Annotated in this window: 56 protein-coding genes and 2 pseudogenes (2 of these 58 running past the window's edge); 18 read left to right on the top strand and 40 right to left on the bottom strand. The window is 58.5% G+C overall.

Annotation, left to right across the window (positions count from 1 at the left end; genetic code table 11):
* The 3 genes from CR155_RS16210 to CR155_RS16200 form a co-directional block, all read left to right on the top strand.
* A protein-coding gene (locus tag CR155_RS16210; protein ID WP_102071078.1) for a heavy metal translocating P-type ATPase crosses the window boundary here: on the top strand, positions 1-1,437 show its 3' portion. 900 nt of this gene lie to the left of the window's left edge; the window shows 1,437 of its 2,337 coding nt (coding positions 901-2,337); its start codon lies beyond the left edge, outside the window; its stop codon occupies positions 1,435-1,437.
* 162 nt (positions 1,438-1,599) lie between these two features.
* On the top strand, positions 1,600-2,082 hold the full coding sequence (locus CR155_RS16205) for a hypothetical protein (RefSeq protein WP_102071077.1): 483 nt from the start codon (positions 1,600-1,602) through the stop codon (positions 2,080-2,082).
* Between the two features lie 180 nt (positions 2,083-2,262).
* A complete protein-coding gene (locus tag CR155_RS16200) occupies positions 2,263-4,395 on the top strand; it encodes a DUF3141 domain-containing protein (RefSeq protein ID WP_199171791.1) in 2,133 nt (710 codons plus the stop codon).
* A gap of 227 nt (positions 4,396-4,622) precedes the next feature.
* Here CR155_RS16200 and CR155_RS16195 read toward each other — a convergent pair whose 3' ends face one another.
* The 11 genes from CR155_RS16195 to CR155_RS16145 all read right to left on the bottom strand — a co-directional run bounded on the left by CR155_RS16195 (position 4,623) and on the right by CR155_RS16145 (position 17,073).
* The gene (locus CR155_RS16195; RefSeq protein ID WP_102071075.1) at positions 4,623-5,039 is read right to left on the bottom strand and encodes a DUF411 domain-containing protein; all 417 of its coding nucleotides are present in this window, start codon (positions 5,037-5,039) and stop codon (positions 4,623-4,625) included.
* Positions 5,040-5,109: 70 nt separating this feature from the next.
* Positions 5,110-5,583, bottom strand: a complete 474-nt coding sequence (locus tag CR155_RS16190; RefSeq protein ID WP_102071074.1) for a c-type cytochrome — start codon at positions 5,581-5,583, stop codon at positions 5,110-5,112.
* 14 nt (positions 5,584-5,597) lie between these two features.
* Positions 5,598-6,104 carry a cupredoxin domain-containing protein gene (locus CR155_RS16185; RefSeq protein WP_102071073.1) on the bottom strand — a complete coding sequence of 169 codons (507 nt, stop codon included), beginning with the start codon at positions 6,102-6,104 and terminating at the stop codon, positions 5,598-5,600.
* Between the two features lie 210 nt (positions 6,105-6,314).
* A complete protein-coding gene (locus tag CR155_RS16180) occupies positions 6,315-7,418 on the bottom strand; it encodes an acetate kinase (protein ID WP_158238288.1) in 1,104 nt (367 codons plus the stop codon).
* Between the two features lie 63 nt (positions 7,419-7,481).
* Positions 7,482-9,947, bottom strand: a complete 2,466-nt coding sequence (locus tag CR155_RS16175; RefSeq protein ID WP_102071071.1) for a phosphoketolase family protein — start codon at positions 9,945-9,947, stop codon at positions 7,482-7,484.
* Positions 9,944-10,858, bottom strand: coding sequence for a ribose-phosphate diphosphokinase (locus tag CR155_RS16170; protein WP_102071070.1), 915 nt, complete (start codon positions 10,856-10,858; stop codon positions 9,944-9,946). The genes CR155_RS16175 and CR155_RS16170 overlap by 4 nt, the downstream gene beginning before the upstream one ends.
* A complete protein-coding gene (locus CR155_RS16165) occupies positions 10,855-12,375 on the bottom strand; it encodes a thymidine phosphorylase family protein (RefSeq protein WP_102071069.1) in 1,521 nt (506 codons plus the stop codon). The genes CR155_RS16170 and CR155_RS16165 overlap by 4 nt, the downstream gene beginning before the upstream one ends.
* Positions 12,372-13,757, bottom strand: coding sequence for an MBL fold metallo-hydrolase RNA specificity domain-containing protein (locus tag CR155_RS16160; RefSeq protein ID WP_102071068.1), 1,386 nt, complete (start codon positions 13,755-13,757; stop codon positions 12,372-12,374). Before CR155_RS16160 ends, CR155_RS16165 begins: the two co-directional genes overlap by 4 nt.
* The gene (locus tag CR155_RS16155; protein WP_102071067.1) at positions 13,750-16,107 is read right to left on the bottom strand and encodes a heavy metal translocating P-type ATPase; all 2,358 of its coding nucleotides are present in this window, start codon (positions 16,105-16,107) and stop codon (positions 13,750-13,752) included. Before CR155_RS16155 ends, CR155_RS16160 begins: the two co-directional genes overlap by 8 nt.
* Positions 16,107-16,769, bottom strand: coding sequence for a methyltransferase family protein (locus CR155_RS16150; RefSeq protein WP_102071066.1), 663 nt, complete (start codon positions 16,767-16,769; stop codon positions 16,107-16,109). The genes CR155_RS16155 and CR155_RS16150 overlap by 1 nt, the downstream gene beginning before the upstream one ends.
* A gap of 1 nt (position 16,770) precedes the next feature.
* Positions 16,771-17,073: a DUF2933 domain-containing protein gene (locus tag CR155_RS16145; protein WP_102071065.1), complete on the bottom strand. Its 303-nt coding sequence runs from the start codon at positions 17,071-17,073 to the stop codon at positions 16,771-16,773.
* 580 nt (positions 17,074-17,653) lie between these two features.
* Between CR155_RS16145 and CR155_RS21130 the strand changes: the two are divergent.
* The 3 genes and pseudogenes from CR155_RS21130 to CR155_RS16135 form a co-directional block, all read left to right on the top strand.
* Positions 17,654-17,924: pseudogene (locus CR155_RS21130) on the top strand (isoprenylcysteine carboxylmethyltransferase family protein); the annotation flags it as partial.
* Between the two features lie 231 nt (positions 17,925-18,155).
* The gene (locus CR155_RS16140; protein WP_102071064.1) at positions 18,156-18,467 is read left to right on the top strand and encodes a heavy-metal-associated domain-containing protein; all 312 of its coding nucleotides are present in this window, start codon (positions 18,156-18,158) and stop codon (positions 18,465-18,467) included.
* A gap of 99 nt (positions 18,468-18,566) precedes the next feature.
* Positions 18,567-18,836, top strand: a complete 270-nt coding sequence (locus tag CR155_RS16135) for a DUF2933 domain-containing protein (RefSeq protein WP_102071063.1) — start codon at positions 18,567-18,569, stop codon at positions 18,834-18,836.
* 118 nt (positions 18,837-18,954) lie between these two features.
* Here CR155_RS16135 and CR155_RS16130 read toward each other — a convergent pair whose 3' ends face one another.
* Both CR155_RS16130 and CR155_RS16125 read right to left on the bottom strand, forming a co-directional pair.
* Entirely contained in the window at positions 18,955-19,347 is a 393-nt protein-coding gene (locus tag CR155_RS16130; protein ID WP_199171790.1) for an ATP-binding protein, read from the bottom strand.
* A 26-nt stretch (positions 19,348-19,373) separates the two neighbouring features.
* Positions 19,374-19,526, bottom strand: a pseudogene (locus CR155_RS16125) (IS5/IS1182 family transposase); the annotation flags it as partial.
* 293 nt (positions 19,527-19,819) lie between these two features.
* On the opposite strand from CR155_RS16125, the gene CR155_RS16120 reads away from it, so the two are divergent.
* From CR155_RS16120 to CR155_RS16100, 4 genes are all read left to right on the top strand, one after another.
* Positions 19,820-20,203: a DUF4148 domain-containing protein gene (locus tag CR155_RS16120; protein ID WP_102071062.1), complete on the top strand. Its 384-nt coding sequence runs from the start codon at positions 19,820-19,822 to the stop codon at positions 20,201-20,203.
* A gap of 662 nt (positions 20,204-20,865) precedes the next feature.
* Positions 20,866-22,212 (top strand): TolC family protein, encoded by a 1,347-nt coding sequence (locus tag CR155_RS16110; protein ID WP_102071060.1) that lies wholly within the window; start codon positions 20,866-20,868, stop codon positions 22,210-22,212.
* A gap of 95 nt (positions 22,213-22,307) precedes the next feature.
* The gene (locus tag CR155_RS16105) at positions 22,308-23,777 is read left to right on the top strand and encodes an efflux RND transporter periplasmic adaptor subunit (RefSeq protein WP_143705208.1); all 1,470 of its coding nucleotides are present in this window, start codon (positions 22,308-22,310) and stop codon (positions 23,775-23,777) included.
* Positions 23,774-26,929: an efflux RND transporter permease subunit gene (locus CR155_RS16100; protein WP_102071058.1), complete on the top strand. Its 3,156-nt coding sequence runs from the start codon at positions 23,774-23,776 to the stop codon at positions 26,927-26,929. Before CR155_RS16105 ends, CR155_RS16100 begins: the two co-directional genes overlap by 4 nt.
* Positions 26,930-27,402: 473 nt before the next feature.
* On the opposite strand, the gene mobH is transcribed toward CR155_RS16100, so the two are convergent.
* Positions 27,403-29,268, bottom strand: coding sequence for a MobH family relaxase (gene mobH, locus CR155_RS16095; protein ID WP_102071057.1), 1,866 nt, complete (start codon positions 29,266-29,268; stop codon positions 27,403-27,405).
* Between the two features lie 279 nt (positions 29,269-29,547).
* Between mobH and CR155_RS16090 the strand changes: the two genes are divergently transcribed.
* The 3 genes from CR155_RS16090 to CR155_RS16080 are packed head-to-tail and all read left to right on the top strand — an operon-like array spanning position 29,548 to position 30,587.
* A complete protein-coding gene (locus tag CR155_RS16090) occupies positions 29,548-29,781 on the top strand; it encodes an AbrB/MazE/SpoVT family DNA-binding domain-containing protein (protein ID WP_102071056.1) in 234 nt (77 codons plus the stop codon).
* Complete coding sequence (locus CR155_RS16085) at positions 29,768-30,184, top strand: PIN domain-containing protein (protein ID WP_102071055.1); 417 nt, start codon at positions 29,768-29,770, stop codon at positions 30,182-30,184. Before CR155_RS16090 ends, CR155_RS16085 begins: the two co-directional genes overlap by 14 nt.
* A 19-nt stretch (positions 30,185-30,203) precedes the next feature.
* Complete coding sequence (locus tag CR155_RS16080) at positions 30,204-30,587, top strand: DUF3742 family protein (protein WP_199171789.1); 384 nt, start codon at positions 30,204-30,206, stop codon at positions 30,585-30,587.
* Positions 30,588-30,599: 12 nt separating this feature from the next.
* On the opposite strand, the gene CR155_RS16075 is transcribed toward CR155_RS16080, so the two are convergent.
* The 8 genes from CR155_RS16075 to CR155_RS16040 form a co-directional block, all read right to left on the bottom strand.
* Entirely contained in the window at positions 30,600-32,123 is a 1,524-nt protein-coding gene (locus CR155_RS16075) for a conjugal transfer protein TraG N-terminal domain-containing protein (protein WP_102071053.1), read from the bottom strand.
* Positions 32,124-32,138: 15 nt separating this feature from the next.
* Positions 32,139-32,483: a hypothetical protein gene (locus CR155_RS16070; protein WP_102071052.1), complete on the bottom strand. Its 345-nt coding sequence runs from the start codon at positions 32,481-32,483 to the stop codon at positions 32,139-32,141.
* Positions 32,480-33,862, bottom strand: a complete 1,383-nt coding sequence (locus tag CR155_RS16065) for an integrating conjugative element protein (protein WP_439650454.1) — start codon at positions 33,860-33,862, stop codon at positions 32,480-32,482. Before CR155_RS16065 ends, CR155_RS16070 begins: the two co-directional genes overlap by 4 nt.
* A 33-nt stretch (positions 33,863-33,895) precedes the next feature.
* Positions 33,896-34,828 (bottom strand): TIGR03756 family integrating conjugative element protein, encoded by a 933-nt coding sequence (locus tag CR155_RS16060; RefSeq protein ID WP_102071050.1) that lies wholly within the window; start codon positions 34,826-34,828, stop codon positions 33,896-33,898.
* A complete protein-coding gene (locus CR155_RS16055; RefSeq protein WP_102071049.1) occupies positions 34,825-35,256 on the bottom strand; it encodes a TIGR03757 family integrating conjugative element protein in 432 nt (143 codons plus the stop codon). Before CR155_RS16055 ends, CR155_RS16060 begins: the two co-directional genes overlap by 4 nt.
* Before the next feature lie 158 nt (positions 35,257-35,414).
* Positions 35,415-35,984 (bottom strand): hypothetical protein, encoded by a 570-nt coding sequence (locus tag CR155_RS16050; RefSeq protein WP_102071048.1) that lies wholly within the window; start codon positions 35,982-35,984, stop codon positions 35,415-35,417.
* A gap of 129 nt (positions 35,985-36,113) precedes the next feature.
* The gene (gene radC, locus CR155_RS16045; protein WP_102071047.1) at positions 36,114-36,614 is read right to left on the bottom strand and encodes a RadC family protein; all 501 of its coding nucleotides are present in this window, start codon (positions 36,612-36,614) and stop codon (positions 36,114-36,116) included.
* A 196-nt stretch (positions 36,615-36,810) separates the two neighbouring features.
* Positions 36,811-37,563 (bottom strand): DsbA family protein, encoded by a 753-nt coding sequence (locus CR155_RS16040; protein ID WP_102071046.1) that lies wholly within the window; start codon positions 37,561-37,563, stop codon positions 36,811-36,813.
* A 225-nt stretch (positions 37,564-37,788) separates the two neighbouring features.
* Here CR155_RS16040 and CR155_RS16035 point away from each other — a divergent pair, with 225 nt between their 5' ends.
* Together CR155_RS16035 and CR155_RS16030 are read left to right on the top strand one after the other, a co-directional pair.
* Complete coding sequence (locus CR155_RS16035) at positions 37,789-38,160, top strand: MbcA/ParS/Xre antitoxin family protein (RefSeq protein ID WP_102071045.1); 372 nt, start codon at positions 37,789-37,791, stop codon at positions 38,158-38,160.
* Complete coding sequence (locus CR155_RS16030; protein ID WP_102071044.1) at positions 38,157-38,696, top strand: RES family NAD+ phosphorylase; 540 nt, start codon at positions 38,157-38,159, stop codon at positions 38,694-38,696. The genes CR155_RS16035 and CR155_RS16030 overlap by 4 nt, the downstream gene beginning before the upstream one ends.
* A gap of 6 nt (positions 38,697-38,702) precedes the next feature.
* Here CR155_RS16030 and CR155_RS16025 read toward each other — a convergent pair whose 3' ends face one another.
* From CR155_RS16025 to CR155_RS15980, 10 genes are all read right to left on the bottom strand, one after another.
* On the bottom strand, positions 38,703-41,588 hold the full coding sequence (locus CR155_RS16025; RefSeq protein WP_102071043.1) for a conjugative transfer ATPase: 2,886 nt from the start codon (positions 41,586-41,588) through the stop codon (positions 38,703-38,705).
* Positions 41,588-42,022, bottom strand: a complete 435-nt coding sequence (locus CR155_RS16020) for a TIGR03751 family conjugal transfer lipoprotein (protein ID WP_102071112.1) — start codon at positions 42,020-42,022, stop codon at positions 41,588-41,590. The genes CR155_RS16025 and CR155_RS16020 overlap by 1 nt, the downstream gene beginning before the upstream one ends.
* On the bottom strand, positions 42,003-43,403 hold the full coding sequence (locus CR155_RS16015; protein WP_102071042.1) for a TIGR03752 family integrating conjugative element protein: 1,401 nt from the start codon (positions 43,401-43,403) through the stop codon (positions 42,003-42,005). The genes CR155_RS16020 and CR155_RS16015 overlap by 20 nt, the downstream gene beginning before the upstream one ends.
* Entirely contained in the window at positions 43,393-44,256 is an 864-nt protein-coding gene (locus CR155_RS16010; RefSeq protein WP_439650453.1) for a TIGR03749 family integrating conjugative element protein, read from the bottom strand. Before CR155_RS16010 ends, CR155_RS16015 begins: the two co-directional genes overlap by 11 nt.
* A gap of 44 nt (positions 44,257-44,300) precedes the next feature.
* The gene (locus CR155_RS16005) at positions 44,301-44,981 is read right to left on the bottom strand and encodes a PFL_4703 family integrating conjugative element protein (RefSeq protein ID WP_102071040.1); all 681 of its coding nucleotides are present in this window, start codon (positions 44,979-44,981) and stop codon (positions 44,301-44,303) included.
* Entirely contained in the window at positions 44,978-45,376 is a 399-nt protein-coding gene (locus tag CR155_RS16000) for a TIGR03750 family conjugal transfer protein (protein WP_102071039.1), read from the bottom strand. Before CR155_RS16000 ends, CR155_RS16005 begins: the two co-directional genes overlap by 4 nt.
* Before the next feature lie 12 nt (positions 45,377-45,388).
* Positions 45,389-45,745, bottom strand: a complete 357-nt coding sequence (locus tag CR155_RS15995; RefSeq protein ID WP_102071038.1) for a TIGR03745 family integrating conjugative element membrane protein — start codon at positions 45,743-45,745, stop codon at positions 45,389-45,391.
* 17 nt (positions 45,746-45,762) lie between these two features.
* Positions 45,763-45,996: a TIGR03758 family integrating conjugative element protein gene (locus CR155_RS15990; protein WP_102071037.1), complete on the bottom strand. Its 234-nt coding sequence runs from the start codon at positions 45,994-45,996 to the stop codon at positions 45,763-45,765.
* Positions 45,993-46,364, bottom strand: coding sequence for an integrative conjugative element protein, RAQPRD family (locus tag CR155_RS15985; RefSeq protein WP_102071036.1), 372 nt, complete (start codon positions 46,362-46,364; stop codon positions 45,993-45,995). Before CR155_RS15985 ends, CR155_RS15990 begins: the two co-directional genes overlap by 4 nt.
* A 138-nt stretch (positions 46,365-46,502) precedes the next feature.
* Positions 46,503-47,405 carry a bacteriophage abortive infection AbiH family protein gene (locus CR155_RS15980; protein WP_102071035.1) on the bottom strand — a complete coding sequence of 301 codons (903 nt, stop codon included), beginning with the start codon at positions 47,403-47,405 and terminating at the stop codon, positions 46,503-46,505.
* A gap of 111 nt (positions 47,406-47,516) precedes the next feature.
* On the opposite strand from CR155_RS15980, the gene CR155_RS15975 reads away from it, so the two are divergent.
* Genes CR155_RS15975 through CR155_RS15965 form a run of 3 tightly spaced genes read left to right on the top strand, consistent with a single transcriptional unit; the run spans position 47,517 to position 49,920 of the window.
* Positions 47,517-48,191 (top strand): hypothetical protein, encoded by a 675-nt coding sequence (locus CR155_RS15975; RefSeq protein ID WP_102071034.1) that lies wholly within the window; start codon positions 47,517-47,519, stop codon positions 48,189-48,191.
* Positions 48,184-48,870 (top strand): RES family NAD+ phosphorylase, encoded by a 687-nt coding sequence (locus CR155_RS15970; protein ID WP_102071033.1) that lies wholly within the window; start codon positions 48,184-48,186, stop codon positions 48,868-48,870. The genes CR155_RS15975 and CR155_RS15970 overlap by 8 nt, the downstream gene beginning before the upstream one ends.
* Positions 48,871-49,920, top strand: a complete 1,050-nt coding sequence (locus CR155_RS15965; RefSeq protein WP_102071032.1) for a DUF3800 domain-containing protein — start codon at positions 48,871-48,873, stop codon at positions 49,918-49,920.
* Between the two features lie 22 nt (positions 49,921-49,942).
* Here the strand turns inward: CR155_RS15965 and CR155_RS15960 are convergent, their stop codons facing one another.
* The 8 genes from CR155_RS15960 to CR155_RS15925 form a co-directional block, all read right to left on the bottom strand.
* A complete protein-coding gene (locus tag CR155_RS15960; RefSeq protein WP_102071031.1) occupies positions 49,943-50,692 on the bottom strand; it encodes a TIGR03747 family integrating conjugative element membrane protein in 750 nt (249 codons plus the stop codon).
* The gene (traD, locus tag CR155_RS15955; protein ID WP_102071030.1) at positions 50,689-52,863 is read right to left on the bottom strand and encodes a type IV conjugative transfer system coupling protein TraD; all 2,175 of its coding nucleotides are present in this window, start codon (positions 52,861-52,863) and stop codon (positions 50,689-50,691) included. Before traD ends, CR155_RS15960 begins: the two co-directional genes overlap by 4 nt.
* Before the next feature lie 4 nt (positions 52,864-52,867).
* Complete coding sequence (locus CR155_RS15950) at positions 52,868-53,410, bottom strand: integrating conjugative element protein (RefSeq protein WP_102071029.1); 543 nt, start codon at positions 53,408-53,410, stop codon at positions 52,868-52,870.
* Positions 53,407-53,997 (bottom strand): transglycosylase SLT domain-containing protein, encoded by a 591-nt coding sequence (locus CR155_RS15945; RefSeq protein ID WP_102071028.1) that lies wholly within the window; start codon positions 53,995-53,997, stop codon positions 53,407-53,409. Before CR155_RS15945 ends, CR155_RS15950 begins: the two co-directional genes overlap by 4 nt.
* Positions 53,979-54,707 (bottom strand): TIGR03759 family integrating conjugative element protein, encoded by a 729-nt coding sequence (locus CR155_RS15940; protein ID WP_199171788.1) that lies wholly within the window; start codon positions 54,705-54,707, stop codon positions 53,979-53,981. Before CR155_RS15940 ends, CR155_RS15945 begins: the two co-directional genes overlap by 19 nt.
* Positions 54,708-54,721: 14 nt before the next feature.
* Entirely contained in the window at positions 54,722-55,372 is a 651-nt protein-coding gene (locus tag CR155_RS15935) for a hypothetical protein (protein ID WP_102071027.1), read from the bottom strand.
* Complete coding sequence (gene pilL2, locus CR155_RS15930) at positions 55,369-55,947, bottom strand: PFGI-1 class ICE element type IV pilus protein PilL2 (protein WP_102071026.1); 579 nt, start codon at positions 55,945-55,947, stop codon at positions 55,369-55,371. Before pilL2 ends, CR155_RS15935 begins: the two co-directional genes overlap by 4 nt.
* A 125-nt stretch (positions 55,948-56,072) precedes the next feature.
* Positions 56,073-56,535: the 3' portion of a hypothetical protein gene (locus CR155_RS15925; protein ID WP_102071025.1), read on the bottom strand. The gene runs 272 nt beyond the window's last position; the window shows 463 of its 735 coding nt (coding positions 273-735); the start codon falls outside the window, past its right edge; its stop codon occupies positions 56,073-56,075.

Here is a 56,535-nt window from a genome sequence, read left to right as displayed (position 1 = left end):
CCGGTGGATGGCCTTGTCGAAGACGGCACGAGTTCCTTGGATGAGTCGATGCTAACCGGAGAATCTCTGCCGGTGAGCAAGCGGCCAGGCGACAGAGTCATCGGGGCAACCATGAATACGTCTGGTGCGCTGGTGATCCGTGCCGAGAAGGTCGGCTCGGCCACGGTGCTCTCGCAAATCGTCCAGCTCGTCGCCCAGGCGCAGCGCTCCCGCGCACCGATGCAACGCATGGCTGACCTTGTGGCCGGTTATTTCGTCATGGCCGTGGTCGCCATCGCCATCGTCACGCTGTTTGTCTGGGGCATTTTCGGTCCACAGCCAAGCTGGGTTTATGGCTTGATCAACGCCGTAGCCGTGTTGATCATCGCCTGCCCTTGTGCATTGGGGCTGGCCACACCCATGTCCGTCATGGTCGCAACGGGCCGAGGCGCCACGCAAGGCGTGCTCTTTCGCGATGCAGCCGCGATCGAGAACCTGCGCAAAGTCGATACGCTGATTGTCGATAAAACCGGCACCTTGACCGAAGGCCGGCCCGCGTTCGAGCAAGCGATCCCCGCCGGCGATATGGAAGCCGACGAGGTGCTGCGCCTTGCCGCAAGCCTGGATCAGGGCAGCGAACATCCCTTGGCCGACGCCATCGTCGACGCGGCGCGCAAGCAAGGCATGGCCTTGAGTCCCGTCTTTGATTTTGAATCGGGCAGCGGCATTGGCGTTCGCGGCCAGGTCGACGGCAAAATGTTGGCATTGGGCAATACCGCGCTCATGCAGCAAGAAAGGGTGGATGTCCTGCCGCTGACTACCACCGCTGAGTCCTTCCGGACCACGGGCGCCAGCGTCATGTATCTTGCAGTTGATGGCCGGTTGGCGGGCTTGCTGGCCGTCTCCGATCCCATCAAGGACAGTACGCCTGAAGCGATGCGCACGCTGAAGGCGGCGGGAGTCCGCGTCATCATGGCCACCGGAGACGGCGTCTCGACCGCGAAAGCCGTCGCGAAACGCCTGGGCATTGACGAAGTTTACGGCGAGGTCAAACCCGCCGACAAGCTGGACTTGGTTAACAAGCTCCAATCGCAGGGGCGCATTGTCGCCATGGCGGGCGACGGCATCAACGACGCACCGGCTCTAGCCAAAGCAAATGTCGGCATTGCCATGGGAACCGGCACCGACGTGGCCATGAACAGTGCCCAAATCACGCTGGTCAAAGGGGATCTACGCGGTATCTCCACGGCTCAGCACCTGTCAAACATGACGGTGGCCAATATGAAGCAAAACCTCGGCTTCGCATTCATTTACAACGCACTGGGCGTGCCGCTGGCAGCGGGTGTCTTATATCCGTTTACTGGACTTTTGCTCTCGCCGTTGATCGCGGCACTGGCCATGAGCCTGAGTTCGGCGTCAGTCGTATTTAACGCACTACGACTGCGAAAATCCGTCTAAGGCCAAGTTTTCCTTGCGTGTGCGCGACATCCAATAATAGTAGACATAGACCACGGTCATTACAGCTTTGTAATGACCGTGACATCTCTGTGACAGGCCATGGTGAGTATAGTCAAGACAGTAGCCAACCTCTTGACTATTAATTGCTGCAAGGAGCTCACCATGAGAAAAGTTCGTTTAGTTGTTTCTTCTATTATTTTAAGTTCGGCTAGCGCTCTAGCCCTGGCTCAGACCGCAGACGAGCACAACGTCCACCATCCTGAGTTGGTTGCGACGGGCGGGACGTCAGCATCAGGCCAAACAGATGTGGATCCGGCTCTGTTAGAAAAGCAAATGGATACGCACATGCAGACGATGCATGCATTTCATGAAAAGCTTCAGAAGGCGAGCCCCGATGAACGGCAAGCACTGATGTCCGAGCACCATAAGCTAATGCAGGAAGGCATGAAAATGATGGGAATGGCTTCTGCCAGAATGCAAGGTATGGGAATGAAGGACGGTATGTCTCCCCAAACAGCCGAAAAGACTTCCACGAAATCATCAGCGGCACACCACACGATGATGCTAAAGCGCATGGACATGATGCAGTCGATGATGCAAATGATGATGGATCGCATGCCTGCGCCTACTACTCCAGCCCAGTAACCTAGTCTTCTTAAGGACCATGAACTGACAACCAATGGGTAAACCGACATGACCACCAAAAAATCGTATAGACCGCAGGAAATAGTCCGCCCTGATGCATCAGAAAAAGGCAGTACAGCTGGCCCACCAGGAAATACTCTGGGGGTTTTGTCAGCTGCTGGACTGCCGTCGGTCGACGCGATGAGGGAGTATGCAGTCGATGCTTGGCAACGAAGCATCCTCTATGCAGACGTGATGCGCCAGCGCGGCAACCAGTACCAGGCCCACCTCACCGAAGACGTTCCGCATGTCCTGGACTTCCCTTCTGAAGTGGTTATGTCCGGCCGGGACCTGCCTCGTCCCGTGAACTATTGGCTGGTACGGATCCTACCGCCTGACGATAAGCCCGCGGACCCCATGAAGCGGCCGTTCGTGGTAATCGATCCACGCGCCGGCCACGGCCCCGGCATTGGCGGCTTCAAAGTCGACAGCGAGATCGGTGTGGTGATCGGCGCCGGCCATCCATGCTATTTCATAGGCTTCTTGCCCGACCCAGTACCGGGGCAGACGATCGAAGACGTGATGCATGCCGAAGCCGCCTTTCTGGAAAAGGTGATTGCCCTGCACCCGTGCCGCGAGGGCAAACCGGCCGTCATCGGCAATTGCCAGGCGGGCTGGCAGATCCTGATGACCGCAGCGATGCGCCCCGAATTGTTCGGCCCAATCATTGTCGCCGGCGCACCGCTGTCGTATTGGGCTGGCTGGCGCGGGCGTAACCCCATGCGCTATGCCGCAGGCCTGCTTGGTGGCAGTTGGCTCACTGCAATGACCAGCGACCTTGGCGCTGGACGCTTTGATGGCGCCTGGTTGGTGCAAAACTTCGAAAACCTGAATCCAGCCAACACGCTATGGAGCAAACAACACCACCTATACACCAACATCGACACCGAGGCCTCACGCTACTTGGGCTTTGAAAAATATTGGGGAGGATACGTCTACCTCAACGATGTGGAGATGCAGTACATCGTTGATGATCTGTTCATTGGCAACCGTCTTGCCACGGCCGAACTGCTCACCTCGGACGGCGTGCGTATCGACTTGCGCAACATTCGCTCGCCGATCGTGGTGTTCTGCTCCTATGGCGACAACATTACACCGCCACCGCAGGCGCTAGGCTGGATCACGGACCTGTACGACGATGACAAGGATGTGCTCACGCACGATCAAACCATTATCTACGCCACTCACGAAAGCGTCGGCCATTTGGGCATCTTCGTTTCCGGGGCGGTAAGTCGCAAAGAGCATCATAAGTTCGCCACCAACATTGACTTGATCGACGTCTTGCCCGCCGGCATTTACCGTGCAACGATTGCGGAAAATTCACAAAAAGATGCAGCGCTTTCCACCGAGCGCTATGAGCTGTCGATCGAACGTGAAGGCATCGCCAGCGTGCGTGAAATCGTTCAGCCAGACCCGGAGAGCGACCGGCGTTTCGCCGCTGTGGCGCAAGTATCGAAGATCAACCTCGGTTTGTACCGTCAGTTTGTCCAGCCCTGGGTGCGCCAGGCAGTGACGCCGCAGACGGCGCACTGGGTACAGACCATGCACCCGTTGCGGCTTTCTTACGAATGGTGGTCTGATCGCAATCCATTAGCACCGGTCATAGCTGATACGGCAAAAAAAGTCCGCGAGCAACGCACACCCATTGCCGGCGACAATCCTTTTCTGCAAATCCAGGGAGCTTGGTCGGACGCTATCGTAAAGACGTTGAATCTCTGGCGAGACGTTCGCGACGACGCCTACGAAAAGGCTTTTGAATGGATATACAGCTCATCTTGGGTACAAGCACTCGCCGGACAAGCGGCCGATGACGATCCCTCGCGCAAGCGACCCAGCGTTTCGCCCGAACACCGGGCCTTTATGGCGCAAGAAATCGCTGGGCTTCGCAACTCGGTAGCTGAAGGCGGCGCCGTCGAGGCAGGTATTCGAGCCGTATTCTATATTCACCGCTTCTGCAGTTCAATCGACGAACGACGTGCCAACCTGACGCTTGAGCTGCATCAACCCGACTGCGATCGTGGCTTTGACATGGACTCTTTCCGAGAGATCGTACGTCGACAAGCCAACATCATCCGTATTGATGCCGACGCAGCAATCGCCGCGTTGCCCCAATTACTCGCGCGTGAGGAACCGGCACGAATTCGCGAAGTCGCGCGAACATTGGGGCGTCTACGCAGCCTTGGGCCGCTATCGACGATTGAAGAATCGAGCTTGACGCACATGCTAGATGTCTTCAATGTTGCAGCGGCAAGTCAGGAGGCTGTACTGTCCTAAAGGCGACGAAGACCTATCTACCGAACGTGTGTATGTCAAAAGACAAAATAACCGCATTATCTGAAACCGTGCCAATCGTTCTAACGGTGCGGGTAATGCGGCGCCGTTCTGAGGCCTAGAACCGACGAGTGCTCAGTTGCGACGAAAGCGACACCCTTGCTTATAGCGCGCGGGCTCGGGCGCAATGATGCAGGTCACTTCGCGCCCTCCCCATCTCTGTTTGGCGCCTAATCTCGAGAAAACGCCTTGCCCGTGAAGTCCACAGTAAGCAGATTGCCGTCAAGCTGGCCCATGCCAGGCGCGTTTAAAGGCATGCCAGGCGCCGATACCCCCTTTACTGACGCGTCGGCGATCAACTTTTTGACGGCGTTAGCCGGCACATGCCCCTCGATAACTTGGCCGGTGGCCTCGATCACACCCGTGTGACATGAGCCAAGCTGCGACGGCACCCCGAGTTTTTGCTTCACCGAAGCCATGTCGGTCGTCTTAATCGCCGTAACGTCAAAGCCGGACTCGCGCATGTGCTCGACCCAGCCCGAGCAGCAGCCACAATTGGGGTCTTGGTATACGGTAACGGCCGTACCGGCAGCATGTGCAAAGGATGATGCGGTAGCTAAGGCAGCCGCTGCTAGCCATAATTTCATAAAAACTTGCTCCAGGGAAAACGTAAAACTTAAACTTCTGACAATACAAATAAGACTGCACTCAGTTGCATCAGTTCTGTCGTTGCAAAGTAACTTCCTTTTGCGCCGCTAAAACTTTGGGCGGCCAGCTGCTTTTGATATAAGACAGTATCGCACTGATCTCTTGGTCGCTAAGGACGTGGCGGTACGCCGGCATGTCGCTCACATACCCCGGAGGCGCCGTCCGCCCTGGTACCAAACCGTTCTTGACCATATCCACCAGCATTGCATCGGGATGGTGCCAAGTGTGCCCGGTCTTGTCGTGGGGCGGTGCAGGAAGCCTGCCATTAGGCATGCGCTCACGCCAGTTCGGCTGACCTTGTAGTGATTCACCGTGGCACGCCGCGCAATTATTGGCGTAAATCGCCTTGCCCTGCATCACCAGCGCCTGGTCCGCAGGATCGATGAACGTCGGGCCAGATTGCCGCGTCGTGCTGTAAAGCATGGCGGCGGCAGCAATGATGGCGACGCCGACCCACCCAAAGACCAATTTTTTGCGTGACATATCTTTGTAATAACTCAGCTGACCTTTACCTTGCCAACCATCCCGGCCTCCATATGGCCCGGAATCAGGCAGGCGAAATCGACGGTGCCAGCCTGGTCGAACTGCCACACCAAGCCGCCAATCTTGCCTGGTGCCAAGGTGATCATATTCGGTTCCGCATGCTGCATCCCTGGCATTTTTTGCATTTCTGCAGCATGGGCCTTCAAATCGGCAATCGATCCGATCACCATTTCGTGAGGGATTTTCCCCTTATTCTTGATAAAGAAGCGCACGGTCTCGCCGGCACGAACCTGGATCTCGCTCGGCGTAAATCGCATGATGTCGTCCATCGTGAGTTCTATCGTGCGTGTCACTTTAGCGGGGTCGCCAGGCGTACCAGTTGGCAGCGACGCGCTAGACATCGTCGACATGTCATGGCCCGCCATACCATGCGCCGAGCCATGGCCACCCGCATGGTTTCCTGCAGCCAATGCGAGAGCCGGCAACACGGCCAAAGCCAGAACAGAAAGGGTCTTTTTCACGTGAGTAATCTCTTAAAAATTGTTCAGGTAGACAGTCGTTTCACGCTGCCATTAGAAAAAGGGAAAAGGCACAACAGAACCGAAAACTCAAACTGGCCATAAAACGGTTTTTCTGCTTGAATTCACTCGCTACCTGTTCGTAATCTGCGATTCTTCCAACTTTAGCGGACCACTGGATTCCTATGTAAGCAATAACTGATGTGCGACTTTCTAGAGCCAGACCAGCGCCGATTCGGCCAGTTCGCGCTCCTCGTCAACGGCTACGCTCCATATGCCCGGCCCTGTACGAGCGTCGATGCGGGTCGCCCCGGCATTGTTCAGGTCAGTATCCAGGGCGAGACCCAACCACTCTAGACGCGCGACGATCTGCGCCCGCACAAGCGCCGCGCGATGGCCTATGCCGCCGGAAAACACGAGATGGTTGAGTCCGTTAATCCCGGTCGCCATGGCGGCAATCGACTGCGCGATGCGTACTGTGAACAACTCCACAGCAAGCTGTGCTGACGGTTCGGAGTCGGGAAGTAGCACGCGCATGTCCCCATGTCCTGCAATCCCCGCCAAGCCTCCAGCGTGGAACAGCCGCCGCTCTGTTGCGTTTACATCCCCTCCATTCTGGCGGAGCATATACAGTAAGACGCCGGGATCGAGATCTCCCGAGCGCGTTGGACCTGGCACACCGCCCAATGGCGTAAGGGACATCGTGGTGTCACGACTTACGCCGTCCTTTACGGCACAGACGCTGCACCCGCCACCCAGGTGTGCGAATACAGCAGGACCGTGCAGGATGGTAGCATCCTGGGCGACCACCTCCCGTAAGGCGGACGCGAAGGCAAGACCGTGGAAGCCGTAGCGGCGCACACCGAGCGCGTCCCAATCTGTGGGAATCGGCAGACGTCGGCTCCACGGGGCAAGTGAAGCGTGGAAGCTTGTATCAAACGCCACGCCATGCCGAGACTGCGGCCAGCGCCGGCCCGCGGCACGAGCAACGGTAAGCGCTGCGGGCTGGTGCAACGGCGCCAGTGGCGCCAACGCCTCGAGCTCGGCCGAGATAGCTGCGTCCAGTTCGTGGCCGCCACATAGGTTACCTCCATGTACGATTCGGTGCACCACCACGTCTGGGCGTTGAGCTGGCTCGGGCAACGCCTCGAGGAGCAATGTTAGAAGTTCCTGTGGCTCGGCACCAGCTTGGATTTCAGCACGGGAGCACTCAAGTAGTCGTGGCTGTGCGTTCAAGTCAGAGTATTCAAGCGCATACGTTGCGCCTTTCAACGTGGTGGAGCCCACATTTAAAGCGAGTAAATTAAGGCCAGTCACAGAACCCTCGATTGATCGGTGAGTGTGAGTGCTGTGGGCGCACGGGCCCGCGAAAGCACGCGATCAAAGCGCTGACACTGGTATGGGTTGCAGGAGTGTTGCAGGCTCGCCCGTGCCACTAACGGCCGCAAGCTCGTCTTCAGTCAGTAGACTCGCTCGCTCCATGCCCAACACACGCGCGGCCGCCTCCACGACGTGCGCCCAGGTGCTTCGATTCGCAAAGAGGAGCCCCGGCACGTCCAACGTTCCGCCACGGTTGATAAAGCCTAGCGCCACAGTGGTCGCCGGGCCCGTGTCCACCCTTCGTAACGCGCCCAAAAACGGCTCCGGACGCGTATGGGTCAGGAACACTCGCGGCCGTTCTGTCGGAAAGAGGGTTCGCACCTGCGTCTCGGCGTGCGTGTATCGCGCCTCGTCTGAATCTCGGGGCTCTCGGAAGCGACCCGGCTCGGCTAAATAGACGACAGCTGCTGACAAATCCCGCTCGGTCAGGCGGGCGTGCGCACGGAGGACTTCCTGTAGCTGGTAGGCACCTGTAGCGACAAGTAAGATGGCCGCCGTCGTTGGATCGCCCGTTAGGCACACGGCACCGATCCCCGCAAGCTCTTGCGCTTGGTCCGGCGTCAGCATATGGGGTACTGGGCGCTTAGGCACGACGAGTGCAGTGATAGTGCCGCGCTGCATATAGGCGCGGGCCAAGGCAGCTGCAGCTCCGTTGGCGTCCGGAGGGAACACCACCCGCGCAGTGTCGACCATTTCACCAAGCATCGCCTCGACCATGGTCGGATCCTGATGTGATTGCTCGTTCTTGGCATTCTCCCAGGTGTGAGAGGTCAGGACCAGAGGGATGCCCAGCCACCCGGGCGGGCGTCCGGCGTGCGCTTGGTGCCGCGCAAAGATCAGCTCTTGGCGCACCGCGCCGAGCATCTTCGGCGCAAAGGCCTCGTAGGTGACTACCAAGTTCAAGCCGCCCTTGTTACCGAGCGCCGCACATACGACGGCCTCCTCATTGAGCGCGGTGATGACCGCGCCGGTTGTGGATTCTGCAACGCCGGGCTCAGGAATCTGCACCCGATGCTTTAGCACATCCAGCGTGCGGTCAAGCTTATTGCTGCGCAACTCATCGGGATTGCCGACTCGCACGCGTAAATCGGGATTCGCTTGAGTGATCGCCACAAACAGCTCGTCCAGAGCAGCCATCGGCGAACTCGTTCCCCCAACTGCGCGATCTGCTATCACCGGCACACGGGGCCGCTCCACCTGCCGATCCGCGAGCGCGTGATCCCGCTCACGTGACCGCTGATGGGTGTGGTGATTGTTTAGTGCCGAGATCGCTCGGTCCAATTCCGGTGCTGAAACGAACAGTGCAGCGACGCCTTCGTTGAATAGCGCGCGCGCCCCGCCATCGTGAGCCGGATTGCCGGCCAGCGGCAGATTGTGCGAGGCGTTGGTCCCTGCCCCTGGAAATCCGTAGCCCTTGATGGTTTCCGCGATGCCATAGGGCAGGCGCACCTCACCGCTGGACGAATCACCGTGAGCTTGCAGCCTTGCCTCCATGATATGGATGCCCCACGCGATACTGGCCGGATCGCGCCCATCGAGAGCAACCGGATCGAACCCATTCAGGCGTAAGTAATGGTTGAGCCAGCGCTCACCACCTTGTTGAACGATCTGGGTGCGTTGTTCGATCCGCCTTCCATTGAGGATGATGATTGGACTGACTAAGCCGCTGTCCTCAGCGCGCCACCAGCGCGGCGCCCAGTCACTTCCCCGTTGCTCTTCAAAGGCCCCATCGCTAAGAAACGCGACCAGACGTTCGCCTTTGAGTGGTGCATGCACGTATTGCAGCTCGGCGAAACCGAGATAGCCACCTTCCATCACACCCCCCGCAGTGTGCGCATTGACATGCGAACCGAGCGGCGAGGCGGGCGTCCCATCGGGGTTAAGCGTGTAGGCGTAGAAGTCGCTGACGAAGCGACTCAAGCCCGCGTCGGAACGGTCGTAGCGTGCCGCATGGGCTTCAGTCATGTTGCCGACCAGCACGTTGAGTGCATCGATCGCGGCAACGCAGTGCCCTTGTCCCATCATCCAGGCGCGGGTCACCCCGTCCAGCGCGTCCATCAGGAGGTACCCCGTGTACGCGGGCACCATGTTGAGTGAGCCGCCGGTATGACCTTCTGGTGTGGGTTTGAATTCGGCCGCGTCGAGCGCCGCGCCGTCGGTACGCACGCGGCGACCGTACGTCATGTGCGCGACCAGCCACATGCCGGCGCTCGTAAGACGGTCGGCCGCGGCGAGCTGCCGCCAGGCAGTGGCTGCATCCGGCGTGCGGCTACGGGCGACAAGCTCGTCCACCATCTGGCGCACCCGTATCTGAGTAAGCGGATCGTGGCGAATTACGCCATAGCCGGCAGCCCAGTGCGCAAACTCGGGGTCGGCCCGTCTATGAGCAGCTGCCAGTTCTACGATGCGCTGGCGTTCGGAGGCTGCCAGTTGATCGGAGGTACAACAGGTGAGATGCTGGTTCATGTATCCTCCCAGGAAACCGATGAAGAAGTCATTAGCGCCGAGGCGGCCGCCGCAAGGTCGGATCCAACCGAGATCGCGTTGGATGGATGGGCGATAGTGTCGGTGCTGGCAATGTGTTTAAGTCCGGCGTCCTGCAGACGTTCATAGGCGTTGCCGGCAAAGACGGGATGGATAGTGACTAGCACCGCTTCGCGTAACGCAAGGCGCTGTAAGTGCGTCACCGTCTCCAGAATCGTGTGACCCGATGAGACGATATCGTCAACCAGTACGGGGATGCGCCCTGCTACTGCTGAAGGATCCGGCAGGCTGACGCGAACGTCGTAATCACCATGCCGCTCCTTGTTTAGCACTTGATAGGGCAACTGCGCCTCTTGGGCAATGCGTGATACCCATTGCTCACTTTCACTATCAGGACCAATCAGTATAGCCTCGGGGATCGCCTGAGCGATCCAGCGCGACACGGCTGGCGTCGCCGAAACGTGAGCGACGGGAATACGATACAACGACTGCAGTTGCCGGATCCGGTGCAGGTGAGGATCCACGGTCACCAACCAATCAAAGGCCTCTTCCAGAAATCGAGCAAAGAGCGGCACACTGACCGCTTCGCCGCCGTGAAAGCGGGTGTCCTGGCGCATATAGGCCAGGTACGGCGCAATCAATCCGACCGAGCGTGCGCCAAACTCACGGGCAGTGTGGGCCGCAAACAGCAACGGCAAAGCCAGTGGATCTGGGTTGCGCAGCGTGGCCAAAATCGCCACATCCGCCCCTTCGAGGTCATCGTCTAACGTGACGAGCGACTCACCGTCGGGAAAGTGCCGCCAAGCTATTGGCGCCACGCGCGCTTGGAGATGTGTAGCGATGGTAGCAGCCAAGGTAGCGTCAGCGGGAAAAGGCATCAAAACTCGGGTCATGCGCCCTCCGTAGAAATTGAGAATGGCTGATTGATCCTAGCGTACTCCAGAGCATAGGCAAGCTCACCGCGCGATTGCGCGTGCACGGTAAAAAGGGGCTGGCCGTGCTGCACCGTATTGCCGACCCGCAACGCCGTTTCCAAACCGGCGGCGGGCGAAGTCGGCGCCCCGGCCAGCTTCGCAATACGTGCAAGGCGTCGATTGTCGATCGCTGTAATGCGCCCCTCCAAGGGGGCGGCGACATCGGCGGTTAATGCCGCCTGTGGAGGCTCTCGAAATCCACCTTGAGCCTCGCAGATGGCAAGGAACTTTGCCAGCGCTTGCCGGGAGTGCAATACCGCGCGCGCACGTTGGATCCCGGTGCCTGAGGCGCTTCCAGGGGCCAACTCGAGTAAGGCACCCGCCAAGGCAATCGCTCGCTCTTTGAGGTCGGCCGGCGCGTCGGCGTCATTGTTTAGGACTTTGAGAACATCCCGTGCCTCAAGAGCTGGCCCGATTCCCACACCCACCGGCTGTGTACCATCGGAGCGATAGATGCCCAACTGCAGGCCGACCGCCTCAGCCGTGTGGCGCAGACGTGCAGCTAGGCTGTCCGCTGAACTGTCGCTGCGGACCTTGGCGGTGGGCCCGACCGGCATGTCGATCAGCACATGCGTGGATCCGGCGGCGACCTTCTTGGACAGCACACTGGCGACCAATTGCCCGTCACTGTCGAAATCCAGCGGCCGTTGAATACGAATGAGAACATCGTCCGCAGGACTTAGGCGAACGTTCCCGCCCCAGACGATGCAACCTCCCTCGCGCTCGACCACGCGGCGCATCGCCGGTATGTCCAGCGAGACCGGCGCCATGACTTCCATCGTATCGGCCGTACCCGCCGGGGAGGTGATCGCCCGAGAGGACGTTTTAGGGATGAGATAGCCCAGCGCTGCAATAATAGCCACCACAATCGGTGTCGTGCGATTGCCGGGCAGCCCACCGACGCAGTGCTTGTCCAACACAGTGCCCTCCCCCCAGTCTAATCGCTGCCCGACGGAGATCATTGCGCGGGTTAGCCCGGTGGTTTCTCCATGGTCGAGGCGTTCACCGGCACTAGCTGAGACGAAGGCCGCCAACTCTAGATCAGAGAGACGACTTTCTACCACATCCTCTACCAGCGTGAGGTATTGTGCATCGTCCAGACGCGCCCCGAAGACCTTGGCACGCAACGCTCCAGCCGAAGCGGCAGGCGCAGGGTGTCGAACGGTTGCCCGCGCGTCGACGTCCGGCTCTAGGATGTTCCAAGCAGCCTCAGACAATGCCACTTCATCAAGGGCAATCTGCTCGTTCACCACCACATTTAATGTTGCGGTCAAGAACCGGTCGCCCACCTGTATCCGAACTCGGGTCATGGCAACAAAGCCTTCAGAGCGGCACACTTCGCAATCGCGGTGCATATACGCGATCGGCTGTTGATAGGTATCAATACCGGCACGGGTAACTCGCAAGGATGTATGGCTTGACGCAGATACAGTCATCGCGCTGCCTCCAGCTCCACGCGTTCCAGGTGTTCCGGCACACGCGCTTGCCAGCCTAGTTCTCGCTGAATGCTGATCCGCAGCGTGTCGGCAGCATCCGGTTCGCCATGGGTGACGTACACCATGTGCGGTGCCGAAGGCGCAGTCCGCATCCAGTCCAGCAGTTCGGTGGCGTCGGCATGGCCAGAAAATCCCTGCAGCTGCACCACTTCGGCGCGAATAGGAACGTCGCGACCGAACATACGCAGTGTGCGGACGCCCGCGGCAAGTGCGGCGCCTCGCGTGCCGCCTGCCTGATAACCCGACAGCAGGATCGCGTTTCGGTAATCAGATCCGAAGGCCTCGATATGGTGCAGCACGCGACCACCGGTGGCCATGCCGCTGGCCGAGATAATAATCATCGGCACACGGCGTCGGTCAAGCGCTTTCGATTCGTCGACGCTGTTGACGAAAGTCGCCAGCTCGTACATGCGCTGGCAGTCCTCGTTGGATACGTGGTGTTCGTCATGATGCGCGTGGTAGTGTCGGGTCGCATTCACTGCCATTGGGCTGTCAAGGTAGACCGGCAACGATGGGATCTCGCCCCGCTGCTGCAGCCGCGCCAAGTGCAGCATCAGCGCCTGCGCGCGACCTACAGCAAACGCAGGTATGACAATCACCCCGCCGCGAGCAGCCACTCGACGCACGATAGGCCCAAGCTCCGCTTCCTGGTCCACGTTTACATGTGATCGATTGCCATAAGTGGATTCGCAGACCAACACGTCACAGCCGGGAAGCGATGAGGGGGGATTCATGAGCGATTCGTGTTGCCGCCCCAGGTCCCCGCTGAAGTGCAGACGCTGGCCTTGCACATCCAGGCTGATATGGGCGGCGCCCAGAATGTGGCCGGCTGGGTGGAATCGGGCCTGGATGCCGGGTGCGACCTCGATATCGAGCTCGTAGGCGTGTCCCTGCAACTGGCGCAAGCTCTGCCTAGCGTCACGCTCGGTATAGAGCGCGACGGGCTCCTTGTGCTTGGAAAAGCCTTTGCGTGCCGCGTATTGCGCCTCCTCTTCGAGCAAGTGCCCGCTGTCCGGGAGCAAGAGACCGCACAGGGCTACAGTCGCATTGGTGCAGTGGATACGGCCACGAAAACCTCGTTTGACCAGTGCAGGCACGTATCCCGAATGGTCCAAGTGAGCATGGGTAAGTACTACGGCGTCGATTGATGTGGGGTCGACGGGAAACGGTGTCCAGTTGCGATCACGCAACTGCTTGTAGCCTTGGAACAGACCGCAGTCCACGAGCACGCGGCGCCCGTTGGCTTCCACAAGATACCGGGAACCAGTCACAGTGCCCGCAGCGCCTAAAAACTGGAGAGTAGGTCCAATATTGTTATTCATGAGTGCTCCGATCAGGGGCGAGCGGCGAGCCCGCAGCGTTGAGAGGCGAGGAAGAGGATGTTGCGGCGGCACTACGCGGAGCCAGCCGGACCCGCCGTAGCAGCAGCGCGTTGAGAGCCACGATGACTGAACTACCCGACATCGAAAGAGCAGCAACCTCGGGTGACAGCGTAAAGGGGTACAGCACGCCGGCTGCCAACGGAAAGGCGAACACGTTGTAGCCGACCGCCCAGGCCAGGTTCTGGTGCATCTTACGCAGCGTCGCTCGGGCTACGGTAATCGCTCGGACAACGTCGTGCGGATCGCTGCGCATCAGGACGATGTCCGCGCTGTCGATAGCCACGTCCGTACCGGCGCCGATTGCAAAGCCGACGTCGGCCTGCGTAAGTGCCGGGGCGTCGTTGATGCCGTCGCCGACCATGCCGACCTTGAGACCCTGCGCTTGCAGCTTTTTGACTTCGTCGGCCTTGCCCCCAGGCAACACATCAGCCAGCACGATATCGATCCCGAGATCTCGAGCCACGCGCTCGGCGGTCGGCCGGTTGTCGCCAGTGATCATGGCGACCTTTATGCTGCGCCGGTGCAGCTCATCGATTGCCGCGCGCGAGGTCTCACGGATCGCGTCAGCAATTGCAATAAGGCCTACGAGCTGACCACCGACAGCGGTAAAGATTACCGTGCGACCTGCGCCGGTTAGACGCTGCGCGTCGACTTCCAAGACGCGAAGGTCGATACCATGTTCCACCATGAGCAGGCGGTTGCCAAGCAACACCTGCACCTCGTCGACCATGCCCATGGCGCCTTGCCCATCGATGTTGGTGAAGGCCACAGCACGTTCTGATATCGGACCGGCACGCTTGAGGATGGCCTGTGCCAGGGGATGCTCGGAGTGCGCTTCCACAGCAGCGGCGACCGCAAGCAGCCGTTCCTGCGTCCAATCCGCCGCGATGGCCATCTCGACGACTTCCGGCGCGCCCACGGTCAAAGTGCCGGTCTTGTCGAAAATCACGACGTCCAGCCGGGCGCTCTTTTCGATGGATTCCGCATGCTTAAAAAGGATGCCGTGGCGGGCACCTAACCCCGTCCCAATCATAATCGCCATGGGTGTCGCCAATCCAAGAGCGTCCGGACAAGCAATTACAAAAACCGTAATCGTGAGCGTGAGAGCAAAGAGCAACGGCTGGCCCAACCACCAGAACCACACGGCGAACGTCCCCAAGCCGATCACGATGGCTGCAAGCACGAGCCATTGCGAGGCGCGGTCGGCGAGCAACTGGGCGGGCGCCTTGGAATTCTGTGCGTCCTGCACAAGTTTGATGATCTGTGCGAGCGCGGTGTCACTGCCGATTTTGGTGGCGCTGTAGGTAAACGCGCCACTCTTGTTGATCGACCCAGCGACCACGAGTGCGCCTGGATCCTTGCGCACAGGCATGGATTCTCCGGTCAGCATCGACTCATCGACCTGGGAGCTGCCTTCCGTCACAACCCCGTCAACAGGGACTTTTGCACCCGGGCGCACGACCACTAGGTCACCGATCAACACCTCCGCGGTCGCCATCTCAATCTCTTGACCGCTGCGTCGCACGACGGCGCGCGGCGGTGAGAGCTTCAGCAGGGCCTTCATCGCATCCGAAGCACCGGCGCGGGCCCGCATCTCGAGCCAGTGACCTAGCAGGACAAAAGTGAGCAGGACGGCGGACGCCTCGAAAAAGTTGGGACCGTCGAAGAGAAACGTTGAAGCTATACTAAACCCGTAGCCGGTGCCGACGCTCAGTAGCACCAGCACCGCCATATCGAGAACGCCGCGCCGCAGCGAGCGAACCGCGGCGGCGAAGAATGGCCACCCGGGATACAGCACCGCGCCGGTCGCCAGCAGGAATAGCCAGACATTCTCTCGCAGACCGAAAGGAACGGGCGGCGGTTCCGTCATGCCCATCGGCGACCATAGGAATACCGGGATCGCAAAGGCGAGCGCGACCAGAAAGCGGCGGCGCATATCGCGGGCTGCGGCATGCAAATCGTTTCCGTGGTGCATGCCGGCGTGCGCGTCATGGGCCTCCGCATGCGCGCTGTGCGGCTGCTTACGCCCAACTTCTGGCGTCGGCTCGGCATCTTGCCCCACCGCCTCACAATCGAATCCGCATTTCCTGATCGCGGCGGCGACCGCCCCGGTCGAGAGACTAGTAGGATCGAAGGACACTTGCAGGCTCGCATTGGCGTAGTTGGCGGATACTGCGGTGACGCCTGGTACGGCCGCGATTACTTTCTCCAGGGTGCGCGCGCATCCGGCGCTCACCATGCCGCCAATAGGCCAAGTGCGCGTCCTCGCAGCTGTTTTATGGACAGGCATCAAAGTTCCCCTTCGTGTGAATCATGAGCTCGCCGGCGTCGAGGCAGGAATGCGGGCACCTCGCGCATGTAGCGGGCGTAATCGTCGCCAAAACGAGCCAAACTGTCGCGCTCCTCACGCCGAGCCAACCGCGCATAGGCCCACAGCAGCACGGGGTAGAAGATAATCGTGATCAACGTCGGCCACTGTAGTAAGAATCCAGTCAGCACTAGGGCAAATGCCACGTATTGCGGATGGCGGATGCGTGCGTAGATGCCCTCCCGCGCGACCCGACCCTCGCGCTGTGCCTGGTACAAGATCGGCCAGGCAGACGCCAGCAGCCAGAACCCACCGCCCATCAGCACGAAACTCGCCAAATGAAACGGCCCAAAATGCGGGTTGGCGCGCCATCCGAACCACATTTCAAGCAAGTGCCCTGCGTCATGGCTGAGCCAGTCTACTTGTGGATAGGTCGCGCTCAGCCAGCCGGACAGCAGGTAAAGCGTGAGCGGAAACCCGTACATCTCAGCAAACAACGCCACGACAAACGCCGAGAACATCCCAAACCCCCGCCAATCCCATCGGGTCAACGGCTTATAAAAGCTCCAAGCGAAGAAGATAAAGAATGCTGCGTTAATGGCGGCAAGGAGCCATAGGCCATATTCGCCTTGAGATTCATGCATGTCAGTGCCTTCCTGAAGATGTATCGGAGCTGTCCTTCGATGAAGCGCTATCGCGCATACTGGCATGTCCGCCATCGGGCGGGCGATCCGCTTTGTTCTCGTCATCATCACGACCGTGGTCACCATGACCGCCGTGCATGAACTTATGCATTAAGGGACACAGCAGTAGAAGGCCCAACGGCAACCAGCGCAGCGATCCCGCGAGATGAGCACGGTGCTCCGCAATTAGGTAAAACGCTGCCAGCGCTAGGAAGACCCAGAGAGTCCAGCGCCGGCGCTTAGGCGAGGTGTGGTTGATAGACATGGAAGTGCCCTCTGCGAATGGCGCCGGGATGGCGAGCAGTTTTGGAAGGAGTCGATATCGACGTAAGGCTTACATTTGTAGCAATTTCATTGCGTTTAGCCCGGATGCGCCTCGGGTCTTCATCGCCTAGACTGGCGGTTCGTGCGCGCACACTGGGTTCGCACGGTCGAAACCGGCTTGAGCCATGTGGGTCATACTTCCCCGCTCCCTCGTGCGATCCGAAGTAACGGCGGCTCAAGTACGTACCGCTTTTCTTAATCTTTCTCGAGATGCCCGACGTTGAAACGACCCACTCGGTTAGTCGTTTCATGCGCACATCTCCTAATTAGTTCGAAGTTGAAATCCGGCAAGCCCGGCGCGGTATGGACTGAATTGCACTGAACAACGGTTTCAATATATCTAAGCGCCCCTTTCAATCCGATGACTCCACAACTACATTTTTGTAATCACAGCAAACAGAACCACTCGTTTGGGGTGGACTTCCACGAACAGCTCAAGCATCAAAGCGCTTATTCACGGCTTGGTGAAGCCCGTTTGTCCTCGTTTTAACCGTGCTGAATCGGCCTACGGGCTATAGTCACTGGTGATTCTCTACTCTGCGACCTCCGCTTTCGGTTTTTTCAAACCGACCACCGGGCGAGACTGGCGAACATTCAAGGCGTCTACGGCATTCGTTGTAGCTTTGTTCGTGGAAATGTATGGCTTCCCACTGACGCTTTACCTGTTCTCAGGATGGCTTCAGAAGCGCTTCCCAACCGACGAGCCACTGTCGCACGACGGTTGGCCACTCGTGGTCGACGCTGTTCGAGTCGAAAGTAGATCTGCACTTCGGTGAGTTGCACACGACTAGCTAGTTTTTCCTGGAATATGGTTTCTATCTGCTGTCCGGCTTGGAGCGCGCCGAAATCGATCGCTATCCGGAACCGGGATAGAATCGGTAGCGATATTGCTTGACCTTGTCACGATGGGAAGGTTTATCTTATTATTGGCAGAACGCAATGTGGGACTGCCGGGTAGAGGAAACCGAGGCGACCTACCGGCACCCTACCCTTCGGATCGAATTGACACCTAAGGAGTAACGTATGGAACAAATCGAATTTAAGGTAGCAGGAATGACTTGCGGCGCCTGCGTCGCCCGAGTGACCCGGACACTTCTCAGCATACCTGGGGTGCGTAACGCGGAGGTGGACCTTGCGCGGGGCATGGCGCGCGCCCAAGTGGACGACAACGCTGCGGTACAACCTGCCTTGCTACAGGCTCTCGCGGCGGCGGGCTACCCTTCTGAGCCGCTGACCGGCAGCGCAGTCAGTGTGGAAGGCACTCAAGGAGCCGCCCCGGGGGGCTCTAGCAGCGACCCTCGAGCAAACCGCGGGGGATGCTGCTGCGGGCACTGAGCCTGGCGAAGTAGCTGGTCGATATTTCGCCGAACACGCTGATGGCCTCCCGTATCCTAGAAAGACTAGACTCAGCCATCCCAATTGGAGATCCTACACATGAACCATCATCCGTCCGACCCCGAGCACCTGCGGCCATCTACCTCGTTTTGGGCGCGTCCGGGGGCCAAGGCTTGGATTTCCCTCGTCCTAGTGACGGGTTTTTACCTACTGCGGGAGCATTGGGGGCATATCGCCGGTTGGTGGCCTTATTTACTCCTTGCAGCCTGTCCGCTGATACATCTGATGCATGGGCACGGCGGACACCAACATGGCAATTCGAGCGAACCAGATTTGACGCAGCGCGACGAAAGAACCGAAGGTAAATAAGATCGCTGCTGCTGGCAACGGTGACTATCCGCCCGAGGAGGCGGCAATAACGTCGCCGCTAAAGCGCCCAGTGCGTAGTTACCTTTCAGAACCGCCAGTCGATCTACTTACTTAATAGTTAACTGTTGTAAGTCGCGCGATCTCGATCCCGAGGAAGTTTGATCTCAAAAACTATTTGCCCATCCTCATTTTTTGCAGTAATGGTGCCGCCATGTGTGTCAATAATCGATTTGACAATGGCTAGGCCTAAACCGGCTCCGTCGCCCTTACGTTGGCGTGAAGGATCCGCGCGGTAAAATCGGTCAAACAATCTGGGAAGATGTTCGGAATTAATCATTAGTCCCGGGTTTTTCACACAAATAATCACCATATCGTTGCTGTTCGCTGCTAGTGAAACTGTGACCGCTCGACCCGCAGGGGTATAGCGTATGGCATTGGATAAAAGATTACTCAGCGCGCGGCGCATCATCAATCTATCGCCTTGAATACGTACGACTGGACCTTCGCGCATCAATGAAACGGAGCGTTCTTCGGCCCACGCCCGTTGCCAGCCTTTGGATACACCGGTTCGATCAACGCGGTGAGTCTGGCCCACGGAATCACTGTATCCATCTCGGCAAGGAACACTTCACGGCGGGTTTGTTTGCGTTTGCCGGCGAACTCGGCGTCAGAAAAACTCAGTTGGCTCATGGACAATGCTCTCAAAGCAGGTGGTCAATACTGGGCATAACATTACATCAATTCCTCAACAGCGGGGACTTGTTCAGAGTTTCCTTAGGTCGCCATTGCGCGCTATTAAATCAAACATTACAGAGCTGAAATTAACCTAGCAGCGTCCTTAATGCGGATGACGAATATGTAATAACGGCGTCACGCGATTGTTGGGTAACCCTCGTTAAAGTAGTCATGTTGGTAATTAAACCGACACCGCGATACAGCAGCATGGCTGGGTGTCGGACTATAAACTTTAAGAGGTACTCAAGATGAATTTACGCACCAAAACTATTATGACCCTACTTGCCGCGGCTCTAACTATCCCTGCTACGGGATTTGCTGCCTGGATCCCGGACGGCACCGAACAAGGCGGGTATGAAGTATACGACTCGACAAATAATAAAACGCGCGCTCAAGTACTCCAAGAATTACAAGAGGCTAAGCAAAGTTCACATTGGAGCATGCACCAAGGTGAAGCTACCGGAAGTTGGTCAGAACCGACGGCTGAACCCGCCAAAACCCGTGTTGTCGTTCAGCAAGATTTACAAAAGGCTAAGCAAAGCTCCCATTGGGACACACATCAAGGTCAAGCTACCGGAACGTGGTCAGAACCGACGGCTGAACCCGCCAAAACCCGTGCTGCCGTTCAGTAAGAACTTCGCGACATGACTCAGGAAGACAAGGCGTATATCCAGAATTTTTACACTGGAGCCTAATTCCGCACCGGCCTTTTTGGATCGTTGTCGGGCCGATAAGCTTTGCGGGTCGGCCAACTTCAACACCGGCCGTAATCCACTTCAAGCAGCTTCTCATTTAATTAAACGTCAGGCACCTCGATGATCGTACTCCGCGGTTCTCAGCTTACGGCATTGCTCTTTGCCCTCGTTAGCACTGTGTTTATGCAACTGGCGTTGGCTGGAGGCACGTGTATTGAGCACGCCCGGATGCGCAGTGTAGACGCGATCGCCATACCCCAAGACGCTAGTGCCAAACTAGCGTCAGCTTGCGATCATGCCGATATAAGCGCGCCTACGACGTGCGCGGCTCACACACAAACCGCCTATCAATCGCTTGATAGGCATCAAGCGCCCCAGATCAAACCATTCGTCGTCGTGACGACTATGCTTGTCAGTGGATTTAGCCCGACGCCGCGTCAGGCCACTGCGTCTTTCCAAGCCGTATCTTTGCAGAGAACGACAGCACAGGCTCTCGCTATCCGACATTGTTGCTTCCGTATTTGACCTCCTCATAACTCTTGCACGTCATCGCTTGTGCTTCTCGCACAAGCATATGTCTGTCCTTATGTGGAGGTTTTATGGTGTCTTCTTTAACCCGTTGGTTTAGACGCAGTACTTTCGTCTCACACTCGTCTCATCAAATCAGCTTGGCTGTATTGCTAGCCTGCGCTGCCGCACTGATCCCGGCACCCGCTTCAGCCGCGGCAACACTTACGCTTGCGAATGCTTTATCCCTCGCGATTGAACGTTCACGCCAGTTGGCCGCACAGGACTTTTCGGTCTCGGCGTCACACGACCAAGCAATTGCCGCAGGCCAATTACCGGACCCTGTTCTCAAGGTTGGTATTGAAAACCTACCCATCAACGGGGCCAATCAATTCAGTATCACCAGGTCATCCGACACGATGCGCCGGGTTAGCGTGATGCAGGAAATGACGGCAACCGAAAAGCGTGAGCTGCGTGCGCAGCGCTTCTCACTGGAAGCTCAAAAGGAACTAGTCCAAAAGACGGTGACGACCATTGATATCAAACGCGATACGGCATCAGCCTGGCTTGATCGTTACTACAGCGAAGCAATAGCTAAGGTCATAGCAGAACAAAGAAATCAATTGAAGCTGGAAATTCTGGCAGCCAAAGGAGCCTATCGTGCTGGACGCGGTAGTCAGGCAGACATCCTTTCAGCACAAAGCACGCTTGCCCTGCTTGATGACCGTGCCAGCGAAGCGCAGCGCCGTATCGACAATGCTCAAACGACGTTAACACGCTGGGTTGGTGACGCTGCAGCCGGTACTTTAGCGGAAAAACCTGCCACGGACAGTATCCGGTTGGATATGAAGGCACTCGATAATCAACTGGAGCAACATCCAGAAATTGTCGTATTGACTAAGCAAAAAGAGATCGCTGAGAGCGAGGCACGGCTCGCCAAAGCCAATAAATCCGCGGACTGGAGCGTGGAACTGGCATATAGCCAAACAGGCCCAGCCTACGCCAATATGGTTTCAATTGGTCTTTCAATTCCTTTGCAATGGAATCAAAAAAACCTTCAAAATCGGGAGCTTTCCGCAAAGCTCGCGCTGGTTGGACGCACGCAAGCCGAACGTCAAGAACGGTTGCGGGCGCTTATTGCTGAAACCCGCTCAAGAATCATTGAGTGGAGCAATGTTCGCGAACGATATCGGCGCTACGAGCGCGAACTCATTCCATTGGCTATAGACCGTGTGGTTGCACTTCGGTCGGCCTATCGCGGTGACAAAGCCAACCTTGCCGATGTGCTGGCTGCCCATCGCAATGTGATCGACGTGCGCATCCAAGCTTTGCAGCTGGCGGCCGATATTGATCGCCTCTGGGCACAGCTAAATTTTATTCTTCCGGCCAATAACGCTGATATGAAAACAACCAGCCTGACTAACACGGACTCACAATGAAAAATTACAAACTTGTTGTCGCCATTACTGCGCTAGGGCTAGTGGGCGCCAGTGGCATAGGCATGTATCAAGTCGGTATAAGCCAGGGAATGCAAATGTCCGCACCCGCGACTGACCATACAGGGTCGCCGGCCGAGAAAAAGACCAATACCGAGGGTGCAGCGCCAAAGATCTTATATTGGCAAGATCCGATGATGCCGGGTCAAAAGTTTGACAAACCGGGCAAGTCCCCATTTATGGATATGCAATTGGTGCCAGTGTACGCCGGGGGTGGCGAGGACGAAGGTGCAGTCACGGTTAGCTCGCGGGTAACGCAAAGCTTGGGAATACGCACGGCACAGGTGATCAAAGGCAGTCTGTCGAAGTCCACAACCGTCGTAGGCAATGTCGCGTATAACGAGCGTGACGTGGCACAAATCCAAGCGCGCAGCAACGGTTTTGTTGAACGGCTGCATGCCAGGGCTACGCTTGATAGCGTTCGCAAGGGCGGACCTTTGGTCGATCTATATGTGCCCGACTGGATTGCAGCTCAAGAAGATTACCTAACAGCCAGACGTTTACGCGGCCCGGGCTCCAGCGGCTTAGCCGATGCTGCCCGACAACGGATGCAATTGGTTGGCATGAACGAGGAGCACATTCGCTCCGTCATTTCCAGCGGCAAAGTTCAAGCGCGTATGAGCATAGTCAGCCCGATTGACGGCGTGGTGACAGAGCTGGCCATACGCGAAGGCATGACGGTATCGATGGGCGCGCCATTATTTCGTATCAACGGACTAAGTACGGTCTGGGTCAATGCGGAAATACCGGAAAATCTTGCTAGCCAGGTACAAGTAGGTAACGTCGTCGAAGCAAGTACGGGCTCCCTGCCAGGAACCATATTTCATGGCAAAGTCAGCGCGATTTTGCCCGACGTCAACTCCGCCACCCGGACGCTCAAGGCGCGGATTGAGCTAGCTAATCCTTCGCAACAGCTTATACCGGGAATGTTCGTATCAGTAAGCCTTGCGTCCCTGCCACGGTCCGATGTACTGCTTGTACCGAGCGAAGCGGTTATTCAAACAGGCACTCGAAGTGTCGTGATGGTGGCGCAAGACGAAGGCAAGTTTTTTCCAGTCGAGGTCCAGACCGGCGCCGAGGCCAACGAACAAACCGAGATTCGTAAAGGGCTCACCGCTGGGCAGAAAGTCGTGACCTCCGGCCAGTTTTTGCTGGATTCAGAGGCGAGTATTAAAGGTTTAGCCACACGTATGGAGGATGGCGATAGTGGCGAAAAAGCCGCGGAGCCCGTCCACCATGCCAGCGGGACTGTCAAGGATATTAGCCAAAACAATATGACTGTCGCGCACGAGGCGATACCCTCTCTGGCATGGCCGGCGATGACGATGGGATTTGCGCTTTCCCCTCAAGCTAAACCTACGGGCATCTCGATCGGGACGGAGATCACTTTTGAGCTTGAAGCGGCCGCCGACGGCAGTTTTCAAATCACCAAGCTCTCACCTAAGGCGACTTCTCCGGCTAAGAGCGGAGACAACAGCGCTCACAACGAACATGGAGTTGCCAAATGATTGCCAATCTAATTCGTTGGTCTATTGGCAATCGATTCCTGGTGCTGCTCGCGACGCTTATGGTTGTCGCTTGGGGGATATGGTCGTTGACGCGGATGCCACTCGACGCAATCCCCGACCTATCCGATGTTCAGGTCATCGTTCGCACCAGTTACCCAGGACAGGCACCACAGATTGTTGAGAATCAAGTGACCTATCCATTGACGACGACTATGTTGTCGGTGCCGGGTGCCAAGGCCGTGCGCGGCTATTCCTTTTTCGGTGATTCCTTCGTGTACATCCTGTTTGAGGATGGCACCGATCCATACTGGGCACGGTCCCGCGTGCTGGAATATTTAAGTCAAGTGCAGTCACGGCTGCCCCCACAGGCAAAAGCGGCCCTGGGCCCTGATGCGACCGGGGTCGGCTGGATATACGAGTATGCGCTGGTCGACAGGACCGGCAAAATGGACTTGTCGCAGCTGCGCGCCCTGCAAGACTGGTTCTTGAAGTTTGAACTGAAAACAGTTCCTAACGTTTCGGAAATCGCTAGTATTGGGGGAATGGTCAGGCAGTACCAAATCGTGCTCGATCCAGAGAAGCTGCGTGCCTATGGCATTTCGCACGATAAGGTGATCGAGGCCGTGCGCAATGCCAATCAGGAGACGGGGGGGTCCGTACTGGAATTGGGTGAAGCCGAGTACATGGTGCGCTCCTCTGGCTATCTAACCTCATTAGCCGACTTTCGCAAGGTCCTCCTGACAACCAATGAGACGGGCGTGCCGGTACGGTTAGGCGATGTGGCGCGTATCCAGATCGGCCCTGAAATGCGGCGCGGCGTGGCTGAGCTCAATGGCGAGGGCGAGGTGGCGGGTGGCGTGGTTATTATGCGGTCCGGAAAAAACGCGCTTGAAACCATTGATGCGGTGAAAGCAAAGCTGGAAGTCTTGAAAGCAAGCTTACCGGAAGGCGTTGAAATAGTACCCACCTATGATCGCTCCAATCTGATCAACAGGGCGGTTAAAAACCTGCAAGAAAAACTGATTGAAGAATTTATCGTGGTGGCACTGGTCTGCGCGTTATTTCTATTCCATCTACGGTCATCCTTGGTGGCGATTATTACCTTGCCCATTGGTATATTGATTGCGTTTATCGTGATGTATTACCAAGGCGTCAACGCCAACATCATGTCACTGGGGGGAATCGCGATTGCGATCGGCGCCATGGTCGACGGCGCCGTCGTCATGATTGAAAACGCGCATAAACACCTTGAGGCATGGAAGCTCGCCCACCCGGATAAAAAGCTCACCGGAGAGGCACATTGGCAAGTGATCGAAAAATCGGCCACCGAGGTCGGCCCCGCGCTTTTCTTCTCGTTGTTGATCATTGTGTTGTCTTTCGTCCCGGTCTTCACCCTGGAAGCCCAAGAAGGCCGCATGTTCGCGCCGCTGGCGTTCACCAAGACCTATGCCATGGCGGGCGCCGCACTACTGGCGGTCACGCTCATCCCGGTGTTGATGGGCTACCTGATCCGAGGGCGGATTCCCGAGGAACAAAAAAATCCAATCAATCGATTCTTGATTGCGCTTTATCGACCCATCCTTGAGGTTGTGCTGCATCGGCCTAAGACTACCGTGGTCATTGCTCTGGTGCTTGTGTTCCTTACCGCATTGCCAATGTCCCGCTTGGGCTCTGAATTCATGCCCTCATTGGATGAAGGCGACTTGTTGTATATGCCCACCGCCCTTCCCGGCTTGTCTGTGGGCAAGGCCTCGCAGCTACTTCAACAGACGGATCGTCTCATTAAGAGCGTGCCGGAAGTCCAAAGTGTCTTTGGCAAGGCCGGTCGCGCGGAGTCGGCCACCGATTCCGCCGCAATCGAAATGTTCGAGACCACAATCCAGCTTAAGCCCAAAGATCAGTGGCGAGACGGCATGACAACCGAAAAAATCATTGAAGAACTGGATCGCGTTGTAAAAGTGCCGGGGCTTGCCAATCTATGGGTGCCACCCATTAGCAGTCGGATCGATATGCTCGCAACGGGTATCAAGAGTCCCGTCGGGGTGAAGGTGGCAGGGGCTAGCCTGCAGGATATCGACCGTATCACCGGTGAAATCGAACGTGTTGTTAAACAAGTCCCCGGCGTGTCATCCGCCTTGGCTGAGCGGCTCAACGGCGGGCGCTACATCGATATAACGATTGATCGGGATGCCGCGTCCCGTTATGGCCTAAATCTGTCCGAGGTGCAGAGCGTCGTCTCGGCGGCCATCGGGGGAGACAATATCGGTGAGGTGGTCGACGGCTTGCGGCGGTTTCCGATTAACGTACGTTATCCGCGGGAAATACGCGATTCAGTGGAAAACTTGCGCGGTTTACCCATTCTCACCGCTCGGGGCGCGCAGATTCGCTTAGCTGACGTCGCGGCCGTCAACGTGGTCGACGGCCCGCCCATGCTAAAGAGCGAGAATGCCCGTTTATCCGGTTGGGTCTATGTCGATATTCGAGGGCGCGCGCTAAGCGCTGTCGTACGCGATATGCAAGAGGCGGTTGCAAAAGAGGTTAAGTTGACGCCCGGATACTCTATTTCTTGGTCGGGCCAGTTCGAATATCTCGAGCGCGCCACAGAGAAACTGAAGGTCGTCGTCCCCGCAACAATATTAATTATTTTTGTACTACTCTATCTGACATTTAAGCGGATCGATGAGGCTATTCTCATTATTGGGACACTGCCCTTTGCGTTGGCCGGCGGGATATGGCTGTTATGGCTACTGGACTACAACTTGTCCGTCGCCGGCGGTGTGGGCTTTATCGCATTGGCCGGGGTGTCGGCGGAGTTCGGGGTCATCATGCTGTTATATCTAAAGCATGCATGGGATGATCGTGTGGCCAAGGGGCAAACAAGCGAAGCTGACCTACTGGATGCGATTCGCGAGGGTGCTGTCCTGCGGGTGCGGCCTAAGGCAATGACCGTCGCGGTCATCATCGCCGGCTTGATACCAATCATGATAGGTATGGGGACGGGGTCCGAAGTGATGAAGCGCATCGCCGCACCAATGGTCGGAGGGATGATAACGGCCCCGCTGTTGTCGATGTTGGTGGTGCCGGCAATCTATCTGCTGATTCGGCGTCGACAATGCCGACGTATCAACTACCCGAATAACCCTCATAGGTGATTGTGTGCTTGAACTTGGGCACCCTTGCGCCCAAGTTCAATTGGCTAACAGCATAGGCCCGTATGCCTCAGGCGTACGGGCCTAAGGCCACGAACTGCCTATAAAAGTCTGGGTGATTCATAGGGAACCTAACACGCTTGTAATCGCTCATCGCGCGTATCAAATGCATTCAGATCACCCGAACCATCAATAGCTGGATGAAATGTTTGAAATTCAAGGGCATAAAGTACATGACGAAGTCAACTGCGCCAACTCCCCCTGCCCCACCTCTGGCATCGAAGAGCTGAGTATCGGTGCTAAGAATGTCATGCGCGCAGCCATACACGACGATGCATCACCGAGTGGACCGTGATTTTTCCCGCAGACAGAAGCCCCTCCCCGGATCCCATCCAGCTACTCAGCCCTAAGAGGCCGACTTAGACAACTTCGTTATAACAGACAGGGCACACCATAACGTTACAGGCCGAACTAGATCATACGAGATTGAGATAGGGATTACTGGGCGGTAATTCAGTGAACAACAAACTGGGATCAACCAACAAATAGCCGTGCAGCCGCCGAGATTTACGTGGCCCAACGACTTCGCAGGTCCAGATATTGAGGCCGCTGTCCTGCTTGCGGTGCAACTGTAGTTTCTCGAAACGGCGCTGAACCCACTGCCATTCCGACAACGTGTGTTGCTTGGCCAAGGCGACAACTTGGGGATGCTCTTGGGCATAGCGCTGAAAAACTCCGGGGCTGACCAGATAAGCGGTCTCGGAAACGGTATGCACCAGCGCTTTTGCATCGTTGATAATAAGTTTGCGCGATTGGATACTTTCCTTCAGCCACGCCATGAAGTGCTCGCCAGACGGTTGTGTCGTCAGGGCTGGCGAGCTGGTGGCGGACACCGGCATTCGCTCCGTAGTTGGGACGGCCATTGCTGGCGCGGGTGGCTCAGGCATCGAGATGGACAAAGCGCCCTCACCGTCGGCCGCCGCAGAAAGCCGCTCCATGCCAATCATTGTCAGCAGATCTTCCATCACATCCGACATACTGGCCGTATCCCGGGGCGGCATCGGGAGCACGGTCGTGGTCAATGGGGCTATGGTGTTGTTGGCTGATGATGAAGCTTCCCGATCCGATGACAGTGGGCTCGTCACGGGCGTCGATTCGTCCACAGTAAGGTCTGCCGCCTCGCTGGTGAGCGTTATATCGATCGTCACCGTGCCCGCGAAAGGGTCGGGCCGTTCAACGGACTCCCATATCAGCGCGGGCGACAACCGCAAAAAAGTGAACGTGTTCGTCCATCCGCTTTCGCTGGTGACCGTCGCCTTCCAGATGGCCTTGCCTTCGGGGGTCGGCTGCAGCATGCCGTGGTCCTGCAGCACGTTGAACACTGCGGTGTTGTTCGCGGGGATACCATCGATGCCCTGGGACAGCAGGTGCGCCCGCAATTTATCCGAGACGGTTTTACTGACCAGCCAAAGCGCATCCTGAGTGAGCCAGCCATCGGAGGCCTGGGGCTGGTTCAGCTTCAGTTCTTCCTTTAGCAGGTAGCGAAGGCCTTCCAAAAGTTTGCGCTGCAGTGCGTGCTTAGGTGCGGCCATCGCACGCGCAGGATCGCCGCCCAATGCCTGGGCTACCGAGGCGCGATCAGCCTGAATGACCAGTTCGCCCAGCACCCCGGCGTGTTCATACTGTCCGGCCAGCACGTAGAGCAATGCCGACCAGAGCGACGGGAAACTGTGGAGCCAGTCCAGGATGTCGCCATCAAGCACCCGTGTGTAAAGCAGTCCGGTGGCGGCGCTGTGCAGCCGGTACTCCCGGTCTTCCCGGTAGCGAAAGCGGTACGGTCGGGTGAGCGGGCCGTGCCAGGGATGCCATATGGTGCCATCTTCATGCTCCACATGCAGATCCACGGCGATCTTGCCGATGTCATGCAGCAGCGCAGCATAGGCCGTCGCCGCAGTCCAGGCCTCTGACTGAGCAGCCTGGTCTTCGGGGGTTGTTCCCGCAGGCAACAGATGAGACTGCCGCAGTTTCAGAGCAAAGGCGACGATCTCCAGACCATGATCGAGCATGCCGCCTGGATAGGCGTGGTGATGGCTTTCCGAGGCCGGAAATAGCTGCACCAGCTCGGCATAGCGTTCCAGCGGTGCACGGTACAGCGATGCAAACTGCTTAGGCGAGAGTGATGTGCGTTGCCAAATGTGTTCCAGCAGACGTTGGCGTCGAGGTGTGGACAACAATGAAGCGGCCGACTCTGGCCGCGTCAGCCCTTTGGGGGGTGCGGCCATCGGTATGGCGGTCGTATCGATAGATGGCAGTAGCCGTTTGCGCTGGAACAGCGAGAGCATCGCAAAACCTCTGGTGATTGACTGGCAAGAGCGCCTTTTGGCCTTTTCAGTTTTCAGATAGGGCCTTTCCCCTTGGCTCCATTCCCTTCCCCCCCTTTCTGGCCCTTCTCGCCTTTGAACCCTTTGGGTATAGGGCAATCCCCTCTTCCTGTGCCACCATCAATGCGAGACAGGCGGACTCGGATTGGCAACCAAACCTGTGGCCCGTCAGCAAATTTCTTGCATTTCGCACAAACAGATATACAATTTATATGTATATCAATTAATGGAGTATGGAGCATGCAAGTCGCCAAATGGGGTAACAGCTTGGCCGTGCGCCTTCCGGCCAAGCTGGTAGAAGCGCTGGAGTTGCGTGAAGGCGACGATATTGAGATCGTCGTGGACGGCCCTCGCACGTTCGCGGTTCGCAAGAAACCGGGCGCCGATGCCTTGTTGAAGCGCCTGCGTACCTTCCGGGGAAAACTGCCCGCGGATTTCCGCTTCAGCCGGGACGAGGCCAATGCGCGTGACTAAGTTCCAGCATTTTATGGACAGCAATGTGGTGTTGTACCTGCTGTCGGAAGACTCAGCCAAGGCGGACAAGGCCGAAAGCCTGCTGAAAGCCGGGCCAGTCATCAGCGTGCAAGTGCTCAACGAAGTGACGCATGTCTGCGTACGCAAGCTCAAGATGGGCTGGGAGGAGATTGCACAGTTCCTGGAGCTGGTACGGGGCTTTTGCAAAGTCGTCCCGCTCACTGAAACCATCCATGACCAGGCCCGATTGATCGCTGAACGACATAAGCTATCATTTTATGATGCCTGCATCGTCGCGGCAGCTACGGCAGCGGGTTGCCAAACGCTCTATAGTGAAGACTTGAACCACGGTCAGATTCTGGAGGACAGCCTGACTATCAGGAATCCATTTTCCACCGTATAGTCTAGCCATGAAGGAGACGATGATGCAGATAGCACGCAGACCAACAGGACAGTTCGCACACCGGCTAGGCCGTGCTGCGGGCCGTTCTGCACGTTGGCTGCGACGCCGCGAACGCCAGGCGATTGGCTGGTTGGTAGCAGAAGGTCTACCTGCACCCGTTGCCGCCGCTCTACTGTGGATCGTCAAACTGGTCGTGGTGGCAGGACTTCTTTATGTAGCATTCTGGCTGGCGCTGCTTCTAGGGTTCGCAGTAGCCGCAGCCTGGGTTGCGGGGCATTCAACCGAGCAGGATGAAGATGACTTCTTAGGGCGCAAAGCAGAAGAAAGGGATCATCGGAAAAGCATTTTTTATCACCCAGCTTCGTACAACGATGATCCAGACCCACGCTTTGAAGACGATTGAACTGGTGCTTCCTTAACTTTTCTTGGCTGCGCTCATCAGCACGCTTGAGCCCCCACGACCTGCCTCTCCTGCGCCGCGCGTACCATCGGCCAAGCCTTGGAGCGCGTTTCCAGCCCTAACTCCCGCCCACGTTAGCGCAGTGATCCAGAACGCGGGCAACACCAGGAACATCGTCGCCATGACGAAGTTCAGCAACATATCACCGAAGCTATTATTCAACCCCATTAACGGATCAAAGTTGGTGACGGGCCGATTCCATCCCCAGCCCCGACCGTAAAGCGCATCCAGAATCGTGCTGTCGATCCAGCGTGCCAACTGAAACCAGAAGTCCACAAAGAACAAGGCGAACTGCACCACGCTGACCGTCACCACGGCCTTGAGTTCATAGGTACTGATGATGAGTACCAGCGGGATGCAGATCACGAGCGCCATCTTAAGGAATGACAACACCATGGGCAGCGCCTGGCGCACGACATCCATCGCGGGGAAAAAACCGATTGAGCCAATCGTAATGCCGAGGTCACTGGCAGCGCGGGCCACGATGTTTGGCGCTGTCTTATCAATCTGTCCACCGTAATCGGTATAGACAGCACCCTGATTCAGTTTTTGCTGGCGCGGCGCGGCGATCGCGCGGATCACCGAGTCATCCACCTCATTACGACTCAAGAAACCAGCCCAGCCAGCTACGCGATTAAGCAGGCTGGAATCGACTTGGGCCAGAAGACGGGCCCGCAGACCGTTGCTCCCGTCGCTCCACCACTGTCGGCAGGTGGGGTAACCGCCGCCACTGGGTACCTGGGCCAGACCCGCATCGCGGTTGCTGCTATACGGCCAGGCGTCACGCGGGGTGCGTGAACGATAGGTGTCGTAGTAACCCGCCGAGTCCACAAAATACCGTGAACCGATCCAGGTGACGTCGTGCATCTGCGCGTCATCCAGTTCTGGACGGCTCATGAACAGCTTGGCACGGGCCGGGCCGTAGCAGTCGTATGAAAAATCAGCTATTTCCTGAGCCAGCACCGGATCGTCGATCCGCGTAGCGTCGATCTCCATGCGCATTTGCCGTAGTTCAGTACCGCAGGGAATCGCGGCGACCGACGCACTGGTAAGGCCGCGCGAGAGCGCGTGCATGAACGCCCACCAGACGGGAATTTTGGCGCTTTGGTCGTTGATGGTGGTGAAAGACTGGCTCCAGCCCGTATCCGAAGGCTGTGGCACGCTCACCCCACATTGTCGGGACCGGGCATCGTCAAAGCGTACGCGGCTCACATCCACATCAATGAACGGGATGCCGGCAAACAGCACCACGACCACCGCCGCCCACACGCGGGTTTCGATACGTGCGGCCGAGAGCAACCCCTTGTTGCCTTCGTCGGCGCCTTCGCCACGGGCTTTAAGCCATTCCTGCAGGATGATGGCAATGAAGGGGATGGCAAACACGCCGCTGGCTACCAGCACCGACCAGATGCCGTTGTGCACGATCCAGCCCACCAGCGTCAGGTAGTATTCCAGGTAATCGGTCGTGAACAAGGTCATGGTTCAGCTCTCCGGCTATGTGCTCTGCATCAGCAGACTGCACTCCAGTGTGACCAGGGCCAGACCGCCTGCGATCTCCGTGCGTAGCAAGCGGCGTCGGGTGTGAGCATCGGATTGCCTGGCAAGCAGCCGTCGACGCATCCACCGCCATCCGTAGACCGTCGCCCCGTAAAGGCACAGGCGCCAAAGCAGGAAAAAACCCGATACCTCTGCCAGCCACTGCTCCCAGCCAGCGATACTTCCCAGGAAGTAGATGCCCGCGACATTGGTCGCCACCGCCACGACCAGCAGCAATACTGTCCACAGTAGTGCCCTGGCGGTACGCCAGTTGAATAACCAACGTAGCCACGCAGCGTTCATGGTGTGCCATCCGGTGCGGGCCGCTGCAATTGCTGCAGACGGTCAGGCACTGGGTCGCCCTGGTAGATACCACGTGAACCCGCTGCCCGCGTACTGTGGCGTTGGATGATGGCCATGGGCGAGTTATTCGCCAGTTCGCGGCGTAGCTCCAGTTCGGTTTTAAGGTTTTGAATCTCCCGGTCGAGCGTGTCGCTTTCCTGGTTCACCGCATCCACCGCCATTTGGTTGGCGGAAACGTTGGGTTCCTTCTTGCCGGTCAACAACGTGCGTTGCAGCAGCAGCGCTTTTTCCAGCACGGAGGCCAACGCCACTTCGGATGCCAGACGGCGGGCCAGAATGTCCTGGTCGGGCTCGTCGCGTAGGGCTTCGATGACGCCACGGGTGATCGGCAGCGATGCACTGCCGGCTTCATGCAGGTTCTCAAACGTCGTGTTACGAGTGCCCATGATCAGTTCCTGCAGGACCTGGAGCTTGGCGTCGTATTCCTCCTGGATCAGCGGTGTCAGGCCTACGCCCGGTACGGTCTGGGTCTTGGTGCAGGATTCGCACGTGCGTTGCTCCTGTTCGCCCAGCACACGGGTCGCCCACTGGACCGCCGCGTCAGGCGACGACCAGGTCTGGCAGGAAAGACTGCCGCAACTGGCCTGGGCGATGGCCGACGTGTCAGACACGCTGCGGCCATTGACCAGGTTGTACCCGGCACGGGTGACATCGCCCACCACCTTGATCGGCGATTGGCCCGCACCGCCGGCGTTGCCGCCGCCCACCCACGGCACGCCGTCGTTGCCTCGGCTAGTTTCGGCCTGTTCGATCGCCGAGACCGCATCGCTGCTGGCAACCGCCTCGCGCAACGCCATGCCCTCGGCAAGTTGGTTCCAGCCCATCTGCCCACCCGCCATGTCGGCCATTTTTTCAGCCATGGCGCGACACTGAAGTTTGGAGCGGTCAAAATCCAGCCGGGCCTGCAGCACACCATTGGTCAACAGGTTATACAACCCCGGATCGGCGCGCTGGATAATCAGCGCTGGCAGCGATGCCACCGCGCTCGTCGCGTTCTGGATAACGCTGCTCATGATGTTTTGAAAGCCGTTGGTCAGGCCGTTCAGTTGGTTCTGGATTGTCGTGCTGATATTCATGTCGCCGCAGATCAGATTGCTGTTCCAACCAGCACCCACTCCGATTGAGCGCATGCCGGCTGCGCCGCTCATCGAGACGGCGTTGCCACCGCCTATGGAGTACATGACCTCGTCGCCGATGACGCTGCCACTATTCTGGAATCCACCGCTTTGCGCCGAGGCCAAACCGCAGGTCAAAGCCAGTGCACAGGCCAGCACCACTGGACGGCATGAGCGCGGAATAAGGCTTACCGGTTTTTTCATATCAGGACGATTCATGGTTGTGCCCTCGATTGCTCAGTTAAAATCCACACTGCCCAGGAAGGTCTGACCCCGGCGCTGGCAGCAGCTATACGGACGCCACAACGCCCAGGCGTAGTCGCCTTGCCGGGCCTGTGTTAGCGTCTCGTTATGGGGAAACACCGTGCAGGTGTTGGACAGACGCGGAGTGAGCTCCTGCCACTTACCGGTCGAGGCATCGCCCTCGATTAATGCACCCGCAGGCCAGTAGCCCGCCCGAGAACTGGCCAGCAGCGGCTGATACACATGCAGTTGCCCCCGGCGGGTCACGATGTCGCCCGCACGCTGGGCTACCACGGCGCTCGCCTTGTAGTCATCGGTCTGGTGCAGGAAACCGCCACGCGGATAGACGTTGCCCCACAGATTCATGTCGCTGCGCGATCCCACTTCACGCTGGCCGGGAATGAGCGCTTCGGGATACACGGCCTCCGGCACGTTGTAGCGCCAGGCTGGCGTGTCCAAGGTGCTGAGCAAGTACGGCACGAACGCTGTGCCTGCGCCCTGGCAGAAATACCCAGAACCCGCGACGAACTCGTTGAACACTTCCCCACCGGGATGACCGATCACGTCGCTATTCTTGAATTTGGCGAGATTGTTCTCGTGATCGTCGTTGGTGGTGCCGTCGCCACCGGCCTGCGCTGTGGGATTGGGCAGGCTCATGGGCCGTACTTCCACCCAGGGGTTCGCGCCAGTGTTTGAATAGCTCGACACCACCGCATCCGGGACGTAGTGGCGTACCTTGATGGAGGTGCGTATCCGGCAACCGCCCACTCCGCAGGACAGCCAGTAGCAGATGCCGACCACGCGGTACTCCAGACAGGATGGAGACAACGCGGAAGCCACAATGGTGGCGGTGTTGAGCGCAAAGCTGGATGTCGCCGCAAGCAAAATCGCCATAGCGACACCGAATCTCAGGTGGGGCAAGTTCATGGCTGCTCCTTGCGGTATTGCTCGATTCGGGTTAGCGCCTGATCAAGACTGCTCTCCCCGTAGATCACATAGCGCTGGTCGACCACGATGGCCGGAATTGTCGTAATACCCAAACTCCAGGCGTCGGCCACACCTTGGTAGGCCCCGGCCAGCCGTTGCTGCAACAGGGGGCCTCCTTGCTTCAAACGGTGCTGGACCAGCTCAGCGGCTTGGCGGCTATCATTCGGAAGATCGGCCGATAGCTCCGCCTCTATACGCGCGGGCGCATCCAGCTCGATCAGCCGGTCTGGCGCACCCTGGACGGGGTGTTGACGGTCGGTAATGATCCAGACATCCGCTGCGGTAGCGGTGCAGGCGAACAGCGCGGCAGTCAAGGCTATTGCCAGCGGCAGGCACATCGCCGGGGTACGAGATAGAGAACGAAGCATGGAGCGGCACCCGTAGTTCATGACCCTGGTAGTGCAACGCATCGTGTTCAAAACAGCGACAAACAATCGGAAATGAGGGGTGCCCGGTTTGACGCGTTCCTCTTGGCGTTAAGCTGCCGACTACGCAGAAAGAAGGGAGCGCGAGGCTCCCACTAGGATTATAAAGTTGCCTCCGGCACGACCTTACGCGTGTGGTGGCGCCAGAAGCGATCCACCAGCCGACCCTCCAGGACACGAGCGCGAAAGCGCAGGCCTTGCGCGGTGGAGTAATTGTCCCATCCCGCTTCGTAGGCTGCTTCGCTGCGCAGTTCGGCGACTTCTTTGACGATCTGCTCGGCTTCTTCATCAGAAACGACCGGGAGGCACCATTTCACGTTATCTCCCCGGACCTGTCCAGCGAGTACCAAGCGTCCATCCCTGTCACAGATGATGATCAACTCGGGTGTGAAGTCCAATGCGTCGATCGCATCAGAGAAGTCAAAGTCATGGTGCGACACTCGGGCATTAGCCAACGACATGGCATCCTCGATCAAGCCGCACGCGCCCAGAACGAGGGAGTGCGGCGTCCACCAACTGCCATAGACGGGATCGTCTTCGGGATATTCCACATTGCCCTGGCAAGTGATGGTGAACTGGCGCCAGAACACATCCTTGCGGATATAAGAGCCAGCTCGATAAGGAGTGGCGATGAAGGCAACACCCTCGAAGTAATGAGTTTTGGGCTGCATGATGTACTCCCATATGTGAGAAGGTGCGCGCGCCCTATGCCGACCCGTGCGGGCCGGGAGAGCCCGCACGGGGGTTGAACACTAAAACGAGAAAAATGTCACGCTGGCGTAGGCGCGGCTGGGGGCCTGCTACAGCAAACCGGACTCGGCAAAGGAGTACGGTTCACCTTTACCGATGATGAAATGATCCACGACCCGGATATCGACCATCGCTAACGCGGTTTTCAACAGATTGGTGAGCGCGCGATCTGCCATGCTGGGCTCGGTCGTGCCCGAGGGGTGTTGGTGGCTCATAATCAGAGCAGACGAGTTCAACTCCAGAGCACGCTGCACCACCACGCGCGGATAAACCGCCGCTTGGTTGACCGTGCCTTTGAACAACGGTTCACACGCCAGCACTTGATGCTGACTGTTGAGAAACACCACAACGAAGACCTCGTTGGGTTCGGCCATCAACTTCAAACGCAGATAATCCCGAACCGCCTTCGGGCCATCGAGCGTCGGACCCGCCTTGAACACGCGATCTTCCAAGAGTGCAATGGCTTGCTGGATAATCCGATCATCCTGCTGGTCGGTGAGATCAAAGCTTAATTGCGCGCCGGAATCGGCGACATTAGGGGTGGGGAACATAACAAACCTCCAATAGATAAGCTCGGAGGACGCGTACCCGAGAGGGCAAACCCTCCGGAGACGATAAAGAAGAATGAGTGAATAATCAGCATCCAGCACCTTCGTATCAGGTGGGTATCCGCGCAGGGGATGCGGTGCGGAACGGGGTGTGCAATCAACGCGGCATACACCACGCCGTAGCCTTTAAGATTGCGGGCTACCTGGGCTTGTTGCCGTCTGGGACGGCGGACAATTCAGTGGGGTATGCGGCAGCGGTGGCCGGATCATCGGTCACAAGCAGATCCATCGCTGACAGCAGCGCGTCACCGGCAATCGGCCCCTGTAACCACAGGGATTGGCCGGTACGCTCGTCGCGCAATTGCAGCATCGGGGTGGCCGCTATACCATTGCCTGCAGCGCCGTCGGCTTGCGCTTGCACCATCGCTAACGGGCGCTCGCTCGCCAGGCAAGCGCGTAATGCTTCGTGATCAGGCGGATACATGCCATCCGGCAACCCTAGCCCATCGCCTCGCGTGTGCTGATAAATCCAGGAGATCGTCCGCCAAAAGGCTTCGGGGCCGCCAGCCTCGCCGGCGCACTCCGCCAGCGCAGCTAGTTGGGAAGCCGCAGGCTCGTGCATGGAGAGTGGCAGATGTTGCCACTGCAGGCGGATATCAGGATGCCGATCAATCCAGGCCATCAATGGCGGGACATAAGTCCTGCAGTATGGACATTCCAGATCGGCATACAGAATTAACGTGAAGCGAGCAGTGGCCGAGCCATGATGCCAAGGCGATCCCGATACTTGAGACATTGCTGCCTTCTCGGCTGCGGATAGTTGGACACCCTGCCCCATCGAAGCAATGAAAACGGAAGGTCGCCAAAAAACCAGAAACGTCAATACCATAACGACGGCAGGCCAGATCAGGCGGCGCAGCATATCGCGACTGGAAGGTATTGGTGCTCGCATCGTAGTTCCCAAACAAGGGGTGAATCGGGTGCTGATGCGTTAGTCAAACATGTTGGTCTATTTATGTGGCCTATCAATACGGCATACCGCCTACCCTGTTCCCATCTGTGCCAAACCGATGGCTAATTCGCCGTGGAAAGGCCGGCCCTTTTGTCAGTTGATTGATTGTTTTCAGAGCAGTTTAGGTGCATAATTAGTGCATATCCAATGCAAGGGAGATAAATCATGGGATTCGCCATCTCACACCCATTCATTGAGCGATTCCGAGAGCCCGATACGCCGTTCTTGTCCCCGGTTCGGGTCGGTGAATTCTTCGGCTTCCGCGTCCAGGAGTTGGCCGAGCGAGCGCGAGTGCATCGCAATACGCCTACAGCACGCCCCCATACCCCTCAACTACAGAAGTACCTGCAAGACATGCTGCGGGTCCTGACGGTAGCCACTGAGATGACAGGCGACCCGGAGCGGGCGGCATTCCTGCTGCGTAATGAGCCGTTGAAATCGTTCGGCTATAAGACGGCGGATACGTTGATTCAGGAAGGCCGAGCCGATGCAGTGATTGCGTATCTGGAATCTCTGGCAGGCGGGGCTGCTGGATGATCGAGCATACTATCGGTCTGGAAGAGGATGCGGCCTTCTACAGGGTTATCGCTCCGAGCTATGCCAGTATGCCGCTTTCAGGCCTGGGCGCAGCCCGTCAGGGAGGCCGCTTCAACCGTCCAGGCCAAGAGGCACTCTATCTAGCGATGACCGATGCAACGGCACTGGCTGAATACCGTCAAGACAACCCCTGGTTGCGACCCGGAACGATCTGTACATTCTTTGTTCGGCAGTTGCGGGTCGCCGATTTGAGCGGCGGCTTTGATCCGGAACGCTGGCCCGCACTGTGGGCGGATTACGCCGTGGACTGGCGAGAAGAGTGGTTCGGACACGGGATCGAACCGCCCACGTGGTACATGGCCGATGACACCATCTCGGCAGGTCTGGACGGCATTTTGTTTCCGTCACAATCTTATCCGGGTGGCACGAACTTGGTGATTTACGACAGTTCTACGCGGACGCACAACCAGCTTCGCGTATACGACCCGGACAACACACTTTCCAAGCTCGGCGACTTGGGTCAGCGCGAGAAATAGCCGGCGCTACATTTGCTCCCATGCCAGAGAATCAATTCCCCGAGCCCGATCAATTTTTTCGGACATCTTGAACGCGGCGTCCAGTTCGCTGATGCCGAACTGCTGCATAAGCTGGTAGCGCTCGGCTTTTTCTTCGGGCTCGGTCTGGGCCAAGGCCAGATAGAGACTCGGTGGTACGGCTCGAAACAGCACCTCCATGCTCTTGGACAGAATCACCCCTTCCGTGAACTTACCGGCCTCCTTGCGCGCGGAGAGCATCAACGCTTTCTGCGCTGGCGATAGCTCTCGGAACCGCGCGATTTTCTCGACCTCATCGGGTGGCATCGACAAACAGATCCACCACTCGATCATATTGAGCATGGGTTCGGCGGCTTTAGGCAGATCATCGACGTTTTGCGTCGCCAGCCAGAACCAGGCCCCGAGCTTCCTCCACATCTTGGTGATCTTAACCACGTAGGGCGCCAACAGCGGGTTCTTGGTAATGATATGGCCCTCGTCGGTGACGTTGATGATGGGCCGCCCCAGGAACTGATCGCGCTCGGCGATGTTGTTGACGGTGCTGATGAGCGAAATATAAGCAATGGAAAGCTGCGCGTTGTAGCCCTCGCGGGCGTAGGTCGCCAGATCAACCAAGGTAATGTCGGCTTCGGGCCAGGGCGTGCCGGGCCGATCAAACATCTCGCCATCCGCACCCTGGCAGAACATGTCCATGGCGTCAGCCATCTCCAGCAGCCTGGCGCGACGCATTTCAGGTAATGTGCTGTCCTGGCCACGCTCACGTAGCGCATCGCGCACATCGCGTGTCAATACGGTGCGCTGCTCGCCACCTTCGCTGTGGCAACGCCGGGCGGCATCCAGAATGCACTGGCGAATCAGCGATCGGTCCGCGCGGGTCATACGGGCTTCTTCCTTGTCCTCACCGCCCGTAATCATCAGCCGCGCGGTAATCTCCAATTCACCCAGCACGTCGCGTTGCTCATCCGCGCCCGTCTCCTCGATGCCATCAGCGGTCGGTTCGCCATCAAGGGCGTCCGCATCCAGCGTCTGTACGTCGCTGGGCGTCTCGATCAGGCGACGGGCGTCCGCGAACGGTGCCAGGCTAATGCCCGCGCCAGGCGAGAGTTTGACACGGTGGACCGTGAGACCCAGCCTCTTTGCGAAGTCGCTGAACAAGCCGAAGGAGTTGCCGGCCTCCACAATAAATAGCCTTGGCCGGTAGATGGCCGTGACCTGATTGAGCAGGTTGTTCAACGTGGCTGACTTACCCGACCCCGTCGGGCCGAACAGGAACAGGTGCGCATTCATCTGTCGATCAAGCCGGTTCAAGGGATCGAAGGTGATGGGTCCACCGCCTCGGTTAAAGAAGGTAATGCCGGGATTCCCGGTGCCCTGGCTGCGCCCCCAGACGGGAGCCAGATTGGCCGCGTGCTGGGCGAACATCAGTTGCGTGTACCATTGCTTGCGATCCTGCGCCGGGTTGTAGAGGCACGGCAACCAGCGCAAATAGGTGTTAAGCGGTGCCACCTCATCTTCTTCACGCACCGGCTGCAACCCCGCGTTAAGCATCACGTTCGCCAATTGCAGGCCACGGTGATCCAGCTCGGCCTCATCACGGCCACGCTGGTAAAACGCCAGACTGCCCCGGTAGAGTTTGTGCGCACTGCCAATCAGAGACCGGGCCTCCTGCACATCCCGCAGCGTCTGCTCTGAGGCGAGGGTTTCGCCCACCGCCTTCTTGGCCAGGTGATTCAGATGCGTCTCCAGTACATCTTGCGGCGTGGCGATCACGGTTAAACACATCACCGTGTCTTCGGGCATCTGATCGAACAACGTATTGATGGCGTCCCCTTTACGGGTTTCGCCCGTCAGGTGCCCCGTTGTCGGCGGCGTGCGCAAGCGGTCGGTGACCATAACCCGGTGCGGCATGCCGTCGAAGTACCACAAGCCTTGGGCCACATCCGAGCGCGGCTGACCGAAGAACAGCCGTTGGCTGAAATCCCGACCACTGGCCAACTCGATATCGTCGGGGTCTTGGATTGGCGGGTAGGCGGTCAACTGGTAAAAGCGTGCATGGTCCTCGGCCGTTGGCCCCAGTAGCGGAGGCAGGGGATTGAACCAGCGCAGCAGCCAGTCGTGGATCTGCGGCGCATCCTGGCGGTGGGCCTGAATACCCGCATTGCTCAAGCCACCAGCCAGCCGGTCGCACACGATGTTCAGCGCCTGCTCGGGGCTCTGACCTCGCCTTGCCGTTTGCCCCGTGACGCGGCGATAAACCACCATGCGCACGCGGCGGCTTTGGCCGCGCCAGGGCAAGCGCGTGACCACCGTATCTTCGAACAGCCCACCAGGCTTAGCCACCGCCCGCAAGTGGTGCGCGAAAAATCGTAGGTAAAACTCGGTAAACGGTGTGCCCTGCGCACGCGGTTGCACATAACCCTGCAAGGTCTTCAGGTACTGATCGAAGCTGGTTTCGTCCTGGGCGTAGAGCTGCAGGACCCACGGATTTTCGTCCAGTTCGTCAAAGCTGTCTTGCAGGGCGTTTTCCAGCGCATCGCGCGCCTGAGCCAGCCAGGCGGCCTCCCGGCCTTCGGTACCCAGCGGAATCAGTTCAAAGAATGCGGCCACCGATTGACCGTCCTCCAACAGCATGCAGCGGCTGTCGGGCAGGTACTCCACCCACGGTAGCAGTTCGACAAAGGACGGCGCGACGCCGTACAACGCCTCTTCGTCCGCCTGTGTCGCGGGCCGGTTGCCTTGGACGGCCTCACCCGGCTCGGGAATCCCCGCCTCGTTCAGAGTCTGAATATGGCGCTGCCAGCCATCGGGGTGATCGGCGTTGGCAACCTCGTCATCGGGGCTGGCACGCTTATGCCAAGGAATACGCCATGCCATTAATACGCCTCCACGCGCTCGCCCGGCATCGCGTACTGCACCCGCTGATACAACGGGAAGACCGTGCTATAGCCGGGTACCGGCACGGGGTCGGTGCCCGCCAAATGAGGGAACACGTACATCACCAAATCCGGGTTGGGCAGGCGATGGAACTGGCGCTGGATTTCGTTGGCGGCGGTGCGGGTGTAGCCGGCCTGTTCCTTCGGGGCAGCGTGCATATCGGCCTCGGTCAGCGGCCGGCGCAGACTCTGGCGTACGTCGAGCAACTGGCGGCGTGCCACCTGGCCACTGCCGCCCTCACCCGCTTCGTGGTGCCAGATATCTTGCATGGTTCGTCCACCGTGGGGCAGCAACTCGTCCTTATGGGTAGCGCACCCCGCGAGCATCACTGCGGCGATGCCCAGCAGCAAGGGTTTAATCCAGTTCAAGCGCATGTCCTTCTCCTATACGGTGATCGACCCGGCGCCCTTGCGGCTCGTAGTCGATAGCCAGGGGTTTTTCCAGATGGACGGCCACCTTGGCGCCAGGCTGTACATACACAGCGGCGAAGGCCTGACCGTAGAGCTTGTTGACCCACTGCGACATGTCCCGCACGCCACCGGCCAGAATCTGGCCCATGGCCTCGTTGCCGGTAATACCTGTGGTGCCAATCGATCCGTCGGCCCCTACGTAGGACATCCGTCCGCTGTCTGAATCAATGAGCGATGCCGCGCCCGCACCAGCGGCGGTAATCAAAGCCTGCGTACCCAGGTACTGCTGCGCGTTGCTGCGCCGATCACCCGACACGCAAGGAATACCAAACGGGTCGCTGATCCAGCCCAGGCCGTCGTCCTCGTTGTTGCGCTGATTATTTCGCTCGCTGTCTTCAGGGATGGTGCGAATTGTGCCGTCATGAAAGACAAACGTGATGCTGCGCACCTGACCGCGCACACACGATAGCGTCCAGTCACCCGAGGCGGTGCCGCTGAAGACAGCCCCCGCCACATCCGGAATGTCGATGCCGTTGGCGGTCAGATTGTCCGGCCCGACAATGACCTTGAAGGGATACGGGTCATTGACCGTGCCGTCGATGGGCACGCGACCTATGAGCGCGGTCATCGCGACCGACCCCATCAGGGTGGAATTGGTCGGCACCGTATAGACCGCCTTGGCGGTGCTCACCCCGGCGGCCTTGGCCCCGGCATCGGCCACGCGGCCGACGGTGGTTTCCAGTGTCTTCTGCGCAGGGCCGAAACTCGTTGGAAAACTCAGACTACTACTGCTGCGGTTGCGGCCATCGACCTCTCGGGCATCATCGGGCTCAACCCAGCGGATACCGGCGTCGGCTCCAAAGCCATCCGCATCCCCCTCGCGCAGGCCCAGACCTACAGGCAGATCGGTATTGCCCAGGCTTTCCAGACGACGCTGCAGATCCTGCAGCAACCCTTCGGTCTGCTGGCGTTCGTTGGCGAGCTTCGCCTGGTCGCGTTGCAAGGTGCTGCGTTCGGACTCCAGTGCCGAACTGATGCGCTGATCAATGGCGGTCTCGCGCTGGCGCAGACGCACGTTCTCGCTGCGTTGCGTCTTGTTGTCGGCCTGCGCCGTCTGTAGCTCCGTGCGCATCTGCTTGACCTGCGCCACGAGCGTTGCCACGGTGTCGTGCGGGGTATCGCCCTCAATGCCCAGCGCCTGCATCTCTTCGGGCGTGAGCTGACTACCAGAACCGGCAGCGCCTGAACGGGTCGTGTCGCCACCCGATAATAGGCGGATACCCGCAAAAAGTACCAATAGGGCCACCGGAATCATCAGCCACTTCAGAAGTCCGTTACTGCGCATGGCCGTCTCCTTGCGCTTCTTGCCCTTCTTGGGTGAGATGAGGCAGATGCACCGCTGGGTCAAAACGCTGGATGGCGGGCAGCAGCGATTGCGCCAGCCCATGACCGCGGGTGACCACGTACACGACCGTCGTATCCTCGGGCGTACCGTGTGGTCCCAAGGTCGGGTGCTGGAAGGTGGCGGTAAGAAAATCGCCCAGCAACGCACGCGGGTCCAGTTCCAGCCAGCTACGGCTGGTGTTGGTCAGACGGACCGCTGTCACCCACTGATCTTCCAGCCGCCAGGACGCCACGGCGAGCGCGCGTACCGGCAGGGTCGGCAGCAGTGTGTCCAGGTTCAGGTCGCCGCGCAGGTTCACGCGCATGATGCCGGGTATGGCCTCCACGGTACGCAGCGGCGCATACAGGTTTTGTGCGGCATGGCGCGTGAGCACCACCGGCATCGGGGTGTCGCGCCGCAAGAGGTTTGCCGGGCCTGTCTGCGCGCCCGAGTCCTTGCCTACCGCCTGCTGAGCGTAGCGCTGGGGTGTGGTACTCCCCTCAACGATCCGCACCGGCTCCAGAGCAGGCTCGCCGTCATTGGCCGGCCCTGCCGCAATGTCCACCAGTATCAGTTCTCCGGTGTCCGCATCCTGCAACTGCAAACGAGTGGGCTCTATCGGTTCATCGGCACGCAGGTAGACGGCACCGCCGGCACTTTGCACCCGTAGGCGCTCGCCCACGCTGGCGGGCACTCCAACACGCACATTGCGGTCGATAAACACAATGCGCTCCTGGCCGACAACCAGCGGCACGGCCAGCGGCAGGCGTTCCCAGCGCAGGATTTCCACCGCCAGGGCAGGGAGTGCCATCATCCAGGCCAAAATGCTCAACCCGACCAGAATCCAATGTTTGAGGATCATGGGCTCTCTCCTTGTAGTCCCAGGCCACCGCGCTGCGGCATTTGCGGCGCAGGCACGGTGATACGCTGGGGCGCGCCGTCATAGCAGTCCATCACCAGGCCGAACGGGTTGCGGGCCGGATCAACGTCCGCCCGCACGACCTTGATGGGGTAACGCACCAGCGCCCGCTTGACCTGCTCGGAACCGTGGTACTCGTCCGCGCTCAGGTCCAGCGTGACGATCCAATCGTCGTCGGACACCACCCGCACGCGAGCGCTCGGGTTCTCGCCATAGCCACGGCCGGGGATTTCATAGACGCCACGCACACGCTGGCGCAGTTCACCCGTGCTGCGGCGGTATTCGAAATCGGCCTGCAAAAAGGCCCGGCAGGATGGCGTCAGATACGGCGACAAGACATGCAGGTTGCGCGCGTAATCCTCTTCGCCATTGGTCGGCCAACGGTTAAGCTGCTGGAACACATAAAAGGTGAAGGCGTAGACCGACTCGGGCGGCACTTCCCACCACTTGCGGGTGCTGCCTGATCGCAGGTCCGGCGGGACGTGAATGGTCAAATCGCGTGGCGCGCTCCACCACCCGCCCCCCATAACCAACGCCACCAGCAGTAGCGCGACCGTGCCGATGCGCAGGGTTTTGATATGCGCCTGCAGGTGGGTAACTTCATTCTTGAATCGGCTCATTGCGCACCCCTTCGGGTTGTCCAGCAGCCGGAGCGCGTGATCAGCTCTTGGCCGCGCACCCAGCCGGCCAGCAACGGATACGAGATCGTGATGCGCCATTGCAGTTGCCGATACAGCCACGTGTCGGGCCGGCCGCGCTTTTTGCGGCGCAGAATGCCGCCACCGACGAATACCCCCAAGGCGATGCCCACGACAATGAAGGTCGGCGCCAGAGCAATGGTCGAGAACAGCCAGGACAAGGGCGTACCCATCAGCAGCCCCGCCGCGCCCGATAGACCGCAGCAAATCCACAGTTCGTCCGCCGTCAAACCGCGTACCACGACCGGATGACGATTAAGGCGATGCGGCAGGAACGACACGGTGCCATCGGCCTGGACATGCTGATGCTCGGACATAACCCGTCCTCCTTACAGGACGCCGGTCGCTTCAGTCAGCAACCAGATACCGACCACGAGGAGCACGGCGCCGACTGCAACGCTTAAGCCGAACTGGCCCCAGGTCTTTTTCCCTGTGTGGATTTCGGCGTACGTACCGTAGGCGTGGTAACACACCCCGATAAACATGGACGCTACTACCAGGAGCGCCACCAACAGCACGATGTCGTAGCCATAGTTGCGGATGGTCTCCATAATGCCGCCGCCCGTGCCGCGCGACGGGTTTTCCAACGTGGGCAAGCCCTGGGCGAACGACAGCGTGGGTAGCAGGGCCAAGCCCCCAGTGAGTGAGGCGAGCGCGGTAGGTGTACGAAATAAGCGGGTCTTCATGGTCAGTTCCTTGCGGGTCAGGACAGGAGGAAAAAAGTCAGCACCAGATACATCGCGAGAAACCGCACGACGACGCCCAGGAACTGACGTTGATTGATTCGATTTTCAGCCCAGCCGACGTAGGCCGTGCGAATCGCCCAGGCCCCCCACAGCAGCAACACCGCGAACACAAAACCGACCAAGACGGTCGCCATAATGGCGGGCGACATGCTGCTGTTGGCCTGAAAGGCGCTGATCTGGGCGGAGGTCATGGCTGGGCCTGCAGCAAGGGGTTGTGCTGGGGCCCACGCTCACTGCGGTAATCCCCTGCCAGCTCGGCAAGGTCACGCGGTTGGGCACGCGAGGGGGTCAGATGAGACTGGATGCCGGAACGCACGCGGGCCAAATCGGCCAGCAAACGTGGATAGTCGAAGTAGTAACGATCACCCGGCATGATGGGCGTAGCCGCAGCGCTTTGCGCCACGAATCGTTCCAGCGCATCTAGTTGGCGCAGGGCCGCAGCCAGGTCTTGCCGCTGAACCGGCACATCAGCCTGAACCGTCAGCGGCACGGCTAAAACCGCAGTGAGCAGGAGAGACACGCCACCATGCGCAGCACGACACCGAATTGAGAGCACCATCGCCCCATCCCTTCGTTAGATCAACAATGGAATGATCGTGACGTAGCAGGCGCAATCAGGCTGCAAACAATAAGAACTGGAGGGCGACCGGATTTGTCTTATCAGGCCTTGTCCTGACAGGGGGAGGTCAATGTAGAGTCAAAGGCTTTCCCAGGAAATAGGTCGTGCGCAGGAGGGATTGAGCCCCCATCGAATAAGCTGGGCTTGCTTCTCTAGCCATTCGTCGAGCGAGCGACAGGCGATGTGCCACTGGGCAGCAGAAACTTTGGGCTGGTCGAGTAACGCCTGGAAGTAGGAAGCATCGATGTCCGACAAGGAATGCCCCAGCACAAACACCTGCTCGATGCTTGCCAGACCTTGAAAGAAGGGTTGATTCTTGGCTATCAGCGCTTCAGAAGGCTTGAAGGTGGTAGAGAAGTATCCATCAAGGATGTCATGAGCCTCGACCAGCCGAGTATCGATATCGGTGATGTCTGACCGATCATTCAGCGAGCGACGGTTCTGCGAGCCCCAGGCATGCCCCAGGACCAACTCCTCATCAAGCTGCGCCGCGCAGCCGTGAATGAACAGTATCCGCTTCGCCGCCACGCCATAGAGCGTAATCAGAGTGCTGGTGTAGTTGAAGTTCAGGAATGCCGCGGTACGGTCCAGTCCGGTAAGCCGCTTTGGCGCGGTTGTCGGCGTGGGGATTGGAAGCTGGCGTATCCATTCCCCAAATAGTTGCCGAAGCTCTGATGACAACCGCTTTACGAGGCTCTCCACTTCAAACTGAAAGTCGTGATGTCCAGAATCACTCCAGTCCTCAGCTCCGTACGATGCCATGAAATGGCCCAAGTTATCGATAATCGCATCCACATCCATGTCTGCCAGCGCCTCCTCAAGGTCGCACCAGTCCTCTCGGACGGGAAGATACTCCTCGACTTCCCTGAAGACGCTATTGTCGTTGTCTCGAAGGTATTGCTTGAACTGATCCAGCTTTGATGGGATGTCATGCTGTAGGTCAAAGCCGTTGCCGATTACGTAGAGCTTGCGGGGCTTCATGGATAAAGTTTCCTATCGATCCAAGGTAAGTTGTCAGAAAACAGGCACTTTAAAGGTTATTTGGCATATGCTATTATTTGATAACTATCATAACCCATAAGGAGCACATCCATGAACGTCGTAATAGACCATCCAGGCGTCTCGACGTTGGTTGGCACCCCAAAGGAAGTACAGGCACGACTTGGCAAATCGCATGCTGATCAAGTACTGCTCGTAACGTTCGACCATATCAGGCCCCGGGTCTTAGAGGCCCTCGCGGCAAATGTCGCTAACGTGACATCCTCCATGTTTGAACTGATGTTGGAGCGCCATGACCGAGAGTCCATTGATCGTTTAGTCGACGTCCTGATGCCTCGGACACCGCCCTCCCCCCGCTTGCTCAAGGAAGCGGTCATGCTGGTGCAGGCGCGCAAAGCCGTGTTAGAGAGCGGTGACTGGCTGACGGCCGCCGAGGTTGCACAACTGGCAGAGTTGAGCACCCGAAATCCCAGCGCTCAACCGAATAAATGGAAAAAGCAGGGGCAAATCTTCGCGATCAACCACGGCGGCGTCGACTACTTTCCGGGTTACGGCTTAGATCGAAACGCGGGTTTCCGACCGTCAAAAGCTATGGCTAAAGTCATTGAAATCTTAGCCAGGAACAAAGACAGCTGGGGCATGGCCTACTGGTTCCGTTCGGACAATAGCTTTCTGGGCGGCAAGAAGCCTCAGGATTTGTTGGCGTCCGAGCCCGAGCGTGTTATCGAGGCGGCTATGGACGAGGTCCAGGAGATCGCGCATGGCTAGGTCTAAGCCATCGGCACCTTCTGAGGAGGCATCTAACACAACGCCGGAGCCTCCTGACACACTGCATGTCACGCTCACCCGGCTTACACCGGGCAAGGTGCTGCACCGCGTCCATCAGAGCATGTACCAAGCGGATCAGTTCAATCCCAGCGTGCAAGGCAATGCACGATTCAGCCCGATCCACGATGAGCAGGGAACCCCGATACCCACGCTTTACGCTGGAACAACAATGGCGTGTGCATTGATGGAAACGGTGTTCCATGACGTCCCGCACACGGCCGGCTTCAAGAGCGTCGATAAAGGCAAACTAGCCGGCCAGGTGCATTCCACTATTCAAGTTGAGGAGGAATTACAGCTGGTTGACCTTGCAAGCGTACCGCTACGCAAGCTGGGCGTGACGCGCAAGCAACTGATCGACACTGAGAAGAACCAGTACCCTGCCACACGCAAATGGGCTGCCGCAATCCACTCTCAATTTCCCCAGGCCCAGGGGCTATCGTGGGTTTCTAGACAAGACGATTCAGCACGTGCCATGATTTTATTTGGTGATCGCATCACCAGTGATTCACTCCAGGATGAGGGGGGCTCACGTAGTCTGCTGGACGATGCGGACGTTTACGATGAAGTGCTGGACCTGGCGGATCGGATCGGTGTCAACATCGTGCCAGGGAAAACTTGAATGGAGTGCTTCCGGATTGATGAGAGTGGCTACACCGGGTTCGACCTGCTGAACCCTGAGCAGCGCTTCCAGGGTGCGACAGCCATCGCCATAAGCGATGAAGACGCCCAGCGTTTGATTCGTGAGCACTTCCCCAAGTTGCAAGCCACCGAGCTCAAGTACCGCTCACTGGCGCGCCGGCCCGGCAACCATCCCCGCCTGCTGGCTCTGCAGCGGGATCTGCTGACCAACTACAAATGCGTAACCTATGTCTGCGACAAGCGCTACCTGCTGTTGCTGATGTTCATGGATTACGCCGTCGAACCGTTCTACTACGAACGCGGCATGAACTTCTATGAGGACGGCCAAAACTACGCCCTGGCATCCCTGCTGTACTACGCCGGCCCGACCTTGCTAGGGAGGGAAGCGTTCGATAAACTGCTGGCGGCGTTTCAACATGCCGTCAAAGACAAATCGTCAGCAGCACTAGGAGCACTCGTAAGTGCGGCGCGAAAGACACGGTGGCACGAGCTTTCGGAAGCGCTGGGGCCCCTGGCGGTCGATGCCTGTCCTGAATGCCTCTCGGCAATCGCCACGCCGGGGGTGAGCACCGATGCAGCTCTCGTGGTGCTGCAATCTCTAATGAGCCGCATGGAGGTCATGATGGACGGCCCCTACCGTGTCGAGCATGATCAATCCAAGAACCTACTCACCTACAACACCCTGCTGCAGCGCTACATTGACCATGACCAGCAGATCGAGTTTCACCAGTCCGAGATCGCCAGCATCAAGTTTCCCCTGAAGCTCACTTCGGTGACGCAGGTTGATTCCAAGGACAGCCCGGCGGTGCAACTGGCTGACGTAATGATTGGTGCAACCATTGAAGCGGCCAATATACTGACGGGGCAGCGTATTGCGGGGCTGGACGCCGAAGCTGTGATGTCCCACTATGCTGATCATCAGTTAATCCACATGCTCCCGTCGATCGATTTCGCAGAGCAACAAAGATTCCGGAAAGGTACGCAGGCTGCAGAGGTGATCAACTATTTCGCCGCCCATTTCCACAAATGAATCATTTTTAAATAGTTACGAATCACAGGTACTTCTTGAAACTCCCCGCCGTCAGATTTATTGCTAGGCCCAGCAATGTGGCGCTTGGCAGCAGGATCAATAGCGGGTGCAGGGAAATGGGCAACGCCAGATAGATCACCCAGGGCAGTACGACCAGTGGCATGAGCGACGCTTTAGCGCGGTGGTAGAAGAACCCGGATTCACGACCCGCACCGAACTTGCGCACGTCACGACGTACCAGCCCATCGACTAGGCCAACGAAGGCCGCCAGCAGGATCAACGGCAAGGTCAGCATCAGAATCAGCAACCGCACCAAGAAAGTGAGCGTGGTGAAGGCCGCGGCGATCAAATAGCGCTCCGACCAGACGTAAGCTTGGCTCAAATAGTAGCGAAAGTTCTTGGTACCGGCCTGGCTGGGCTCACGAGCGCGATCAGCGGTATGGCTCATCCGTTCACCCACGCCGGTCTTGACGAACACCCAATCAAAGCCCGTATCCACCAGTCGGTGCGCGGTCCTTCCCGGCTCCTTGACGATGGCGCTGCGCGTGAAGTGGCCCGACAGGTGGCTTAACTCGTACTGCAGCATCGACTGTGAATGGCGCCAACCCTGCTCCTGCCAGAACAGGTGCATGCCCACACATTCAACCACGATGGAGATCAGCAGTGATCCGATCAACACACCGAACAACCGAAGCGGCAATCCAATGAGCCTTGCAATCAACCCCTGACGACGGTTCTGCTGTTGTTGTGTCGTGGATGCCGCATCACTCATGGCGCCGCCTCATCGTGATCGGCATCGCGGCTTGCCGCATCCACGGGCTCGTCGTCCAGCAACGTATCGGGCAGGGATTGCTCCTGCAGCCCAGGGATGCCCTGATTCTCCCACCACTGGCCGGTTTCTGTGTAGCTCTGGCGCATGTACTCTGCTAGCTGCTGCAGATCCTGCGGCATGCTCTCGTCCGGATCAGGAGCTGGCAACGGCATACGAACCTTCCACAGTGCACCGCCCTGCATCAACGCGAAGCACTGGCCTTTGGGCAGTTGGACGATATGCGCGGGTTCGATCATCGGCACACTGGTCATGCTGATGCGGTCCTGAGTATTGCTGGTAAAGTCGGTTTTACCGTGAATGTCCGAGCTGTCGGTGGCACCGCTCACGACCGTGGTGGTGTAGACCTCGACCTTGGGCAGTTGCTTGGTCAGCAGCTCGGCCGTGGCGGTCTCGCGCACGCGCAACATGAATAGATTGTTGAAGTTGCCGATGACTTGGCCCGCCTTGGCGCGATTGCCAAGACGCGCTTCGATGTCAGAGAGGGTCTGCGTATAGGCGGTGACCTGAATGCCGGCGCCACCCCCTTTGTTGATCATCGGGATGAACTCATCACCCATGAGTTCATTAAATTCGTCGGCGTGCAGGTTAATCGGCACCTTCTGACCCGCATTGGCCCCAGGCAGGCCATCGTCGATACCGAACTTATAGATGTGGCCTGCCACCGATACCAGATCAGAGAACATAGAGTTGCCCACCGCGGCGGCGACCTCGGCGTCCGAGAGCGCATCCAAACCGACGTAGACCACCGCCCGCTTGCGGATGATCTGCATCCAGTCGAAGATGGGCCTGGGGTCGTTCAGGTCGGAATAGTTCGGCGCGAGCAGTTGAGCGATCTTGCCGCTGGTGAGCTTCTCCAGCAGGGGCAAAAGGCTCGCGACGATCTTGTCGAAATACGTCTTGTCATAGCGCACAGCGCTACGCAGGCCATCCAGTACCGGGTCGTAGTTGCGCGCCTGGCTCAGGTACTGCTCCAGCGCGACCACACGCTTCTCGCGCCCGACCATGTTCCTGGGGATGTTCCTGTCGTTGAGTCTTGCTTCAAGTTGAACGATGACTTCCCAGGCCTTGGGTTCGGTCTTGGCGAAATAATGCTGGGCATACTCGATGAACAGCGCATCGATGTTGACCACGTGGCGCTGAATCAACAAATAGTCCGGGCGCTGTCCCAGTTCGATCAGCGCACGCGCGACGATATTGACGAAGCGCCAAGCAAACTCCCGAAACGCCGCCGAATTGCCCTCGCCCGAGAGCTGGCCCGCAATGCGGGTGGCCACTTCGGAAATGCGCCCAAACCGGCCCACGGCGTTGTAGCGGGCGGAAATGTCCGGCCAACCCAGGTGAAACACATAGAACTCCCCTTCCCGCCCGGCGCGCTTGGCCTCCACGTACATGCGTTTGAGCAAATCGGCATCACCCTTCGGGTCGAAGACGATCACGACTTCATGCTCTCCCGTGCTGTTCTTGCGGCGGATGTCCTGGGTGATAAAAAGCTCGGCCAGCCGCGTTTTACCCACCCGTGTGGTGCCCAGCACCAACGAATGTCCGACGCGTTCCCCTAACGGAAGACTGACGTCGACCTCTTGCGGTTCGATGCCATGCAGACGCGGCAAACCACCGACCGGCGGCAGCGGGCGCACTGGGTTCAATGGCACATCCCATGCCGTGAGCCGCGCCCAATGAGATAAGGGAAATGGCGCGAACTCCAGACGTTCTTCCAACCGCCGCGCCAGTCGATAAGCAGGTGTGGGCTCGACGTAGCGGCGGAATTCAGGTCGATAGGTTTGCGTCAGTCGATGCGTATGCTTCTGTTCCCACAAAAAACCCTTGCCGATGAACAGCCGCTGCTGGCTGACCGGCACATCGCGGCTGGTCATCACATAACGCGGCAGGCGGCGGATGTTGCGGCGGTAGCGCAAAATCGCCTGGGCCTGTCGAAACCGAATGGCACCGAAGACGGCAAACGCCAGAGCGCTACCGACCCCCAGGCTGGGATTCAGCGCGAGCGACCACGGGGCCACCACGCACAGAATCGCGGCGCCGGCACACACCGCCACGGTGTATAGCTCCACCGCCGGGCGCAGCAATACCTCAACCGGCTGGGTCTGTGCCATGGCATCATTGCTCGATGCCAGTGGCCGTAATCAGTACTGGGTAGTGGCGCAGCCCCAGCCGCTCGGCCAGATCATCCGCCGAGACGGGCCAAAGTTGCAGGCCGGGAGCCAGCGCCCGCAAGCGCTCTAGTCCCTGCATCGTCTCGACATTGACCACCAGACCAGCCGCGTTACGCTCACGCAAACTTACTGCATGGTGGCGCAGCCAGGCATGAGATACCTCATCGTCGCCAATTAAGAAAAACGGTTGTAAGCCCGGTGCCTCAATCACCCGACGCACGACCGCGCCCGGTGTGAGCTTCGCGCTACGCACGGGCAGCATCTGGGCTTCACCGTCGATGGTTGAAGGCAACTGGGGAATGGGAACGGGTGGGCGCTGTATGCCTCTGGTGCGCGGCTGCAGGTTGAGCGCTTCGTAGTACGGTAACGCCGATACGCCACCGCGATCTTCCACCACAATCAGCGGTTCTGCCGCTTGCTTGGCTGACAAAGGTGCAGTGGCGATCAGGGCGGACAGGCCGAGTACGGCCAGAGAAATGATTTTCATTGTGATCTCTCCTGATGGGTAGTGCGTGGCGCACCGGGCGGACCCTGCACACGGGTCAGATGCCGGGAAACGCTGCTTCGGTAACGCGCCGCCGGCTCACCGCCCGCTGGACGGTGATAGCGGCCTATCGCCAGCAGCCAATCCTCACCCGGCTTGTACTGCTCACGCAGAATGACGGCGGCGACAGCCAAATTGGCGTAGGGGTCGAGCAGGTCACATGGGCGGTTGTAGCGGTGTTTCTGATAGCCCAGGTTGATTTGCGCGAGGCCCACATCAACGCGGGTGGGCGCAGCTTCCCTCAGGGCCTGGAGCAGACCGGTGCAAGCCTGAGCACGCGTGGCATAACGGTACGACTGACCCGCCACATTCAGCGACCAGGGCCAAGGGATAAGGCGGTTATTGCGGCGGATGCCGCTTTCTTGCAGGGCCACGGCAAAGAGCACCATCGATGGAATGCCTGCTCGCTGAGCCGCCAACTGATAGGCGGGCGGGGGAACTTCCTGAGCATGCCCGTGGCTGGTGAACAGGCCAGCTGCCAACAGCAGCACCCACAGGGGCGGCACTGGGCTTACGGTTGCCGATGCCATTGCCCGTTCACCTGGCGCACGACGGCAGGCAGCTCGCCGGACAGGCCGAGCGATAACCAACGTCCACCATCGTGATTTAGCGTGATAGTGCCGCTGCGTACCCTGACCGGGTCGATCTGCATGCGTTTGGCCAAATCACGGATGCGAGCATCATCCTGACGGCTACCGACCATATAAAGGTCGAACTCAGTGCCCACCGCGTGCAAACGCTGCACGAGCAAACCGCAGGTTGCACAATCGTCCTTCACGAAAATTGCCGTGCGTCCGCTGCCTGCGATTGACATGCCGTCTGGTGTCGCATCGGGAAGATTCACCCGCTGCAGGCCGGGGTGCAGTCGCTGCCAGGCCTCATCGTAGGCGCGCTGATAAGCCAGCAACTTCTCGACGCGGCGTGCTTCAGCCTGTACCTGCAGTTCGGCGTAACGGCGGCGCTCTTCATCGGAGCGGGCTTCAACGCCCAGGGCTGACAGTGGATCGAGGTTAGGCGAATAGATCCCCAGCGGGCCGTCCATCAGCTCTTCAAAGCGTATCCACTCCTCTGTGCCCAACCCCCAGTCCCGTGCCAGGCGTTCGTCGCGGCTTTGTTCGATCTGACTTTGACCAGTGCGCGATGGCTGCATGATGGCGTCTTGTTGGGAAGCGGACTGTGCCGACACCCAAGGCGGCAATCCTGCGAATAAGGCAAGCGCCAAGGCGATCTGTGGTTTCATGGCTAGGCTCCGAATCAAGGGATGACCAGACGACGTGTCTGTTTACCGTTTTGAAACACGGCAGTGTTGCCCTCAATGGCGTGCAATCGCCACTGCCCCACGGCCTCGCCGGGTAGCACCACCTGAATCTTGTCCGCTGTAAGATCACCCTTTACAGGCGCAACAGACACGCTACGCTGCCCGGCCCGCATTTCTGAACCGACGACACGAAATGGAAACGGGGATGGCTTCGCCACCGCAGCCACGGGGGTGGCGGGTTTAGTTGGTGGTGGGGGCACGATCAAAGCGGGTTGCGAGCGAGTCTTCATCTGCTCGACTTCGGTACGAAGCGCCTGTAACTCTTCTGCGACGGAATGGTCGGCAAGGGTCTGTTCCATTCGAGTCAGACGTGCCTCAAGATGTTGGCGCGTCTGGTGCAGTGCGGCGACTGTGGCAGGTTCGGGCTGGGCTTCGAGCATTTGCACGCTTTCAACCAGTTCGGCCATCCGCGCCTCAAGCACCTGAATTTGGCGCAGGCCTGAGTCAACACGCGCCTGTTGCGCAAGGCCTGCCATAGCACGATACCCAGTGCCGACCAGTACGCTGAGCACGACCAACCAGACCCAGAGCAGGACCTGCAAGCCTACGTTGAACGTACCACGTGAGGTTCTTTGCGCGCTGCTCATGACCGGACTCCTGTCACCGTGACGGGAAAGGTCAGTACCGGCTCGCTGGCAGGTATGTCACTGGCCGGCTCATGCTCGCTGTCGCTGGGATTGGATCGGACAAAGCAGATTTGTCGCGCCACGTCGTCGATTCGCAGCTCCCAGGCAGGACCCGCCAACGTCAGCAGCGCATCGCGCAAAGTCATTGGCCCTAAATGCAAATGGGCCAGCGGTAGAGGTAGTGCGTAGAGTTCGGTGGTAGCTGAGCCAAACGGACAAAGCTGATAGCCGCTGCGCTTCAAGACATGGCGCAGTCCGTCGGCCACCGATGCACGAGCATCCTCAGGAATAGTTACATCCACAATCTGCAAAAGTAAGTCACGCTGCACCGTCGTTGGCGCAAGCTCCACGAGGGTGTAGCGCCCGTAGCGGATCACCGGGATGTCCTTCGGCCGCGTAGGCTCGGGTACAAAAGAGACTTCTTCAGGGATGAGGGCTTCGGTTGGTGCAGTAGTGGTCGAGCAACCGCTTACAAGCGCGGCTGCGATCAGCAGGCTGCTACCTACCGGATGCTGGAATGGGAAGATGACAAACATGGCTCGGCTCGCTATTGCAATAAGCCGATACCTTCGCCGCACCCTCTGATCCAATCAGCAAAGAATGAGAAATACGACTAGACCGCTTTCCTTTGTTCGGAGTTAAATAAAGAAGGTTTATAAGCTCAAACACCCGCGTTTTTGGCGTAGGAGTGGTCGTTCGGGTCTGCGTACGAGTCCTTCTTCACTCTTTCCCACTCTTCCTTCAGTATTTCCTGCGCCTTGATAATGACTTCCTTGAGGATACTCTTGAAGACCGCCTGAATGTTCGTCGGGGGAAGCAGGCTGACCGTACGGTCATAGAGACGAGTCGTATTCTCTAGCTTATTCATCAGCACCTTGAGATCCTGGTGGTTCACTTCTGTCATATTCAATCGAAGCTCAATGAGCAATTGGAGTTCAAGGGCTTCCTTCCTCATCTCGGCAATGGGCTGCGAGAAAGCAGCCAGTCCCTCATCGCTGATTGATTCCACCCCTGGTCTGTTCACGATGGCATCCCAACGATAGGATATCTCCTGCCAGGTTGTGAGGTACTTGGCAATGTCCTTACGCAACTCGTCAATCCACATTTGGCGCTTGGCCGAGATA

The sequence above is a fragment of the Pollutimonas nitritireducens genome, from assembly GCF_002849615.1.
Classification (GTDB): domain Bacteria; phylum Pseudomonadota; class Gammaproteobacteria; order Burkholderiales; family Burkholderiaceae_B; genus Pollutimonas; species Pollutimonas nitritireducens.
Note: the sequence above shows the minus strand (reverse complement) of the source record. Positions and strands in the feature narration are given on the sequence as shown.

Coding starts and splice junctions, on each gene's coding strand:
- CR155_RS16165 (WP_102071069.1), bottom strand. CDS start 12,375: ATGACTGTATCTGCGTCAAGCCATACATCCTTGCGAGTTACCCGTGCC.
- CR155_RS16060 (WP_102071050.1), bottom strand. CDS start 34,828: ATGAACTTGCCCCACCTGAGATTCGGTGTCGCTATGGCGATTTTGCTT.
- CR155_RS15950 (WP_102071029.1), bottom strand. CDS start 53,410: ATGAAAATCATTTCTCTGGCCGTACTCGGCCTGTCCGCCCTGATCGCC.
- CR155_RS15970 (WP_102071033.1), top strand. CDS start 48,184: ATGGCTAGGTCTAAGCCATCGGCACCTTCTGAGGAGGCATCTAACACA.
- CR155_RS16005 (WP_102071040.1), bottom strand. CDS start 44,981: ATGAGCCGATTCAAGAATGAAGTTACCCACCTGCAGGCGCATATCAAA.
- CR155_RS16070 (WP_102071052.1), bottom strand. CDS start 32,483: ATGAACGCTGCGTGGCTACGTTGGTTATTCAACTGGCGTACCGCCAGG.
- CR155_RS16110 (WP_102071060.1), top strand. CDS start 20,866: ATGGTGTCTTCTTTAACCCGTTGGTTTAGACGCAGTACTTTCGTCTCA.
- mobH (WP_102071057.1), bottom strand. CDS start 29,268: ATGCTCTCGCTGTTCCAGCGCAAACGGCTACTGCCATCTATCGATACG.
- CR155_RS15940 (WP_199171788.1), bottom strand. CDS start 54,707: ATGAAACCACAGATCGCCTTGGCGCTTGCCTTATTCGCAGGATTGCCG.
- pilL2 (WP_102071026.1), bottom strand. CDS start 55,947: ATGTTTGTCATCTTCCCATTCCAGCATCCGGTAGGTAGCAGCCTGCTG.
- CR155_RS16105 (WP_143705208.1), top strand. CDS start 22,308: ATGTCCGCACCCGCGACTGACCATACAGGGTCGCCGGCCGAGAAAAAG.
- CR155_RS16150 (WP_102071066.1), bottom strand. CDS start 16,769: ATGCATGAATCTCAAGGCGAATATGGCCTATGGCTCCTTGCCGCCATT.
- CR155_RS16190 (WP_102071074.1), bottom strand. CDS start 5,583: ATGTCACGCAAAAAATTGGTCTTTGGGTGGGTCGGCGTCGCCATCATT.
- CR155_RS16055 (WP_102071049.1), bottom strand. CDS start 35,256: ATGCTTCGTTCTCTATCTCGTACCCCGGCGATGTGCCTGCCGCTGGCA.
- CR155_RS16050 (WP_102071048.1), bottom strand. CDS start 35,984: ATGCAGCCCAAAACTCATTACTTCGAGGGTGTTGCCTTCATCGCCACT.
- CR155_RS15965 (WP_102071032.1), top strand. CDS start 48,871: ATGGAGTGCTTCCGGATTGATGAGAGTGGCTACACCGGGTTCGACCTG.
- radC (WP_102071047.1), bottom strand. CDS start 36,614: ATGTTCCCCACCCCTAATGTCGCCGATTCCGGCGCGCAATTAAGCTTT.
- CR155_RS15985 (WP_102071036.1), bottom strand. CDS start 46,364: ATGGTGCTCTCAATTCGGTGTCGTGCTGCGCATGGTGGCGTGTCTCTC.
- CR155_RS15945 (WP_102071028.1), bottom strand. CDS start 53,997: ATGGCATCGGCAACCGTAAGCCCAGTGCCGCCCCTGTGGGTGCTGCTG.
- CR155_RS15935 (WP_102071027.1), bottom strand. CDS start 55,372: ATGAGCAGCGCGCAAAGAACCTCACGTGGTACGTTCAACGTAGGCTTG.
- CR155_RS16175 (WP_102071071.1), bottom strand. CDS start 9,947: ATGAACCAGCATCTCACCTGTTGTACCTCCGATCAACTGGCAGCCTCC.
- CR155_RS15975 (WP_102071034.1), top strand. CDS start 47,517: ATGAACGTCGTAATAGACCATCCAGGCGTCTCGACGTTGGTTGGCACC.
- CR155_RS16100 (WP_102071058.1), top strand. CDS start 23,774: ATGATTGCCAATCTAATTCGTTGGTCTATTGGCAATCGATTCCTGGTG.
- CR155_RS16135 (WP_102071063.1), top strand. CDS start 18,567: ATGAACCATCATCCGTCCGACCCCGAGCACCTGCGGCCATCTACCTCG.
- CR155_RS16090 (WP_102071056.1), top strand. CDS start 29,548: ATGCAAGTCGCCAAATGGGGTAACAGCTTGGCCGTGCGCCTTCCGGCC.
- traD (WP_102071030.1), bottom strand. CDS start 52,863: ATGGCACAGACCCAGCCGGTTGAGGTATTGCTGCGCCCGGCGGTGGAG.
- CR155_RS15995 (WP_102071038.1), bottom strand. CDS start 45,745: ATGAAGACCCGCTTATTTCGTACACCTACCGCGCTCGCCTCACTCACT.
- CR155_RS16030 (WP_102071044.1), top strand. CDS start 38,157: ATGATCGAGCATACTATCGGTCTGGAAGAGGATGCGGCCTTCTACAGG.
- CR155_RS16140 (WP_102071064.1), top strand. CDS start 18,156: ATGGAACAAATCGAATTTAAGGTAGCAGGAATGACTTGCGGCGCCTGC.
- CR155_RS15980 (WP_102071035.1), bottom strand. CDS start 47,405: ATGAAGCCCCGCAAGCTCTACGTAATCGGCAACGGCTTTGACCTACAG.
- CR155_RS16080 (WP_199171789.1), top strand. CDS start 30,204: ATGATGCAGATAGCACGCAGACCAACAGGACAGTTCGCACACCGGCTA.
- CR155_RS16040 (WP_102071046.1), bottom strand. CDS start 37,563: ATGCGAGCACCAATACCTTCCAGTCGCGATATGCTGCGCCGCCTGATC.
- CR155_RS15960 (WP_102071031.1), bottom strand. CDS start 50,692: ATGAGTGATGCGGCATCCACGACACAACAACAGCAGAACCGTCGTCAG.
- CR155_RS16170 (WP_102071070.1), bottom strand. CDS start 10,858: ATGACCCGAGTTTTGATGCCTTTTCCCGCTGACGCTACCTTGGCTGCT.
- CR155_RS16120 (WP_102071062.1), top strand. CDS start 19,820: ATGAATTTACGCACCAAAACTATTATGACCCTACTTGCCGCGGCTCTA.
- CR155_RS15990 (WP_102071037.1), bottom strand. CDS start 45,996: ATGACCTCCGCCCAGATCAGCGCCTTTCAGGCCAACAGCAGCATGTCG.
- CR155_RS16130 (WP_199171790.1), bottom strand. CDS start 19,347: ATGCGCGAAGGTCCAGTCGTACGTATTCAAGGCGATAGATTGATGATG.
- CR155_RS16195 (WP_102071075.1), bottom strand. CDS start 5,039: ATGAAATTATGGCTAGCAGCGGCTGCCTTAGCTACCGCATCATCCTTT.
- CR155_RS16025 (WP_102071043.1), bottom strand. CDS start 41,588: ATGGCATGGCGTATTCCTTGGCATAAGCGTGCCAGCCCCGATGACGAG.
- CR155_RS16200 (WP_199171791.1), top strand. CDS start 2,263: ATGAGGGAGTATGCAGTCGATGCTTGGCAACGAAGCATCCTCTATGCA.
- CR155_RS16065 (WP_439650454.1), bottom strand. CDS start 33,862: ATGAAAAAACCGGTAAGCCTTATTCCGCGCTCATGCCGTCCAGTGGTG.
- CR155_RS16085 (WP_102071055.1), top strand. CDS start 29,768: ATGCGCGTGACTAAGTTCCAGCATTTTATGGACAGCAATGTGGTGTTG.
- CR155_RS16145 (WP_102071065.1), bottom strand. CDS start 17,073: ATGTCTATCAACCACACCTCGCCTAAGCGCCGGCGCTGGACTCTCTGG.
- CR155_RS16020 (WP_102071112.1), bottom strand. CDS start 42,022: ATGCGCTTGAACTGGATTAAACCCTTGCTGCTGGGCATCGCCGCAGTG.
- CR155_RS16205 (WP_102071077.1), top strand. CDS start 1,600: ATGAGAAAAGTTCGTTTAGTTGTTTCTTCTATTATTTTAAGTTCGGCT.
- CR155_RS16000 (WP_102071039.1), bottom strand. CDS start 45,376: ATGTCCGAGCATCAGCATGTCCAGGCCGATGGCACCGTGTCGTTCCTG.
- CR155_RS16010 (WP_439650453.1), bottom strand. CDS start 44,256: ATGATGGCACTCCCTGCCCTGGCGGTGGAAATCCTGCGCTGGGAACGC.
- CR155_RS16015 (WP_102071042.1), bottom strand. CDS start 43,403: ATGCGCAGTAACGGACTTCTGAAGTGGCTGATGATTCCGGTGGCCCTA.
- CR155_RS16160 (WP_102071068.1), bottom strand. CDS start 13,757: ATGAATAACAATATTGGACCTACTCTCCAGTTTTTAGGCGCTGCGGGC.
- CR155_RS16155 (WP_102071067.1), bottom strand. CDS start 16,107: ATGCCTGTCCATAAAACAGCTGCGAGGACGCGCACTTGGCCTATTGGC.
- CR155_RS16035 (WP_102071045.1), top strand. CDS start 37,789: ATGGGATTCGCCATCTCACACCCATTCATTGAGCGATTCCGAGAGCCC.
- CR155_RS16075 (WP_102071053.1), bottom strand. CDS start 32,123: ATGACCTTGTTCACGACCGATTACCTGGAATACTACCTGACGCTGGTG.